The sequence below is a fragment of the Kribbella monticola genome (assembly GCF_003261635.1).
Lineage (GTDB): Bacteria > Actinomycetota > Actinomycetes > Propionibacteriales > Kribbellaceae > Kribbella > Kribbella monticola.
The window spans coordinates 511,086-564,956 of the sequence record NZ_QFXK01000030.1 but is presented as its reverse complement, the minus strand read 5'-3'; the positions used below and the strand labels follow the sequence as shown (position 1 = coordinate 564,956).

At 67.5% G+C, this 53,871-nt stretch carries 68 protein-coding genes (2 of these 68 running past the window's edge); 63 read left to right on the top strand and 5 right to left on the bottom strand.

Annotated features, from left to right (window positions below):
• From rplW to DIZ26_RS18985, 23 genes are all read left to right on the top strand, one after another.
• On the top strand, positions 1–188 hold the 3' portion of the coding sequence (rplW, locus tag DIZ26_RS19095; protein ID WP_112243217.1) for a 50S ribosomal protein L23. It extends 118 nt beyond the left edge of the window; only the last 188 of its 306 coding nucleotides appear in the window; its start codon lies off the left edge, out of view; it ends in the stop codon at positions 186–188.
• Positions 188–1,021 carry a 50S ribosomal protein L2 gene (gene rplB, locus DIZ26_RS19090; protein ID WP_112243215.1) on the top strand — a complete coding sequence of 278 codons (834 nt, stop codon included), beginning with the start codon at positions 188–190 and terminating at the stop codon, positions 1,019–1,021. Before rplW ends, rplB begins: the two co-directional genes overlap by 1 nt.
• A gap of 15 nt (positions 1,022–1,036) precedes the next feature.
• A complete protein-coding gene (gene rpsS / locus DIZ26_RS19085) occupies positions 1,037–1,318 on the top strand; it encodes a 30S ribosomal protein S19 (RefSeq protein WP_112243213.1) in 282 nt (93 codons plus the stop codon).
• Positions 1,319–1,377: 59 nt separating this feature from the next.
• A complete protein-coding gene (rplV, locus tag DIZ26_RS19080; protein ID WP_269815395.1) occupies positions 1,378–1,899 on the top strand; it encodes a 50S ribosomal protein L22 in 522 nt (173 codons plus the stop codon).
• Positions 1,899–2,753 (top strand): 30S ribosomal protein S3, encoded by an 855-nt coding sequence (rpsC, locus tag DIZ26_RS19075; RefSeq protein ID WP_112243209.1) that lies wholly within the window; start codon positions 1,899–1,901, stop codon positions 2,751–2,753. The genes rplV and rpsC overlap by 1 nt, the downstream gene beginning before the upstream one ends.
• Positions 2,754–2,756: 3 nt before the next feature.
• Positions 2,757–3,176 carry a 50S ribosomal protein L16 gene (gene rplP, locus DIZ26_RS19070; RefSeq protein WP_112243207.1) on the top strand — a complete coding sequence of 140 codons (420 nt, stop codon included), beginning with the start codon at positions 2,757–2,759 and terminating at the stop codon, positions 3,174–3,176.
• A complete protein-coding gene (gene rpmC / locus DIZ26_RS19065; protein WP_112243205.1) occupies positions 3,176–3,469 on the top strand; it encodes a 50S ribosomal protein L29 in 294 nt (97 codons plus the stop codon). The genes rplP and rpmC overlap by 1 nt, the downstream gene beginning before the upstream one ends.
• Positions 3,466–3,768, top strand: a complete 303-nt coding sequence (rpsQ, locus tag DIZ26_RS19060; protein ID WP_112243203.1) for a 30S ribosomal protein S17 — start codon at positions 3,466–3,468, stop codon at positions 3,766–3,768. The genes rpmC and rpsQ overlap by 4 nt, the downstream gene beginning before the upstream one ends.
• A 103-nt stretch (positions 3,769–3,871) precedes the next feature.
• Entirely contained in the window at positions 3,872–4,240 is a 369-nt protein-coding gene (gene rplN, locus DIZ26_RS19055; protein ID WP_077019238.1) for a 50S ribosomal protein L14, read from the top strand.
• A 1-nt stretch (position 4,241) separates the two neighbouring features.
• The gene (gene rplX, locus DIZ26_RS19050) at positions 4,242–4,634 is read left to right on the top strand and encodes a 50S ribosomal protein L24 (RefSeq protein ID WP_112243171.1); all 393 of its coding nucleotides are present in this window, start codon (positions 4,242–4,244) and stop codon (positions 4,632–4,634) included.
• Positions 4,634–5,206: a 50S ribosomal protein L5 gene (gene rplE, locus DIZ26_RS19045; protein WP_112243169.1), complete on the top strand. Its 573-nt coding sequence runs from the start codon at positions 4,634–4,636 to the stop codon at positions 5,204–5,206. The genes rplX and rplE overlap by 1 nt, the downstream gene beginning before the upstream one ends.
• Before the next feature lies 1 nt (position 5,207).
• Positions 5,208–5,393, top strand: a complete 186-nt coding sequence (locus DIZ26_RS19040) for a type Z 30S ribosomal protein S14 (RefSeq protein ID WP_012923674.1) — start codon at positions 5,208–5,210, stop codon at positions 5,391–5,393.
• A 97-nt stretch (positions 5,394–5,490) separates the two neighbouring features.
• Positions 5,491–5,898, top strand: a complete 408-nt coding sequence (gene rpsH / locus DIZ26_RS19035; RefSeq protein ID WP_112243167.1) for a 30S ribosomal protein S8 — start codon at positions 5,491–5,493, stop codon at positions 5,896–5,898.
• Positions 5,899–5,925: 27 nt separating this feature from the next.
• Positions 5,926–6,468, top strand: a complete 543-nt coding sequence (rplF, locus tag DIZ26_RS19030) for a 50S ribosomal protein L6 (RefSeq protein WP_112243165.1) — start codon at positions 5,926–5,928, stop codon at positions 6,466–6,468.
• Between the two features lie 2 nt (positions 6,469–6,470).
• Positions 6,471–6,854 carry a 50S ribosomal protein L18 gene (gene rplR, locus DIZ26_RS19025; protein WP_112243163.1) on the top strand — a complete coding sequence of 128 codons (384 nt, stop codon included), beginning with the start codon at positions 6,471–6,473 and terminating at the stop codon, positions 6,852–6,854.
• 33 nt (positions 6,855–6,887) lie between these two features.
• The gene (rpsE, locus tag DIZ26_RS19020) at positions 6,888–7,487 is read left to right on the top strand and encodes a 30S ribosomal protein S5 (RefSeq protein WP_112243161.1); all 600 of its coding nucleotides are present in this window, start codon (positions 6,888–6,890) and stop codon (positions 7,485–7,487) included.
• The gene (rpmD, locus tag DIZ26_RS19015) at positions 7,487–7,669 is read left to right on the top strand and encodes a 50S ribosomal protein L30 (protein ID WP_020388092.1); all 183 of its coding nucleotides are present in this window, start codon (positions 7,487–7,489) and stop codon (positions 7,667–7,669) included. The genes rpsE and rpmD overlap by 1 nt, the downstream gene beginning before the upstream one ends.
• Position 7,670: 1 nt before the next feature.
• Positions 7,671–8,111 (top strand): 50S ribosomal protein L15, encoded by a 441-nt coding sequence (gene rplO / locus DIZ26_RS19010; protein WP_112243159.1) that lies wholly within the window; start codon positions 7,671–7,673, stop codon positions 8,109–8,111.
• Positions 8,112–8,244: 133 nt separating this feature from the next.
• On the top strand, positions 8,245–9,546 hold the full coding sequence (secY, locus tag DIZ26_RS19005) for a preprotein translocase subunit SecY (protein ID WP_112243157.1): 1,302 nt from the start codon (positions 8,245–8,247) through the stop codon (positions 9,544–9,546).
• Positions 9,546–10,124, top strand: a complete 579-nt coding sequence (locus DIZ26_RS19000; protein WP_112243155.1) for an adenylate kinase — start codon at positions 9,546–9,548, stop codon at positions 10,122–10,124. Before secY ends, DIZ26_RS19000 begins: the two co-directional genes overlap by 1 nt.
• Positions 10,121–10,945, top strand: a complete 825-nt coding sequence (gene map, locus DIZ26_RS18995; RefSeq protein WP_112243153.1) for a type I methionyl aminopeptidase — start codon at positions 10,121–10,123, stop codon at positions 10,943–10,945. Before DIZ26_RS19000 ends, map begins: the two co-directional genes overlap by 4 nt.
• 82 nt (positions 10,946–11,027) lie before the next feature.
• The gene (locus tag DIZ26_RS18990; protein ID WP_112243151.1) at positions 11,028–11,483 is read left to right on the top strand and encodes a DUF1707 SHOCT-like domain-containing protein; all 456 of its coding nucleotides are present in this window, start codon (positions 11,028–11,030) and stop codon (positions 11,481–11,483) included.
• Positions 11,480–12,325 (top strand): type III secretion system chaperone family protein, encoded by an 846-nt coding sequence (locus tag DIZ26_RS18985; RefSeq protein WP_232828440.1) that lies wholly within the window; start codon positions 11,480–11,482, stop codon positions 12,323–12,325. Before DIZ26_RS18990 ends, DIZ26_RS18985 begins: the two co-directional genes overlap by 4 nt.
• Here the strand turns inward: DIZ26_RS18985 and DIZ26_RS18980 are convergent.
• Positions 12,309–13,193 (bottom strand): NAD(P)-dependent oxidoreductase, encoded by an 885-nt coding sequence (locus DIZ26_RS18980; RefSeq protein ID WP_112243149.1) that lies wholly within the window; start codon positions 13,191–13,193, stop codon positions 12,309–12,311. The genes DIZ26_RS18985 and DIZ26_RS18980 overlap by 17 nt on opposite strands.
• 76 nt (positions 13,194–13,269) lie before the next feature.
• Between DIZ26_RS18980 and DIZ26_RS18975 the strand changes: the two genes are divergently transcribed.
• The 13 genes from DIZ26_RS18975 to DIZ26_RS18915 all read left to right on the top strand — a co-directional run bounded on the left by DIZ26_RS18975 (position 13,270) and on the right by DIZ26_RS18915 (position 22,272).
• Positions 13,270–13,623, top strand: a complete 354-nt coding sequence (locus tag DIZ26_RS18975; RefSeq protein WP_408610247.1) for a winged helix-turn-helix transcriptional regulator — start codon at positions 13,270–13,272, stop codon at positions 13,621–13,623.
• Between the two features lie 195 nt (positions 13,624–13,818).
• The gene (gene infA / locus DIZ26_RS18970) at positions 13,819–14,040 is read left to right on the top strand and encodes a translation initiation factor IF-1 (RefSeq protein ID WP_012923661.1); all 222 of its coding nucleotides are present in this window, start codon (positions 13,819–13,821) and stop codon (positions 14,038–14,040) included.
• A 29-nt stretch (positions 14,041–14,069) separates the two neighbouring features.
• A complete protein-coding gene (rpmJ, locus tag DIZ26_RS18965) occupies positions 14,070–14,183 on the top strand; it encodes a 50S ribosomal protein L36 (RefSeq protein WP_008361054.1) in 114 nt (37 codons plus the stop codon).
• Between the two features lie 187 nt (positions 14,184–14,370).
• A complete protein-coding gene (rpsM, locus tag DIZ26_RS18960; RefSeq protein ID WP_012923660.1) occupies positions 14,371–14,742 on the top strand; it encodes a 30S ribosomal protein S13 in 372 nt (123 codons plus the stop codon).
• A gap of 44 nt (positions 14,743–14,786) precedes the next feature.
• Positions 14,787–15,194 carry a 30S ribosomal protein S11 gene (gene rpsK / locus DIZ26_RS18955; RefSeq protein WP_012923659.1) on the top strand — a complete coding sequence of 136 codons (408 nt, stop codon included), beginning with the start codon at positions 14,787–14,789 and terminating at the stop codon, positions 15,192–15,194.
• Positions 15,195–15,218: 24 nt separating this feature from the next.
• Positions 15,219–15,827: a 30S ribosomal protein S4 gene (gene rpsD, locus DIZ26_RS18950; protein WP_112243145.1), complete on the top strand. Its 609-nt coding sequence runs from the start codon at positions 15,219–15,221 to the stop codon at positions 15,825–15,827.
• Positions 15,828–15,930: 103 nt separating this feature from the next.
• Entirely contained in the window at positions 15,931–16,956 is a 1,026-nt protein-coding gene (locus tag DIZ26_RS18945) for a DNA-directed RNA polymerase subunit alpha (protein WP_112243143.1), read from the top strand.
• A gap of 50 nt (positions 16,957–17,006) precedes the next feature.
• The gene (gene rplQ / locus DIZ26_RS38905; RefSeq protein ID WP_112243141.1) at positions 17,007–17,720 is read left to right on the top strand and encodes a 50S ribosomal protein L17, sunset domain variant; all 714 of its coding nucleotides are present in this window, start codon (positions 17,007–17,009) and stop codon (positions 17,718–17,720) included.
• Positions 17,721–17,815: 95 nt separating this feature from the next.
• The gene (truA, locus tag DIZ26_RS18935) at positions 17,816–18,628 is read left to right on the top strand and encodes a tRNA pseudouridine(38-40) synthase TruA (RefSeq protein ID WP_112243139.1); all 813 of its coding nucleotides are present in this window, start codon (positions 17,816–17,818) and stop codon (positions 18,626–18,628) included.
• Positions 18,621–19,241: a class I SAM-dependent methyltransferase gene (locus tag DIZ26_RS18930; protein WP_112243137.1), complete on the top strand. Its 621-nt coding sequence runs from the start codon at positions 18,621–18,623 to the stop codon at positions 19,239–19,241. The genes truA and DIZ26_RS18930 overlap by 8 nt, the downstream gene beginning before the upstream one ends.
• Positions 19,242–19,257: 16 nt before the next feature.
• Positions 19,258–19,785: a SigE family RNA polymerase sigma factor gene (locus DIZ26_RS18925; RefSeq protein ID WP_232828439.1), complete on the top strand. Its 528-nt coding sequence runs from the start codon at positions 19,258–19,260 to the stop codon at positions 19,783–19,785.
• Entirely contained in the window at positions 19,778–20,542 is a 765-nt protein-coding gene (locus DIZ26_RS18920; RefSeq protein ID WP_112243133.1) for a hypothetical protein, read from the top strand. The genes DIZ26_RS18925 and DIZ26_RS18920 overlap by 8 nt, the downstream gene beginning before the upstream one ends.
• 47 nt (positions 20,543–20,589) lie before the next feature.
• Entirely contained in the window at positions 20,590–22,272 is a 1,683-nt protein-coding gene (locus DIZ26_RS18915; protein ID WP_112243131.1) for an ABC-F family ATP-binding cassette domain-containing protein, read from the top strand.
• Here the strand turns inward: DIZ26_RS18915 and DIZ26_RS18910 are convergent.
• Positions 22,269–23,255, bottom strand: coding sequence for a glycoside hydrolase family 18 protein (locus DIZ26_RS18910; protein ID WP_232828438.1), 987 nt, complete (start codon positions 23,253–23,255; stop codon positions 22,269–22,271). The genes DIZ26_RS18915 and DIZ26_RS18910 overlap by 4 nt on opposite strands.
• A gap of 44 nt (positions 23,256–23,299) precedes the next feature.
• Entirely contained in the window at positions 23,300–23,875 is a 576-nt protein-coding gene (locus tag DIZ26_RS18905) for a TetR/AcrR family transcriptional regulator (RefSeq protein WP_112243128.1), read from the bottom strand.
• Positions 23,876–23,981: 106 nt separating this feature from the next.
• Between DIZ26_RS18905 and DIZ26_RS18900 the strand changes: the two genes are divergently transcribed.
• Positions 23,982–24,437: a nuclear transport factor 2 family protein gene (locus DIZ26_RS18900; RefSeq protein ID WP_112243126.1), complete on the top strand. Its 456-nt coding sequence runs from the start codon at positions 23,982–23,984 to the stop codon at positions 24,435–24,437.
• A gap of 72 nt (positions 24,438–24,509) precedes the next feature.
• On the opposite strand, the gene DIZ26_RS18895 is transcribed toward DIZ26_RS18900, so the two are convergent.
• A complete protein-coding gene (locus tag DIZ26_RS18895) occupies positions 24,510–25,796 on the bottom strand; it encodes a citrate synthase (protein WP_112243124.1) in 1,287 nt (428 codons plus the stop codon).
• 303 nt (positions 25,797–26,099) lie between these two features.
• Here DIZ26_RS18895 and rplM point away from each other — a divergent pair, with 303 nt between their 5' ends.
• The 13 genes from rplM to DIZ26_RS18830 all read left to right on the top strand — a co-directional run bounded on the left by rplM (position 26,100) and on the right by DIZ26_RS18830 (position 41,112).
• Positions 26,100–26,543 (top strand): 50S ribosomal protein L13, encoded by a 444-nt coding sequence (gene rplM / locus DIZ26_RS18890; RefSeq protein ID WP_112243122.1) that lies wholly within the window; start codon positions 26,100–26,102, stop codon positions 26,541–26,543.
• 37 nt (positions 26,544–26,580) lie between these two features.
• Positions 26,581–27,102, top strand: coding sequence for a 30S ribosomal protein S9 (gene rpsI, locus DIZ26_RS18885; RefSeq protein ID WP_112243120.1), 522 nt, complete (start codon positions 26,581–26,583; stop codon positions 27,100–27,102).
• A gap of 7 nt (positions 27,103–27,109) precedes the next feature.
• A complete protein-coding gene (gene glmM, locus DIZ26_RS18880; RefSeq protein ID WP_112243118.1) occupies positions 27,110–28,456 on the top strand; it encodes a phosphoglucosamine mutase in 1,347 nt (448 codons plus the stop codon).
• 104 nt (positions 28,457–28,560) lie between these two features.
• On the top strand, positions 28,561–29,643 hold the full coding sequence (locus DIZ26_RS18875; protein ID WP_232828437.1) for an ABC transporter substrate-binding protein: 1,083 nt from the start codon (positions 28,561–28,563) through the stop codon (positions 29,641–29,643).
• 106 nt (positions 29,644–29,749) lie between these two features.
• Positions 29,750–30,589, top strand: coding sequence for a TIGR03619 family F420-dependent LLM class oxidoreductase (locus tag DIZ26_RS18870; RefSeq protein ID WP_112243114.1), 840 nt, complete (start codon positions 29,750–29,752; stop codon positions 30,587–30,589).
• Positions 30,590–30,666: 77 nt separating this feature from the next.
• On the top strand, positions 30,667–31,359 hold the full coding sequence (locus tag DIZ26_RS18865) for a VOC family protein (protein WP_112243107.1): 693 nt from the start codon (positions 30,667–30,669) through the stop codon (positions 31,357–31,359).
• A 216-nt stretch (positions 31,360–31,575) separates the two neighbouring features.
• Positions 31,576–33,384, top strand: a complete 1,809-nt coding sequence (locus DIZ26_RS18860; RefSeq protein WP_112243105.1) for a glycoside hydrolase family 3 protein — start codon at positions 31,576–31,578, stop codon at positions 33,382–33,384.
• Between the two features lie 8 nt (positions 33,385–33,392).
• The gene (locus DIZ26_RS18855) at positions 33,393–34,685 is read left to right on the top strand and encodes an exo-beta-N-acetylmuramidase NamZ family protein (RefSeq protein WP_112243450.1); all 1,293 of its coding nucleotides are present in this window, start codon (positions 33,393–33,395) and stop codon (positions 34,683–34,685) included.
• A complete protein-coding gene (locus DIZ26_RS18850) occupies positions 34,682–36,406 on the top strand; it encodes a serine hydrolase domain-containing protein (RefSeq protein WP_232828436.1) in 1,725 nt (574 codons plus the stop codon). The genes DIZ26_RS18855 and DIZ26_RS18850 overlap by 4 nt, the downstream gene beginning before the upstream one ends.
• Positions 36,407–36,441: 35 nt before the next feature.
• Entirely contained in the window at positions 36,442–37,344 is a 903-nt protein-coding gene (locus DIZ26_RS18845; RefSeq protein WP_112243103.1) for a MurR/RpiR family transcriptional regulator, read from the top strand.
• Between the two features lie 32 nt (positions 37,345–37,376).
• Positions 37,377–38,282: an N-acetylmuramic acid 6-phosphate etherase gene (murQ, locus tag DIZ26_RS18840; RefSeq protein ID WP_112243101.1), complete on the top strand. Its 906-nt coding sequence runs from the start codon at positions 37,377–37,379 to the stop codon at positions 38,280–38,282.
• Between the two features lie 72 nt (positions 38,283–38,354).
• Positions 38,355–39,359 carry a GNAT family N-acetyltransferase gene (locus tag DIZ26_RS18835; protein ID WP_112243099.1) on the top strand — a complete coding sequence of 335 codons (1,005 nt, stop codon included), beginning with the start codon at positions 38,355–38,357 and terminating at the stop codon, positions 39,357–39,359.
• A 352-nt stretch (positions 39,360–39,711) separates the two neighbouring features.
• The gene (locus tag DIZ26_RS18830) at positions 39,712–41,112 is read left to right on the top strand and encodes a class I adenylate-forming enzyme family protein (RefSeq protein WP_198676154.1); all 1,401 of its coding nucleotides are present in this window, start codon (positions 39,712–39,714) and stop codon (positions 41,110–41,112) included.
• Here DIZ26_RS18830 and DIZ26_RS18825 read toward each other — a convergent pair.
• The gene (locus tag DIZ26_RS18825; protein WP_112243097.1) at positions 41,043–41,729 is read right to left on the bottom strand and encodes a 4'-phosphopantetheinyl transferase family protein; all 687 of its coding nucleotides are present in this window, start codon (positions 41,727–41,729) and stop codon (positions 41,043–41,045) included. The genes DIZ26_RS18830 and DIZ26_RS18825 overlap by 70 nt on opposite strands.
• Positions 41,730–41,746: 17 nt before the next feature.
• On the opposite strand from DIZ26_RS18825, the gene DIZ26_RS18820 reads away from it, so the two are divergent.
• The 13 genes in view from DIZ26_RS18820 to DIZ26_RS18760 are tightly spaced (at most 13 nt apart) and all read left to right on the top strand, a layout consistent with a single transcriptional unit that may run on beyond the window.
• Entirely contained in the window at positions 41,747–42,001 is a 255-nt protein-coding gene (locus DIZ26_RS18820; protein WP_112243095.1) for an acyl carrier protein, read from the top strand.
• The gene (locus tag DIZ26_RS18815) at positions 42,001–42,303 is read left to right on the top strand and encodes an acyl carrier protein (RefSeq protein ID WP_112243093.1); all 303 of its coding nucleotides are present in this window, start codon (positions 42,001–42,003) and stop codon (positions 42,301–42,303) included. The genes DIZ26_RS18820 and DIZ26_RS18815 overlap by 1 nt, the downstream gene beginning before the upstream one ends.
• Complete coding sequence (locus DIZ26_RS18810) at positions 42,296–43,336, top strand: beta-ketoacyl synthase N-terminal-like domain-containing protein (RefSeq protein WP_112243091.1); 1,041 nt, start codon at positions 42,296–42,298, stop codon at positions 43,334–43,336. Before DIZ26_RS18815 ends, DIZ26_RS18810 begins: the two co-directional genes overlap by 8 nt.
• Entirely contained in the window at positions 43,333–43,860 is a 528-nt protein-coding gene (locus DIZ26_RS18805; protein ID WP_112243089.1) for a beta-ketoacyl synthase chain length factor, read from the top strand. The genes DIZ26_RS18810 and DIZ26_RS18805 overlap by 4 nt, the downstream gene beginning before the upstream one ends.
• Positions 43,857–45,461 carry a class I adenylate-forming enzyme family protein gene (locus DIZ26_RS18800; RefSeq protein ID WP_112243087.1) on the top strand — a complete coding sequence of 535 codons (1,605 nt, stop codon included), beginning with the start codon at positions 43,857–43,859 and terminating at the stop codon, positions 45,459–45,461. The genes DIZ26_RS18805 and DIZ26_RS18800 overlap by 4 nt, the downstream gene beginning before the upstream one ends.
• A complete protein-coding gene (locus tag DIZ26_RS18795; protein ID WP_112243085.1) occupies positions 45,458–46,735 on the top strand; it encodes a beta-ketoacyl-[acyl-carrier-protein] synthase family protein in 1,278 nt (425 codons plus the stop codon). The genes DIZ26_RS18800 and DIZ26_RS18795 overlap by 4 nt, the downstream gene beginning before the upstream one ends.
• Entirely contained in the window at positions 46,735–47,808 is a 1,074-nt protein-coding gene (gene hppD, locus DIZ26_RS18790; protein WP_112243083.1) for a 4-hydroxyphenylpyruvate dioxygenase, read from the top strand. The genes DIZ26_RS18795 and hppD overlap by 1 nt, the downstream gene beginning before the upstream one ends.
• Positions 47,805–48,713: a phytanoyl-CoA dioxygenase family protein gene (locus tag DIZ26_RS18785; RefSeq protein ID WP_112243081.1), complete on the top strand. Its 909-nt coding sequence runs from the start codon at positions 47,805–47,807 to the stop codon at positions 48,711–48,713. Before hppD ends, DIZ26_RS18785 begins: the two co-directional genes overlap by 4 nt.
• A 13-nt stretch (positions 48,714–48,726) precedes the next feature.
• Positions 48,727–49,527, top strand: a complete 801-nt coding sequence (locus DIZ26_RS18780; RefSeq protein ID WP_112243079.1) for a DUF3050 domain-containing protein — start codon at positions 48,727–48,729, stop codon at positions 49,525–49,527.
• A gap of 3 nt (positions 49,528–49,530) precedes the next feature.
• Positions 49,531–50,481 (top strand): thiamine pyrophosphate-dependent dehydrogenase E1 component subunit alpha, encoded by a 951-nt coding sequence (locus DIZ26_RS18775; RefSeq protein WP_112243077.1) that lies wholly within the window; start codon positions 49,531–49,533, stop codon positions 50,479–50,481.
• Entirely contained in the window at positions 50,481–51,464 is a 984-nt protein-coding gene (locus DIZ26_RS18770) for an alpha-ketoacid dehydrogenase subunit beta (protein ID WP_112243075.1), read from the top strand. Before DIZ26_RS18775 ends, DIZ26_RS18770 begins: the two co-directional genes overlap by 1 nt.
• Positions 51,461–52,807 (top strand): hypothetical protein, encoded by a 1,347-nt coding sequence (locus DIZ26_RS18765; protein ID WP_112243073.1) that lies wholly within the window; start codon positions 51,461–51,463, stop codon positions 52,805–52,807. Before DIZ26_RS18770 ends, DIZ26_RS18765 begins: the two co-directional genes overlap by 4 nt.
• Before the next feature lies 1 nt (position 52,808).
• A protein-coding gene (locus tag DIZ26_RS18760; protein ID WP_112243070.1) for an ATP-grasp domain-containing protein crosses the window boundary here: on the top strand, positions 52,809–53,871 show its 5' portion. Its footprint extends 311 nt past the window's final position; 1,063 of the gene's 1,374 nt are visible here — the first part of the coding sequence; its start codon is at positions 52,809–52,811; the stop codon falls past the right edge of the window.

Here is a 53,871-nt window from a genome sequence, read left to right as displayed (position 1 = left end):
ACAAGACCGAGATCAAGCTCGCGGTCCAGAAGGTGTTCAAGGTGCGGGTCACCAGCGTCAACACGATCAACCGCAAGGGCAAGCGCCGCCGTACCCGTACGGGCTGGGGCAAGCGTCCTGACACCAAGCGAGCGATCGTCAGCCTTGCCGGCGACGACCGCATCGACATCTTCGGAGGCCAGTCGTAATGGGTATCCGCAAATACAAGCCGACGACGCCGGGCCGCCGTGGCTCGAGCGTGGCCGACTTCGTCGAGCTCACCCGTTCGACCCCTGAGAAGTCCCTGCTCCGCCCGCTGCCGAAGAAGGGTGGCCGGAACAACTCCGGCAAGATCACCACTCGGCACCACGGTGGTGGCCACAAGCGCGCGTACCGCCTGATCGACTTCAAGCGCTACGACAAGGACGGCGTACCGGCCAAGGTCGCGGAGATCGAGTACGACCCGAACCGCACTGCCCGGATCGCACTGCTGCACTACGTCGACGGCGAGAAGCGCTACATCCTCGCCCCGGCCAACCTGAAGCAGGGCACGATCATCGAGAACGGCCCCGCCGCGGACATCAAGGTCGGCAACAACCTGCCGCTGCGCAACATCCCGGTCGGCTCCACGGTGCACGCCGTCGAGCTGCGCCCGGGCGGTGGCGCCAAGATGGCCCGCTCTGCCGGTGCCAGCGTTCAGCTGGTCGCCAAGGAGGGCCGGATGGCCACCCTGCGGATGCCGTCCGGCGAGGTCCGGATGGTCGACGTGCGCTGCCGCGCCACCCTCGGTGAGGTCGGCAACGGCGAGCAGTCGAACATCAACTGGGGCAAGGCCGGCCGGATGCGCTGGAAGGGCAAGCGCCCGACCGTCCGTGGTGTCGCCATGAACCCGGTCGACCACCCGCACGGTGGTGGTGAGGGCAAGACCTCGGGTGGACGTCACCCGGTGTCCCCGTGGGGCAAGCCTGAGGGCCGCACCCGCGGTCACAAGGAAAGCGACCGCATGATCGTCCGGCGCCGCAAGGCCGGCAAGAAGCGCTGATAGGGAGCCGGACAGATGCCACGCAGCCTCAAGAAGGGCCCGTTCGTCGACCACCACCTGCTCAAGAAGGTGGAGGTGCAGAACGAAAAGGGCACCAAGAACGTGATCAAGACCTGGTCGCGCCGATCCATGATCATCCCGACCATGATCGGTCACACCCTCGCGGTGCACGACGGCCGCAAGCACGTCCCTGTGTTCGTGACGGACGCGATGGTCGGGCACAAGCTCGGCGAGTTCGCACCGACCCGGACGTTCAAGGGCCACGAAAAAGACGACCGCAAGGCACGGCGTCGCTGACCTAGGTCAGTGACGAAGCGCAGAGCAACCTACGGAGAGATTCGAACATCATGAGCGTAATGGAGCGTAGGGCAGTCAGTGCCCGTCGCGAGAGCCTGCTGGGCGACGAGCCCGGGGCCTTCGCGGTCGCGCGCTTCGTCCGCGTGACGCCGATGAAGGCACGTCGCGTGGTCGACCTGGTGCGCGGCATGGGCGTCGACGACGCACTCGCCACTCTGAAGTTCGCCCCGCAGGCCGCTGCCGAGACCGTGTACAAGGTCGTCGACAGCGCCGTGGCGAACGCCGAGGGCACCGAGCACCTGAGCCGCGCCGACCTGGTCGTGGTGAAGGCCTATGTGGACGAGGGCCCGACGCTGAAGCGTCACCGCCCCCGGGCCCAGGGTCGCGCGACCCGGATCGACAAGCGGACCAGCCACATCACTGTTGTGGTCGGCCCGAAGGTCGAGGCCGAGGCGCCGGCGAAGAAGGCCGATGCCAAGAAGGCGGAAGCCAAGAAGGACGACGCCAAGAAGGCTCCGGCCAAGAAGGCGCCCGCCAAGAAGGCAACCGCCAAAAAGGCTGAGAAGAAGGAGACCCGATAGTGGGCCAGAAGGTAAACCCGCACGGGTTCCGACTCGGCATCAGCACGGACCACAAGAGCCGGTGGTACGCGGACAAGCTGTACAAGGACTACGTGGGCGAGGACGTCAAGATCCGCCGCCTGCTGAGCAAGGGCATGGAGCGTGCCGGTATCTCCCGCGTGGAGATCGAGCGCACCCGTGACCGCGTCCGCGTCGACATCCACACTGCCCGTCCGGGCATCGTCATCGGTCGCCGCGGCGCCGAGGCGGACCGGATCCGGGGCAGCCTGGAGGAGCTCACCGGCAAGCAGGTGCAGCTGAACATCCTCGAGGTGAAGAACGCCGAGGTCGACGCACAGCTCGTCGCCCAGGGCGTTGCCGAGCAGCTGTCCGGCCGCGTGGCGTTCCGCCGCGCGATGCGCAAGGCGATGCAGACCACCATGCGTGGCGGCGCCCTGGGCATCCGGATCCAGTGCTCCGGCCGTCTCGGTGGCGCTGAGATGTCGCGTTCGGAGTTCTACCGCGAAGGCCGGGTGCCCCTGCACACGCTTCGCGCGGACATCGACTACGGCTTCTACGAGGCCCGCACGACCTTCGGCCGGATCGGCGTGAAGGTCTGGATCTACAAGGGCGACGTCGCCGGCACCCGCGCGGAGCGCGAGGCGCAGGCCGCGGCCCGGGCCGCTACCCAGCAGCGTGGCCGTCCGGCCCGTCGCGACGGTGGCGACCGCGGTGACCGTGGTGGCCGCGGTGGTGACCGTGGCGGTCGTAACGACCGTCGTGACGGTGGCGCCCGCAACGACGCACCGAAGGCTGACGCGACGGCGGCTCCGGCTGCTGACAAGCCGGCCGAGACGACCGGAACGGAGAGCTGAACCATGCTCATCCCCCGCAAGGTCAAGCACCGCAAGCAGCACCACCCGAAGCGCTCCGGCGCTGCCAAGGGCGGTACCACGCTGGCGTTCGGCGACTTCGGCATCCAGGCCGTCGAGAGCCACTACGTCACGAACCGGCAGATCGAGTCCGCTCGTATCGCGATGACCCGGCACATCAAGCGTGGCGGAAAGGTCTGGATCAACATCTACCCGGACCGCCCGCTGACCAAGAAGCCTGCCGAGACCCGGATGGGTTCCGGTAAGGGTTCACCCGAGTGGTGGATCGCGAACGTGAAGTCCGGCCGGGTGATGTTCGAACTGTCCGGTGTGGACGAGGACGTCGCTCGCGAGGCCATGCGCCGCGCGATCCACAAGTTGCCGATGAAGTGCCGCTTCATCACCCGAGAGTCAGGTGAGAACTGATGGCCATCCTGACCGCCGCCGAACTGCGGAACCTCGGTAAGGACGAGCTTCTGGAGAAGCTCGCAAACGCCAAGGAGGAGCTGTTCAACCTCCGGTTCCAGGCTGCCACGGGTCAGCTGGAGTCCCACGGCCGGCTGCGTGCTGTCCGTAAGGACATCGCCCGCATCTACACGGTGCTGACCGAGCGTGCGCTCGGCATCACCGAAGAGGTCGACGCACCCGTCGCGGCTGAGGCCGAGACCGAGGTTGCGGAGACCGCGGACGACAGCGAGAAGGCTGGGAGCAAGGCATGACCGAGAATGCAGCGAAGGACGACACCGTGAGCACGACCCCCGACACGAAGCGCAACAGCCGCAAGACCCGTGAGGGCCTGGTGCTGAGCGACAAGATGGACAAGACCGTGACGGTCGAGGTCGAGGACCGGGTCAAGCACAAGCTGTACGGCAAGGTCATCCGCCGCACCAGCAAGCTCAAGGCGCACGACGAGCAGAACGCCGCCGGTATCGGCGACCGCGTCCTCCTGATGGAGACCCGGCCGCTGTCGGCGACCAAGCGCTGGCGCGTCGTGGAGATCCTCGAGAAGGCGAAGTAGTCGTCCGCAGGGCACTGCAACGCCCAGCTGTACCCCACCGAAATTATTCGTTCCGCAAGGCTCACGTCAGTGAGAACCAGCGAGACAACCAGGAGATCAACAGATGATCCAGCAGGAGTCGCGACTGAAGGTCGCCGACAACACGGGTGCCAAGGAGATCTTGTGCATCCGCGTGCTCGGTGGCTCCGGTCGGCGCTACGCCGGTGTCGGTGACACGATCGTCGCCACCGTCAAGGACGCGATCCCGGGCGGCGGCGTCAAGAAGGGCGACGTCGTCAAGGCCGTCATCGTTCGTACCGTGAAGGAGCGCCGGCGTCCGGACGGCTCCTACATCCGGTTCGACGAGAACGCCGCGGTGATCTTGAAGGCCGACGGTGAGCCGCGTGGTACCCGCATCTTCGGGCCGGTCGGCCGGGAGCTGCGCGAGAAGCGCTTCATGAAGATCATCTCGCTCGCTCCGGAGGTGCTCTGAGATGGCAGCCCAGAAGAAGCTGCATGTGAAGAAGGGTGATCTCGTTCGCGTGATCGCCGGTAAGTCCAAGGGTCACGAGGGCAAGATCATCTCGGTGTTGCCCGAGGCCGAGAAGGTCATCGTCGAAGGCGTGAACCGGGTCAAGAAGCACACCAAGGTGCAGCAGGCCCAGCGCGGCGGCACGACGGGTGGCATCGTCACCCAGGAAGCCCCGATCCACGTCTCCAACGTGATGCTGCTCGTCGAGACCACCGACGCGGATGGCAAGAAGGTCAAGGTCACCACGCGCGTCGGCTACAACCGCGTCGAGGTGCAGAAGCGGCGCCCCGACGGTTCGACGTACACCGGGTTCCGCAGCGTGCGTATCTCGCGCCGCACCGGCGAGGAGATCTGATGACTGCTACGGCAACCGAGACCAAGGTTCAGCCGCGGCTGAAGACCAAGTACCGCGAGGAGATCGTCGCCAAGCTGCGCGACGAGTTCCAGTTCGACAACGTCATGCAGGTGCCCGGCCTCACCAAGATCGTGGTGAACATGGGCGTCGGCGAGGCGGCTCGCGACTCGAAGCTGATCGACGGCGCGATCAAGGACCTGGCCGCGATCACCGGCCAGAAGCCGTCGGTGACCAAGGCCCGCAAGTCGATCGCGCAGTTCAAGCTGCGTGAAGGCATGCCGATCGGTGCGCACGTCACGCTGCGCGGCGACCGGATGTGGGAGTTCCTGGACCGGCTGCTCGCCTTGGCGCTGCCCCGGATCCGTGACTTCCGTGGCCTGTCGGCGAAGCAGTTCGACGGCAACGGGAACTACACCTTCGGTCTGACCGAGCAGGTGATGTTCCACGAGATCAACCAGGACCGGATCGACCGGGTCCGCGGGATGGACATCACCGTGGTGACCACCGCCAAGAACGACGACGAGGGGCGCGCGCTGCTGCGGCAGCTCGGCTTCCCGTTCAAGGAGAACTGACGTGGCGAAGACAGCACTCAAGGTCAAGCAGGCCCGGAAGCCGAAGTTCGCGGTGCGCGGTTACACCCGTTGCCAGCGCTGCGGCCGGCCCAAGGCCGTCTTCCGCAAGTTCGGCCTGTGCCGGATCTGCCTGCGGGAGATGGCGCACCGGGGCGAGCTGCCCGGCGTCACCAAGTCCAGCTGGTGACCCACCGCTTCTCCAGCACCGATCTTTTCTCCAACCACCATCTAGTCACCGTAGGTCGCCGGCCGGCGAAACCACGGCGGGAAAGAGGCCCCAGGCCATGACGATGACCGACCCGATCGCAGACATGCTGACACGTCTGCGCAACGCCAACCAGGCGTATCACGAGTCGACCCAGATGCCGTACAGCAAGATCAAGCAGGGCATTGCCGACATCCTTCAGCAGGAGGGTTACATCTCCTCCTACAAGGTCGAGGAGCCCAAGGAGGGCACCGTCGGCAAGACCCTCGTGGTGGACCTGAAGTTCGGTCCGAGCCGCGAGCGCTCGATCGCCGGTGTCCGGCGGATCAGCAAGCCCGGTCTGCGGGTGTACGCGAAGTCGACCAACCTGCCCAAGGTGCTCGGTGGCCTCGGCGTCGCGATCATCTCGACGTCGCAGGGATTGCTGACGGACCGGCAGGCCAAGCACAAGGGCGTTGGCGGGGAAGTCCTCGCCTACGTCTGGTGACGAAGAACCGGAAGGAGGACCACTCTCATGTCTCGCATCGGTAAGCTCCCGATCACGGTCCCGTCCGGCGTCGACGTCACGATCGACGGCCAGACGGTCACCGTGAAGGGCCCCAAGGGTCAGCTCTCGCACGTTGTTGCGGAGCCCATCGTGGTCGCTCGCGACGAGGACGGCACCATCGCCGTCTCGCGTCCGGACGACCAGCGCAAGAGCAAGGAACTGCACGGCCTGTCCCGCACGCTGCTCGCCAACCTGGTGACCGGCGTGACGGACGGCTACGAGAAGAAGCTCGAGATAGTCGGCGTCGGTTACCGCGTCCTGTCCAAGGGCCCGGGCACGCTGGAGTTCTCGCTCGGCTACAGCCACACCATCACGGTGGAGGCGCCGGAAGGCATCACCTTCGCGGTGGAGTCGCCGACCAAGTTCTCGGTGCAGGGAATCGACAAGCAGTCGGTCGGCGAGGTCGCCGCGAACATCCGCAAGCTGCGCAAGCCCGAGCCTTACAAGGGCAAGGGTGTGCGGTACGCGGGCGAGCAGGTGCGCCGCAAGGTCGGAAAGGCTGGTAAGTAACCATGGCGATCGGATTGCGCCACAACAAGCACTCCGCCAAGAAGACCTCTTCCCGGCTGCGTCGTCAGATCCGCGTCCGCAAGAAGGTCAACGGCACGGCCGACCGGCCGCGCCTGGTGGTCAGCAAGTCGTCGAAGCACCTGTTCGCTCAGGTCATCGACGACGTCGCCGGCGTCACCTTGGTCTCGGCCTCCACGATGGAGTCGGACCTGCGCGGCGCGGAGGCGAACAAGACCGACAAGGCCAAGACCGTGGGTGGGCTCATCGCCGACCGCGCCAAGGCCGCCGGTATCGACTCGGTCGTCTTCGACCGGGCCGGGAACAAGTACCACGGCCGGATCGCGGCCCTGGCCGACGCCGCCCGTGAGGGCGGGCTCGGCTTCTGACATGGCGACACAAAGGGAAGAAGGTAGTTCGAAATGAGCGGAGGCCAGCAGCGTCGCGGAGGCGGCGCCGGTGGTGAGCGCCGTGGCCGTGACGGTGGTCGCGGTCAGGCAGCTGACAAGACCGCCTACATCGAGCGCGTGGTAGCCATCAACCGTGTTGCCAAGGTCGTGAAGGGTGGTCGTCGCTTCAGCTTCACCGCCCTCGTGGTCGTCGGCGACGGTGAAGGCACCGTCGGTGTGGGGTACGGAAAGGCCAAGGAGGTGCCCGCGGCGATCGCCAAGGGTGTCGAGGAGGCCAAGAAGGCATTCTTCAAGGTGCCGAGGATCCAGGGCACCATCCCGCACCCGGTCCAGGGCGAGAAGGCCGCAGGCGTTGTCATGCTGCGTCCGGCCGCTCCCGGTACCGGTGTGATCGCGGGTGGTTCGGCGCGCGCGGTACTGGAGTGCGCCGGGATCCACGACATCCTGAGCAAGTCGCTGGGGTCCTCGAACGCGATCAACGTGGTGCACGCCACGGTGGCCGCGCTGCAGGCCCTGGAGACCCCGGAGGCCGTGGCCGCGCGTCGCGGCATGCCGGTCGAGCACGTCGCTCCGGCGGCTCTGCTGAAGGCGCGGGCGGAGGTCGCATCCTGATGGCACGCTTGAAGGTGACCCAGACCCGTTCCGGCATCGGTGGCAAGCAGAACCAGCGCGACACGCTGCGCACCCTGGGCGTCAAGCGGATCGGCGACACCGCCGTCCACGAGGACAAGCCCGAGGTTCGCGGCATGGTGCGTGCGGTTCGCCACCTCATCACCGTCGAAGAGGTTGACTGACATGACGCTCAAGGTTCATCACCTGCGTCCGGCGCCCGGAGCCAAGACCGCCAAGACCCGTGTGGGTCGTGGTGAGGGCAGCAAGGGCAAGACGGCCGGCCGCGGTACCAAGGGCAGCAAGGCCCGCAACAACATCCCCGAAGGCTTCGAGGGTGGTCAGATGCCGCTGCACATGCGGCTGCCGAAGCTGAAGGGCTTCAAGAGCAGGAACCGAGTGGAGTTCCAGGTCGTTAACCTGGACAAGCTCGGACAGCTCTTCCCCGAAGGTGGCGAGATCGGCGTAGCCGACCTGGTCGCCAAGGGCGCGGTCCGTGACAGTCTCCCGGTGAAGGTGCTGGGCGACGGCGAGCTGACCGTTGCACTGCAGGTTTCGGTTCACAAGTTCTCGAAGTCCGCCAAGGAGAAGATCGCGGCGGCCGGGGGAACCACCACCGAGGTGTGAGTGCCAGGGCTCGTGCGAGCCAGCGTTTGTTATTGTCACGCTGGAGTTCGGACGAGCCCTGGTTCGTCTCTTGCCCAGCTGCTTTGCTAGGCCCCTGCCCTGACCGGGCACGGGAAACTTGTGGGAGGACAGGGTGTTAGGCGCCTTTGCCAACGCGTTCAAGACTCCGGACCTGCGCCGGAAGATCTTGTTCGTGCTCTTCATTGTCGTGATCTTCCGGATCGGTTCGGTTGTGCCGGCGCCTGGCGTCAACGTCAAGTCGCTGAACACGTGTCTGAAAGCAGCCACGTCGGGTCAGAACGCGAACCTGTACAACCTGATCAACCTGTTCTCCGGTGGGGCGCTGCTCCAGCTCGCGGTCTTCGCGCTGGGCATCATGCCGTACATCACCGCCAGCATCATTCTGCAGCTGCTCACCGTGGTCATCCCGCGGCTGGAGTCGCTGAAGAAGGAAGGCCAGGCGGGGCAGACCAAGATCACCCAGTACACCCGGTTCCTCACCGTCGGTCTGGCGATCCTGCAGGCGACCGCGTTCGTGGCGCTGGCGCGCACCCCCGGCCGGCTCTTCCCGAGCTGCCAGGAGCCGCTGCTGCACAACGACAAGTGGTTCACCGTCGTGGTGATGGTGCTCACGATGACCGCCGGTACCGGCGTGATCATGTGGCTGGGTGAGCTGATCACCGACCGTGGTGTCGGCAACGGCATGTCGATCCTGATCTTCACCCAGATCGTCGCCACCTTCCCGACGCAGCTGTGGAACATCCGCAAGCAGAAGGGCATCGGCACCTTCATCGTCGTGCTGGCCATCGGCCTGGTGATCATGGCCGCCGTCATCTTCATCGAGCAGGCACAGCGCCGGATCCCGGTCCAGTACGCCAAGCGGATGGTGGGCCGCAAGATGTTCGGCGGCACCTCCACCTACATCCCGCTGAAGGTGAACCAGGCCGGCGTCATCCCGGTCATCTTCGCCTCGAGCCTGCTCTACCTGCCGGTGTTGGTCAGCCAGTTCAAGTCGCAGGAGAAATGGGCCCAGTGGATCCAGGGCAACCTGGTCAAGGGCGATCACCCGATCTACATGGTGACGTATGTCGCCCTCATCATCTTCTTCACGTACTTCTATGTCTCGATTACCTTCAATCCGAAGGAAGTTGCAGACAACATGAAGAAGTACGGCGGCTTCATCCCCGGGATCCGGGCGGGCCGGCCGACCGAGGAGTACCTCTCCTACGTCCTGTCCCGCATCACGCTGCCGGGGGCGATCTACCTCGCGGTGATCTCGATGATCCCGTTGGTCGCCCTGGTGCTCTTGAACGCCAGCCAGAACTTCCCGTTCGGTGGAACGTCGATCCTGATCATGGTCGGGGTCGGACTGGACACGGTGAAGCAGATCGAGAGTCAGCTGCAGCAGCGTAACTACGAAGGGTTCCTGCGCTGATGAGAATGTTGCTGATGGGTCCGCCCGGGGCGGGTAAGGGTACGCAGGCAAAGGTGCTTGCGGACCGGCTCGGCATCCCGGCTGTTTCCACCGGCGACATCTTCCGTGCGAACGTCAAGGACGAGACCCCGCTGGGGCTCGAGGCGAAGCGCTACATGGACGCGGGCAACTACGTGCCGGACGAGGTCACCAACGCGATGGTGCGCGACCGGCTCTCCGACGCGGACGCGGGGGAGGGGTTCCTGCTCGACGGGTACCCCCGCACCCTGCCCCAGGTCGGCACCCTGGACGACATCCTGGCCGAGCACGGACACAAGCTGGACGCCGTGGTCGCCCTGATCGCCGACACCGACGTACTGGTGGACCGGATGCTGCGCCGGGCCAAGATCGACGGCCGGGCGGACGACTCCGAAGAGGTCGTCCGGCACCGTCAGGACGTGTACGCCGCCGAGACCAAGCCGCTGCTGCAGGTGTACGCCCAGCGCGGCCTGCTGGTCGAGGTCGACGGCGTCGGCGAGATCGACGAGGTCAGCGAGCGCGTGCTCGCCGCCCTCAAGTCGCTCACGGATGGTCAGTGATCTTCAAGGACCGCGGGATCGAGCTCAAGACCCGCGAACAGATCGTCGCGATGCGTGCGGCCGGCCTCGTGGTCGGCCGCACGCTCGAACTTCTCCGCTCCGAGGTCAAGCCCGGGATCACCACCGGCGACCTGGACGCGATCGCCGAGGACAGCATCCGGTCGGCCGGCGCGACGCCGTCCTTCAAGGGCTATCACGGCTTCACCGGCTCGATCTGCGCATCGGTGAACGACGAGATCGTGCACGGCATCCCCGGTGACCGGGTGCTGGCAGAGGGCGACCTGATCTCGATCGACTGCGGTGCGATCGTGAACGGCTGGCACGGCGACGCGGCGATCACCGTCGGCGTCGGCGAAACGGCTCCCGAACTGCTCGAGCTGGCCCGGATCTGCGAAGAGTCGATGTGGCGCGGCTTCGCGGCCGCCCGGCTCGGTGGCCGGCTGACCGATATCTCGGCCGCCGTCGAGCAGCACGTGCGCGCCAACTCGTCGTACGGGATCGTGGAGGACTTCGTCGGGCACGGGATCGGGTCGGCGATGCACCAGCCACCGAACGTGCCGAACTACGGCAAGGCCGGCCGGGGTCCCAAGCTGGTCGAGGGTCTAGCCCTCGCGGTTGAGCCGATGCTCACGCTCGGCAAGCAGGACAACCACACGCTGGAAGACGATTGGACCGTCGTCACCGACGACGGCACGGTCGCGGCGCACACCGAGCACACGTTCACGTTGACCCCGCAGGGCCCGTGGGTGCTGACCGCCCTCGACGGCGGCGAGGCGAAGCTCAAGGAGCTCGGCGTCACGTTCGGTCCGCTGGCCGACTGACGTCACGACGTACGGGAGAACTACCCCGGGGTCCGTCCGTCGGGGGACGCCGCGCGCTCCCGGGCTGAGGCACACTTGAGACATGCCCAGTCAGTACCAGCCCCACCAGCGTTTCACCGAGGCCGACCGCGACAAGATCGCCGGCCGGTTGCGCGACGCCTTCGCCGACGGCCGGCTGGACCAGCCCGAGTTCAGCTCGCGGCTCGACCAGCTGTACACCGTCCAGACGTACGGCGAGCTGGAACCGCTGGTGCGCGACCTTCCCCCGGTCCGGACCTACCAGACCCCGGCCAACGTCCAGGACGTCGCGCCCGCGCCGGCCCCCGGGCAGTTCCCCGACCGGCCGAAGAGCAAGCAGGCGCAACAGCACGGGCTCCGGAACCTGGGCGGCGGGTTCACCGGCATCGTCTTGATCAATGTGGTCATCTGGTTCGTGATCGGGTTGGGTAACGGCGGCCACTGGCCGCACTTCTGGCCCGTCTGGCTGCTGATCCCGTGGGCGATCATCGTCATGGGCCAGCTCGGAAAGCGACGTTGACGACGGCCCCGGTCAGTCGCCACCCCCGGCGGCCGCTGCTGCGGCCCGACTGGGTGTGGCAGTTCCGGCAGGGGTCGGCCGTCGTCTTCGTGCTCTGGTTCGCGATCGCGATCCCGTTGGTGATCGCCGGACTGCTGCTCGAGCCGCGCTGGGTCGGCTGGCTGGTGATGGGCTGGTTCCTCGCCCTGGTCGTCTTCACGCTGGGGATGCGCTGGTCCGAGCTTCGGTTGCGCCGGGCCTGGGAGGACGTCGTCGAGCAGATGGGCTGGCATTTCAGCGCGGTCGAGCCGGCTCTGCTCGACCGCTGGCCGTTCCCGCCCTTCGACGCGGATCCGCACGCGGAGGCGGTCGACGTGACGTCCGGCCGGCACCGCGGCCGCGAGTTCTGGACCGGCCGGTTCCGGCACCAGGTAGGGCGGCGCCGGCTCGGCTTCGACTTCCTCGACCTTGAAGTCGAGCGGCCGTTGCCGCCGCTTCAGGTGCTGCCCGCCCCGTTGGCTCCGGTCGCCGCCGCGAGCCTCCTGCCGATCAAGCTGGAGGTCGACGGCGCGACGGAGACCTATCTGTTGTTCAACGGCCGCGAGGATCTGGCGGTGGAGGTGCTGCATCCACGGGCCCTCGAGGCGCTGGCGCAGGTGCCGCCGTTCGGCTTCAGCTCCGAGGGACGCCGATTCGTCGCGATCCTGCCGGCGTACCGCGATGCCAGTACTGCGCTGGCGCACCTCGACGCCGCCTGCGACCTCCTCGACCTGATGCCGGAACACGTCTGGCAAGCCGGCGAGCAGTGGCTCGCGACCTCCGTAGCGCAGCGACCTCCCGAGTCGGCTAACCCGCCCGAATGACGTTGGTCGCGAGTCGAGGGACCAGCGCCGACAGGTCCTGATCGCCCGCGCCGGCGGCCACCGCGTCTTCCAGAAGTCGCTGGATCGGGAGGAGTAGTTCGGGGCTGATTCCTTGGTCCTCGGCGGCCTGGATGAGGTTCACGAATCCCGCCGCCTGCATGGCGAGGTTGGATCCAGCCGGACCCGGCTCGGCGCCGTACTCGAGATCCGCGGCCATGCGGGGCAATGAGGTGAGCATCGCGGTGAGCCATGGCACCAGGAGGTCTGCGGTGAAGGCGGTCGGGGAGACCTTCTCGCTGCCGAGCAGGGCGTAGGCCTGAAATGCACCGGCGAACATGCCGTACATGCCGCTCAGCAAGGCGATGTCGTGCAGTGGAGCCAGTCCCGGATCGCTACCCAGGTAGGTCGCGCGACCGAGTGCGGCCAGCGCGGCCTCGTGCTGTTCGAACGCGCCGGTCGAACCGCTGTAGAGCACGAAAGCGGCCGGCCCGCCGATCATCGAGGGCACCGCCATGATGCCGCCGTCGACGTACTGCGAACCGTGCTGCCGCGCCCATTCCGCCGTACTGCGGGCTTGGGCCGGCGTGCCGTTGGTCAGGTTGACCAGCGTTCGGCCGTCCAGGGCGGTGGCCGCCGGTCGGAGTACTTCGGAGACGCTCGCGTAGTCGAGGAGGCAGGCGATCACCAGCGGGGCGGCGGTGAGCGCGTCGGTGAGGTCTTCGGACCGGCGGGCGCCGAGCTCGTCGAGTTCGGGGGAGCGGCCGGGAGTGCGGTTCCAGATCGTGGTCGGGTGGCCGGCGGCCAGGAAGGCCCGGGCGAGGGCGGTCCCCATCGCGCCGAGACCGAGGACGGTGACAGAGGTCTTCATGGGTTCCAGAGTTGCCCGGATGCTTTAAAGTCGACAAGTACCTACTAAATAGTCAGGTACTTACCAAGAAGTCAGTATGGAGGGACGCGGGATGGTCGTCATGGCGCCGTACACCTGTGGGCTGGATGCGGCCGCCGATGTGATCGGTGGGAAGTGGAAACCGCGGATCCTCTGGGCTCTGCACTATGGGCCGCGGCGTTTCGGGGAGCTGCGCAAGGACGTCTCCGGGGTGACGGAGAAGATGCTGATCCAGCAGCTCCGCGAGCTGGAGAGCCGGCGGATCGTGCACCGGGAGGTCTACCACCAGGTGCCACCGAAGGTCGAGTACTCTCTGACAGCGCTCGGTGAGTCCCTGAACGCTGCTCTGGCACCCTTGGATGCGTGGGGCGCGGACCATCTGGACGAGCTCACCGCTACCCGGAGTTGCTGACCGTCCGGGCCCGATTGGGTTTCCGGCGGGTGAGTGGCGTACACTCTTTCCTTGGCTCTTTGTGGCCTCTGATCGTGCTGCCCGCGGCTGCCCGATGGGTGCGTATCTTCGCGCCGTCGGGAGGGTGGCTGGTGTTCAGCGGTGGAGGGCTGCCAGTAGTACTTTCCATCCAGTTGTCTACAGAAGTGCGAGGACATGCCCAAAAAAGAGGGAGTTATCGAACTCGAGGGCACCATCGTCGAGGCCCTGCCGAACGCGATGTTCCGTGTTGAGCTGTCCAACGGGCACAAGGTGCTCGCGCACATCAGCGGCAAGATGAGGCAGCACTACATCCGGATCCTCCCCGAGGACCGGGTCGTCGTGGAGCTGTCGCCGTACGACCTCACCCGGGGTCGCATCGTCTACCGGTACAAGTAACCAGCCCACCTGTCGAAGAAAGAAGCTCGATGAAGGTCAATCCGAGCGTCAAGAAGATCTGCGACAAGTGCAAGGTGATCCGCCGTCACGGCCGGGTCATGGTGATCTGCGAGAACCCGCGGCACAAGCAGCGGCAAGGCTGATTTCAGCCCCAGCTCGAAGCTCCACCCTGCACTTTCGCACCACAGCGCGCATGCTCGTCCAGCACCGGATCCACGCTGGATGTTGCCCCCGGAACAGAGGCCGGGGCCTTGCCGGTGAACAACTCACCGAGGCGGGCAAGGACGCAGCGCGCCACCACACCTCTGCCGACGAAAGGAACACCGCCACATGGCACGCCTCGTAGGGGTCGACCTGCCGCGCGACAAGCGCATCGAGGTCGCTCTCACCTACATCTTCGGTGTAGGTCGTACTCGCGCCCTGAAGACGCTCGAAGCCACCGGTATCTCCGGTGACAAGCGCGTCCACGAACTGGGCGACGAGGAACTGGTCAAGCTCCGCGACTGGATCGAAGGCAACTACAAGATCGAAGGTGACCTCCGTCGTGAGGTGACCGCGGACATCCGCCGCAAGATCGAGATCGGGTCGTACCAGGGTCGCCGGCACCGCAGCGGCCTGCCGGTGCGTGGTCAGCGCACGCGGACCAACGCCCGCAGCCGTAAGGGTCGTCGCAAGGCGATCGCCGGCAAGAAGAAGAAGTGACCCGGATGACCCACAGCCTCGACCTTTCCAGGAGTAACTGACCTATGCCTCCCAAGAGCCGCACAGCGGCCGGCGCGAAGAAGGTGCGCCGCAAGGAGAAGAAGAACGTGGCCGCCGGCCACGCGCACATCAAGAGCACGTTCAACAACACGATCGTGACGATCACCGACCCGACCGGCGCGGTCATCTCGTGGGCCTCCGCGGGCACCGTCGGCTTCAAGGGTTCGCGTAAGTCGACCCCGTTCGCCGCGCAGATGGCAGCCGAGGCTGCCGGCCGGCGTGCGATGGAGCACGGCATGCGCAAGATCGACGTCTTCGTGAAGGGTCCCGGCTCCGGCCGCGAGACCGCGATCCGTTCGCTGGGAGCTGTCGGCCTCGAGGTCGGCACCATCCAGGACGTCACCCCGACCGCCCACAACGGCTGCCGCCCTCCCAAGCGGCGCCGGGTCTGACCCAGAGAAAGGTAGGCAGCGAAAATGGCCCGTTACACCGGACCCATGACCAAGAAGTCGCGCCGTCTCGGGGTCGACCTCGTCGGTGGCGACAAGGCGTTCGAGCGTCGTCCGTACCCGCCGGGTATGCACGGCCGCGGCCGTCCCAAGGAGAGCGAGTACCTGCTCCAGCTTCGTGAGAAGCAGAAGGCTCGCTACGCGTACGGCGTACTCGAGAAGCAGTTCAGCCTGTACTACAAGGAGGCCTCGCGGCGTCCTGGTAAGACCGGTGACAACCTGCTGATCATCCTCGAGTCCCGCCTCGACAACGTCGTGTACCGCGCCGGTCTGGCCCGCACGCGTCGTCAGGCCCGTCAGCTCGTCGTGCACGGTCACTTCACCGTGAACGGCATCAAGGTGAACATCCCGTCGTACCGGGTCTCGGCCCACGACGTGATCGACGTCAAGCCGAAGTCGGCCGAGACGACGCCGTTCATCATCGCCAGGGAGACCCACTCCGAGCGAGTGGTTCCGGCCTGGCTCGAGGCGCTGCCCGAGCGGCTGCGGATCCTCGTGCACCAGTTGCCCACCCGGGCACAGATCGACACCCAGGTCGCCGAGCACCTGATCGTCGAGCTCTACTCGAAGAACTGACGTACGCCGCCCGCCGGGACCCAGGTCCTGGCGGGCGGGGCGTCGTTCTTCGGTTCGCGACCTCAAATAGTGGTCGTCGCGGAACTAGAAGGAAGAACACACAGTGCTTATTGCGCAGCGTCCCACCCTGGCCGAAGAGGTCGTCGACGAGCACCGCTCGCGGTTCGTGATCGAGCCGCTGGAGCCGGGCTTCGGTTACACCCTCGGCAACTCCATCCGCCGTACCCTGCTGTCGTCCATCCCGGGCGCGGCCGTCACCAGCATCAAGGTCGACGGTGTCCTGCACGAGTTCTCCACCGTCGCCGGGGTGAAGGAAGACGCCACCCAGCTGATCCTGAACCTCAAGGACCTGGTCGTCTCCTCCGAGCACGACGAGCCGGTCACCATGTACCTGCGCAAGCAGGGCCCGGGTGACGTCACCGCCGCCGACATCGCGCCGCCGGCCGGTGTCGAGGTGCACAACCCGGACCTGAAGATCGCCACCCTGAACGAGAAGGGCCGGCTCGAGATGGAGCTGGTCGTCGAGCGGGGCCGCGGTTACGTGTCCGCGATCCAGAACAAGTCCGCGGACGCCGAGATCGGCCGGATGCCGGTCGACTCGATCTACTCCCCGGTCCTGAAGGTCACCTACAAGGTCGAGGCGACCCGTGTCGAGCAGCGCACCGACTTCGACCGGCTGGTCGTCGACGTCGAGACCAAGCCGTCGATGCTGCCGCGCGACGCCGTCGCGTCGGCCGGTAAGACCCTGGTCGAGCTGTTCGGCCTGGCCCGCGAGCTGAACGTCGAGGCCGAGGGCATCGACATCGGCCCGTCGCCGGTCGACGAGCAGATGGCCGCCGACCTGGCGCTGCCGGTCGAGGACCTGCAGCTGACCGTCCGGTCCTACAACTGCCTCAAGCGCGAGGGCATCCACACCGTGGGTGAGCTGATCTCGCGCAGCGAGCAGGACCTGCTGGACATCCGCAACTTCGGCTCCAAGTCGATCGACGAGGTCAAGCTGAAGCTGGCCGAGATGGGCCTGTCGCTGAAGGACTCGCCCCCCGGCTTCGACCTGCGTGCAGCCGCCGAGGCGTACGGCGACGACGCCGAGGACGAGGACGAGAGCTTCGCCGAGACCGAGCAGTACTGAGCCCATCCAAGGCCCGCACCCGGGCCTGAGATTTCCTGGAGTTACAGAAAATGCCTACCCCCACCAAGGGAACCCGTCTCGGCGGCAGCGCGGCGCACCAGAAGCTGATCCTCAGCAACCTGGCCACCTCGCTGTTCGAGCACGGCGCGATCACCACCACGGCGACCAAGGCCAAGCGCCTGCAGCCGCTGGCGGAGTCCTTGATCACCAAGGCCAAGCGCGGTGACCTCAACTCGCGCCGTCAGGTGATGAAGCGGATCCGCGACAAGTCCGTCGTGCACGTGCTGTTCACCGAGATCGGCGAGCGCTACGCGGACCGTCCGGGCGGCTACACCCGGATCATCAAGCTCGGCCCGCGCAAGGGCGACAACGCGCCGATGGTGAAGATCGAGCTGGTCGAGGCACTGGCCGACTCGCCGAAGGCCAAGGCCGCCGCGAAGAAGGCCGCCCCGGCCAAGAAGGCGACCGCGAAGAAGGCCGCTGCCAAGGACGAGGCTGTCAAGGACGAGGTTGCCGAGGCTCCGGCCGAGGAGACCAAGGTCCAGGACACGGTCGAGGGCAAGTTCGGCGCCGACTCGGCCGCCCCGAACGCTGATGGTTCGGCGCCCGAGGGCTTCGACATCAAGGGCAACGAGAACTCGATGAAGTACCACACCACCGACTCGCCCTGGTACGACCAGACCGAGGCCGAGGTGTGGTTCCGCACCGAGGAGGCCGCCGCGGCTGCCGGTTTCACCAAGGCCGGCGAGACCGAGGACAAGTAACTCCTCAGCGATCATCAGCAGCGCCCCCACACTTCTGGTGTGGGGGCGCTGCTGCGTTAGAATGAGCGGCTTTTTGCCAAGCTGGAAGGGCTCCTGTGCGTTTGCGGATTGATCTGAGGTACGACGGCACCGGATTCCACGGTTGGGCCCGTCAGACCGCCCTCAGGAGCGTCCAGGAGACCGTGGAGGAGGCGCTCCGGACCGTACTGCGGGCCGCGGAGCCCCCGATGGTCACCTGCGCCGGTAGAACCGACACCGGCGTGCACGCGCGCGGCCAGGTCACCCATGTCGACCTGGAGATGGACATGCCGACCCGCGAGCTGCTGCGGCGGCTCAACGGCGTACTGCCCGAGGACGTCGCAGTGACAGCGGTCGCAGTGGCTCCGGAAGGCTTCGACGCCAGGTTCTCGGCGATTGCGCGCCGGTACGTCTACCGCGTCTGCGACGAACCGGCCGCCTGGGATCCCCTGCGCCGCAAGGAAGTACTGCGGGTAGGCCGGCCACTGGACGTGGACCGTATGAACGCGGCCGCCACCAAGCTGCTCGGCGAGCACGACTTCGCTGCCTTCTGCAAGAAGCGCGAGGGCGCGAGTACTGTCCGCGCGCTACTGGCCTTCAGTTGGGAGAGAGTGGCACCGGGCTTGCTGGAGGGCACGGTGATCGCCGATGCCTTCTGTCACTCGATGGTGCGGGCTCTGGTGGGTTCGGTGATCCCTGTCGGCGACGGGCGGCGTGAGACGGACTGGCCCGCCACAGTGCTCGCCGCTGGAGTGCGGGACTCGGCAGTGACCGTGATGCCCGCGCACGGGCTCACCCTGGAAGAAGTGCGTTACCCAGCAGACGAACAGCTGGCCAAGCGGGCGCAGGAGTCCCGCCAGGTCAGGGGAGAGGTGCACCAGCGTGGCTGACCACTACTTCTCGGCAGAGCCCACCTCAGCCGACGTACGCCGTACTGTGCAGGCGCGCATCTGGGGCAAGGAGTACACCTTCACCACAGCGACCGGGGTGTTCTCCCGCGACCGCCTGGACCTCGGTACGTCGGTGCTGCTGCGCGAGGTGCCGCCGCCGACCGGCAGCCGCACCATCCTCGACCTGGGCAGCGGCTACGGCCCGATCGCCGTTGCGCTGGCTGTGGAGGCGCCCGACGCGCAGGTGTGGGCGGTCGACGTGAACACCAGGGCACTCGAACTCACCGCGGAGAACGCGAAGGCGGCCGGTGTCGGCGATCGCGTGCACCCGGTGCTGACGGACGGCGTACCGGAGGACATTCGGTTCGACGAGATCTGGTCGAACCCGGCGATCCATATCGGCAAGCCGGAACTGCACAAGATGCTGCTGCACTGGCTGGCCCGGCTCGCCCCGGACGGCGTGGCGTGGCTGGTGGTCGGCAAGAACCTCGGCGCGGACTCGCTGCAGAAGTGGCTGGGTGAGCAGGGCTACCCGTGCGAGCGGACGGCCAGCGCCAAGGGGTTCCGGGTCCTGAAAGTCACTGCAACGAACCAGGCCGCGACACCGTCCTGAGGGTATGGAGGCGGCCTTGGCGGCGGCAGAGACAGGAACCGAGGCAGGCGCACCCGACTTCGAGTTGTTCGTGACGGAGCGGGTCGACGCCCTGCTGCGGTTCGCCTATGTGCTGACCGGTGACACCTCCTTGGCCGAGGACGCCGTCCAGGACGCCCTGACGACGGCCTGCGCCCGCTGGGGGCGGGTCAGCCGTGCCGACGACCCAGAGGCGTACGTGAAGCGGATGGTGGTCAATGCGCACATCTCGTGGTGGCGTCGCTTCCGGCGCCGCGAGGCACCCGCTGCGGAGCCCACCCGGACAGCGCCGCCCAGTGTCGACGGTGCCGCCGCCAGGGCCGACGCGGAGGCCGTCTGGGCGCTCTGCTCGACACTGCCGGACAAGCAACGCGCAGCCGTCGTACTGCGCTTCTACGAAGAGCTCTCGTACGCCGAGATCGCGGGGCTGCTCCACTGCGCCGAAGCGACGGCCAGATCGCATGTACACCGGGCACTGGCGTCATTGAAGGACACACTGAGCAAGGAAGGAGCCGAGGATGCCTGAGCACGAACCAGAGCAGGAACTCGGCCCCAAGGTCGCAGACGCCTTCCAGACCAAGGCGGACTCCGCGCGCGGCTTCCGCTCGGAGGGGATGGCCAGGATCGCCCGCCGTCGGGTTCGTCGCCGCCGGCAGACGCTGATCACCGCTGCGGCTGCCGTGGTGGTCGCCGTGTCGATCGGTGGCGTCTGGGGCGCCATCGGTGCGCCGTCACCTGTCTCCACCAGCGCGGGCGACAGCAAGGCGGCCGCGGAGGGCAGTGGTCCGCTCAGCGACAGTCCTCGGGCCCCCAGCCAGGACAGCGGCATGGCGTGCCCGCAGAGTCACCCGATCGAGACAGCCCCCGGACCGGAGGCGGTGCCGCCGGGCACCGGCCTCGACGTACAACTGCCCGTGTACGGCCTCCAGGCGTGCCGCTACCGCATTTCCCCGGGTGACCCGATGCTGCTGGGCTCGGCGAGCTTCAACGCCGACACGGCGCAACAGGTGGTCGATGCGATCAAGGTGCTGCCGGAGCGCAACCCGGACCTCCCGGTGTTCAAGTGCGCCCCGTCGGCCCGCGCCAAGGAGGCGATTGTGCTCCGGTTCGACACCTCGCGGGGACAACAGGAGATCTGGGTCGCGTACGACGGCTGCGCTTCGGTCGGGTTCTTCACCGGCTCGCGGACGTTCGGACTGTATGCGGCCCCGCTCAAGTTGTTCATGAAGGGCACGGTTCGGCCCACCGGCGGGATCTACCTGGACCACCTGAAGGGCTGGTAGGGCATAACCGTTCGCCGTACCGCGAACTGCCGGTCAGACTGGTGGGCATGGGTCATGTGGATGTCGCCGGAATCGGGTTCGAGTTGCCGGACGGGCGGGTGTTGCTGGACGACATCACGTTCCGGGTCGGGGACGGGGCCAAGGTCGCCCTGGTCGGGGCGAACGGTTCCGGTAAGACCACGCTGACCAGGATCATCGCGGGCGACCTGAAACCGCACAGCGGCAGCATCGCGCGGTCCGGCGGGCTCGGGGTGATGCGCCAGTTCGTCGGTTCGGTCCGCGACTCCTCGACGGTCCGCGATCTGCTTCTCGGGGTCGCGCCGGCCGCAGTACAGGAGGCCGCCGCCAAGCTCGATCAGGCCGAGCTGGCGATGATGGAGGCCGACGACGAGAAGACCCAGTTGCGCTATGCCCAGGCGGTCGCGGACTGGGGCGAGGTCGGCGGGTACGACGCCGAGGTGCTCTGGGACGTCTGTACGACGTCGGCGCTCGGCATCCCGTACGACAACTGCCGCTGGCGTGAGGTGAAGACCTTGTCGGGCGGCGAGCAGAAGCGGCTCGTCCTGGAAGCGCTGCTGCGCGGCCCCGACGAGGTGCTGATGCTGGACGAGCCGGACAACTACCTCGACGTACCGGCCAAGCGCTGGCTCGAGGAGCAGCTCAACGCCACCCAGAAGACGGTGCTCTACATCAGCCACGACCGCGAATTGCTGGCCAATACCGCGACCCGGATCGTCACCGTCGAATTAGGTGCCGCAGGCAACACCATCTGGACGCACGGCGGCGGCTTCAAGACGTACCACGAGGCCCGCAAGCACCGGTTCGAACGGTTCGAGGAACTGCGCCGCCGGTGGGACGAAGAGCACGCCAAACTCAAGGCCCTGGTGCTGATGTACAAGCAGAAGGCGGCGTACAACGACGGTCTGGCCTCGCGTTACAAGGCCGCCCAGACCCGGCTGCGCAAGTTCGAGGAGGCCGGGCCGCCGCAGGCGATCCCGCGCGAGCAGAAGGTCAGCATGCGGCTCACCGGCGGCCGGACCGGCAAGCGCGCGGTGGTCGCCACCGGGCTGGAGCTGACCGGTCTGATGAAACCGTTCGACCTGGAGGTCTGGTACGGCGAACGCGTGGCCGTGCTCGGCTCGAACGGTTCCGGCAAGTCGCACTTCCTGCGCCTGCTCGCCAATGGTGGAACGGATCCGGACATCGAGCACCAGCCGGTCGGCGAGGTGCCGATCACACCGGTCGCGCATACCGGCAACGTCAAGCTGGGCGCGCGGGTCCGGCCGGGCTGGTTCGCACAGACGCATGAGCACCCCGAGCTGGTCGGCCGGACGCTGCTGGAGATCCTGCATCGCGGCGACGAGCATCGCGAGGGGATGGGGCGCGAGCTGGCTTCGCGCAAGCTCGACCGGTACGAGCTGGCCCATGCGGCCGAGCAGACCTTCGACAGTTTGTCCGGCGGTCAGCAGGCGCGGTTCCAGATCCTGCTGCTGGAGTTGTCCGGCGCCACCTTGCTGCTGCTCGACGAACCGACGGACAACCTGGACGTGGAATCCGCCGAGGCGCTGGAGGAGGGCCTGGATTCCTTCGACGGAACGGTTCTCGCCGTCACCCACGACCGCTGGTTCTCGCGAGGCTTCGACCGCTACCTGGTCTTCGGCAGCGACGGTTCGGTCTACGAGTCCCCGACCCCGGTCTGGGACGAGGGCCGGGTCGAACGCGCCCGTTAGTCGTCGAGGCACCAGCCGTCGCGATAGGCGGACCAGTGCTCAGAAGTCGCGGCGAAGTCGACGTACAGGGCCAGGCCGAAGTTCTGCCGGCTGGAGTTGCCGAGGCCGAGGCGGGCGCCGCGAACACCGGCAGCGACCGTCTCGGCCGATCCGCGGTGGGACAGGTCGTTCTCGTAGTACGCGGGTAGTCCCATCAAAAGGTCGGTGCCGGGTGGGGTCGCGGCCAGTGCCTTCTCGGTCTGCTGCGCGACGAAGCCGCCGTACAGGGATTCGAGTGGCATCGCGGTGTCGTACGACATCACCGCGATCTGCTCGACCCGGCGGGCGACCTCACCGAAGTACTGCTCGGACCACCACTTGCTCTGGCCGGTGAGGGCGACCAATACGCCGTTCATGCCGGGCCGCGGGTTGAGTTGTGCGGCTGCGACCGACAGCGGTACGCCGCGGGCCTTGGTCACCGCGTGCACCTGGTCGAGCAGGGCGAGGAAGCTCTTGGAGCCGGACTGCAACGGTTCCAGGTCGAAGTGGATGCCGTCGAAGCCTTCGTCGAGCACCTGCGAGGATGCGGCGGTCACCTGGTCGCGAACGGCTGCGTCGTCCAGGTCCATGCCGGGATTCTTCTGCGGCAGCACGACATCGCCGAGCCAGGCCTGCACGCGGACGTTCGGCATCGCCCGGTGGACGGCGTCGACGAACCAGCGCGCCTTCGGCGAGACGGTTGCCAATGGCAAGGATCCGTCGTGCTCCAGTGGACCTGTGTGCACGTAGAGATCGCGGATGCCGGTGCCCTCGAGTCGCTGGGCGAGAGCGGCGACGTCGGCCGGGGTCTTCCGGCCGTCGACCCAGGCGTGGCCGAGCCACAGCGCGTCGTGTCCGCGAGTTCTTGCTTCGCTCGACGGCTCACCGGAGTACGAGATCCGCAGCGACGCCGCATGCAGTCCGAGCGGCACCGGAACCACCAGCAGGAAGGCGATCGTGAGCACGAGGAGGATGCGGCGACGGCGCGACCAAGCTCGCCAGCGCTGTCTCATCTGGTCGGCGCGGGGCGAAGTCCGTCGTACAGGATGTCGAGCATCTTGTCGCGGACGGGGGGCTCGAGGCCGGCGGCGGTTGCGCCTCGGGAGGCGCCGATCAGCAAGGCATACACCTCGGGGAAGTCGGCATCGGCCCGTACTGCGTTGCTCTGCTGGGCGCGGCTGAGCAACGTCCCGAACGCCTCCCGCATTCCGGCGCCCGCGCTGCGAGCTGATTCACCGGCCGCGGACCCCGACGCGACCAGCGCCTCGGAGATCGCGAGCTTGGTCGACGCCTCGGCGACCACCTGAGTGAAGAACCCGTAGAAGGCGGCACCCGCGTCCGGCTCGTCGGCGAGCTCGGTGGCGCGGTCACGCAGTCGTTCCAGCCGCACGGTGAGGACGGCCTCGAGCAGTTCGACCTTGGTCGGGAAGTGCCGGAAAACGGTGCCGATCCCCACCCCGGCCTGCTTGGCGACGTCCTCGGTCGACGCGCCGGGCGTCCGGCCGAAGATCTCCTCGGCGGCCGCCAGGATCCGGTTCCGGTTGTCCTGCGCATCAGCTCGCACCAGCCACGCCTCCTTGGTCACCGCACAGCGTAGGAGACGCGGATGTGCGTCGAGAAGTTGTAAACGGAGTCGCTACTCCATATATTCGGAGTTGCTACTCCGTTTAACCACGAGAAAGGTTCCGCGCATGACCCCCACCGAGGTGTTCCTGCAGCTGGTCCGCGGCGTCTGCGACCGCCGGTACGACGAACTGCCCGACCTGTACGCCGAACAGACCGACGTGCGGCACCCGTTCTCGCCGTACGGGGAGAAACCACTGCTGTCCCGGCAGGCGCTGCGCGACCACTTCGGCGCGGTGGCGCCGCGGGCCGGCGCCGCGATCCGCTTCGAGCCGGCCAATCTGCGGATCCACGAGACCACCGATCCGGAGGTGATCGTGGCGGAGTTCGACTACGCCGGCACCGTGATCGAGACCGGCGAACCGTTCACCGTGCCCTGCATCTTCGTACTGCGGATCCGCGACGGCCTGATCGTCGAGTCCCGCGACTACCTCGACCACATCGCGATGTCCCGGGCCCGGGGGCGGCTGGACGAATTGATCGCAGTACTGCGGGAACCGGCGGCCGACAGAGCAGCGTCGTAGTCCCCAAAAGCGCAAAAACGACCCCGGTCCGAGGCCTTGCACCCGGACCGGGGTCGTTCCAATGCTTACGGGTCAGCGGTCGCCCATGGGGACGTACTGAACGCCACGCTCGCCGGTGTAGATCTGCTTCGGGCGGGCGATCTTCTGGTCGCTGTCGCCGAGCGACTCCGCCCACTGCGCCAGCCAGCCCGACGTCCGCGGGATGGCGAACAGCACGGTGAACATCTCCGGCGGGAACTGCAGGGCCTCGTAGATCAGGCCGGAGTAGAAGTCCACGTTCGGGTAGAGCTTGCGGGAGACGAAGTACTCGTCCTCCAGCGCGATCTTCTCGAGCTCGACGGCGATCTTCAGCAACGGGTTGATGCCCGTCACCTCGAACACGTCGTCGGCGGCCTTCTTGATGATCTTGGCGCGCGGGTCGTAGTTCTTGTAGACCCGGTGGCCGAAGCCCATCAGGCGTTCCTCGCCGGCCTTCACGCCCTCGATGAACGAACCCACGTTGTCGACCGAGCCGATCCGGCGCAGCATCTTCAGCACCGCCTCGTTGGCGCCACCGTGCAGCGGGCCGTAGAGGGCGGCGATGCCGCCGGTGACCGCGGAGTACGGGTCGACCTGGGTCGAGCCGATCGCCCGGACCGCGTTGGTGGAAGCGTTCTGCTCGTGGTCGGCGTGCAGGATGAACAGGATCTCCAGCGCGCGCACCAGCCGGTCGTCGGCGGCGTACTTCGGCTCGCTCATCTTGAACAGCATCGACAGGAAGTTCGCCGCGTAGCTGAGCTCGTTGTCGGGGTAGACGTACGGCTTGCCCTGGGCGTGCCGGAAGGAGAAGGCGCCCAGTGTCGGCATCTTCGCGATCAGCCGGCGGATCTGCAGCGCCCGCGACTCCTCGTCGAAGATGTCGCGCGACTCCGGGTAGAAGGTGGACAGCGCGCCGACCGAGGCCAGCAGCATCCCCATCGGGTGTGCGTCGTACCGGAAGCCCTGCATGAAGGTCTTCAGGTTCTCGTGCACGAACGTGTGATACGTCACGTCGTGCACCCAGGCTTCGTACTCCGCCTTGTTCGGCAGCTTGCCGTTGACCAGCAGGTACGCCACTTCGAGGTAGTTGGACTGCTCGGCGAGCTGCTCGATCGGATAGCCGCGGTACTCCAGGATGCCCTTGTCGCCGTCGATGAACGTGACGGAGGACCGGGTGGAGGCGGTGTTGACGAAGCCGGGGTCGTAGGTGGCCAGGCCACCGTCCCCCTCGGCCGCGGTGATCTGCTTGAGATCGGCGGCGCGGATGGTGCCATCGGTGATGGCAAGGTCGTAGTCCTTGCCGGTCCGGTTGTCCCGGACGGTGAGCGACTGTTCGGTCACAATGCCCTCTTCGCAAGCTGGCGTCGTCGCCCGAGGAAAGCCCCGTGATGAGGGTCATCGTCGCCGGCGGGACGCGGATCGGACTTCAATCTTCACCGCTAAACTAGTGCGGTCCTCAGCTCGTTCCAAGCCGGGGTCCCCAGCTGGCTTGGGCTCACTTTGACCCAAAGGCTCCCGCGCCGGTATTCTGGGCTGTCGTTGTGCGTTTCTAGGCCTGTTCCCGGTAGGAGTTGGGGTATGGCGGGCCGCTCGCCGACGTCTGTATCTGTTTTGTCAACCTCTGAGAAACGAAGGTCAACGACCGTGCGCACGTACAGCCCGAAACCTGCTGACGTCACCCGTGAGTGGCATGTGATCGACGCCACCGACGTCGTGCTCGGTCGGCTCGCCGTCCAGATCGCCACCCTGCTGCGCGGCAAGCACAAGCCGACGTTCGCGCCGCACGTGGACGGCGGTGACTTCGTGGTCGTCATCAACGCCTCCAAGATCGCCCTGTCCGGCAACAAGCGGACCGACAAGCTGGCCTACCGCCACTCGGGTCACCCGGGTGGTCTGACCGCTACACCGGTCGGCGAGATCCTCGAGAAGGACCCTCGCAAGGCCGTCGAGAAGGCTGTCTGGGGCATGCTGCCGAAGAACCGTCTGAGCCGGAAGCTGCTCAGCAAGCTGAAGGTGTACGCCGGTCCGGAGCACCCGCACAGCGCCCAGCAGCCGAAGCCTTTCGAGATCACCCAGATCGCTCAGTAGTAGCGGTCGACGAGCCAGTTAAACGAGGATTCCCAGCGTGAGCGACATCACCACCGAGACCGAAGACTTCGACACCGAGGTCCCCATCGACACCGAGGGCCCGGTCGCCTACACCTCCGAGACGAACCCGACTCCGGAGCAGCGCGCCGAGTCCGGTCGCGTCGCGGTGATCAACCCGGCCGGTGCGACCGGTCGCCGCAAGGAGGCCGTCGCTCGCGTCCGCCTCATTCCGGGGACGGGCAACATCACCGTCAACGGCAAGCCGATCGACGTGTACTTCCCGAACAAGGTGCACCAGCAGCACGTGAACGAGCCGTTCGTGGTTGCCGGTCTCGAGGGTTCGTACGACGTGATCGCGCGGATCAACGGCGGCGGCATCACCGGCCAGGCCGGTGCGCTGCAGCTGGGGATCGCCCGCTGCCTGAACGCCGCCGACGAGGAGGCGAACCGGCCGGGTCTGAAGAAGGCCGGTCTGCTCAGCCGCGACGCGCGGATCAAGGAGCGTAAGAAGGCCGGTCTCAAGAAGGCCCGTAAGGCTCCGCAGTACAGCAAGCGCTGATTTCCTGATGTCGCGTTTGTTCGGCACGGACGGTGTCCGTGGCCTGGCGAACGTGGACCTGACCGCGGAGCTGGCGCTCGACCTCTCGGTCGCCGCCGCTCACGTACTCGGCGAGGCCGGTGCCTTCGAAGGGCACCGGCCACGCGCCGTTGTGGGCCGGGATCCACGTGCCAGCGGTGAATTCCTGGAAGCCGCCGTGGTGGCCGGTCTGGCCAGCGCCGGCGTCGATGTCGTCCGGCTCGGCGTTCTGCCGACCCCGGCCGTCGCCTATCTGACCGGTTCGACCGGGTCCGACCTCGGCGTGATGCTGTCCGCCAGCCACAACCCGATGCCCGACAACGGCATCAAGTTCCTGGCCCGCGGTGGGATCAAGCTCGACGACGCGATCGAGGACGCCATCGAGGTCCGCGTCGGCGAGGAATGGCAACGCCCGACCGGCGCGGCTGTCGGCCGTGTGCTGGACGACGGGCAGGGCTTCGAGACCTATGTCTCGCACCTGGTCCGCTCCGCCCCGAACCGTTTCGACGGGGTCAAGGTCGTCATCGACTGCGCCAACGGCGCGGCTTCGCTGACTGCCCCGGAGGCACTGCGCCGCCTCGGTGCCGAGGTGATCACGTACGGCGCCTCGCCGGACGGACTCAACATCAACCTCGAGTGCGGATCCACCCACATGGAGGGTCTGCGCCGCGAGGTGATCGGCCACCGCGCCGACCTCGGCATCGCGCTCGACGGCGACGCCGACCGCTGCCTGGCCGTTGACGCAGCCGGTGAACTGGTCGACGGCGATCAGATCCTGGCGATCCTGGCCTTGGCCATGCGCGACAGCGGCAAGCTGCACAACGACACCGTCGTGGCGACCGTGATGAGCAACCTCGGATTCGTTCAGGCGATGGTCCGCGAGCAGATCGCGGTCGAGCAGACCAAGGTCGGCGACCGGTACGTGCTGGAGGCCATGAAGGCCGGCGGTCACAAGCTCGGCGGCGAGCAGTCCGGGCACGTGATCCTGTCCGACCACGCCACCACCGGCGACGGCACCCTGACCGCAGTGATGCTGCTGGCCCGGGTCGCCCAGACCGGCAAGTCACTGGCCGATCTGGCCGCCGTGATGACCCGTCTCCCGCAGATCCTGGTCAACGTGCCCAACGTCGACAAGTCCCGGGCCGGCACAGACCCCGCAGTACAGGCTGCTGTTGCTGCCGCCACGACCCGCCTGGGTGACACCGGCCGGGTCCTCCTCCGTCCTTCGGGAACGGAACCGCTGGTCCGCGTCATGGTCGAAGCCGAATCGTCAGCTATCGCCGACGAGGTTGCCCACGAATTGGCCGCCGTAGTGGAGACCTCGCTCAAGCTCTGACCTCATCCAGGTCGCGTTGAGGATGCTGCAAGGGCGATCGGTTGTCGGCTTCGCCGCCGATAACCGGTTGCCTGCCGGCGACGGTGGCGGATGCAATGTCCGGCATGGTCACATCTGGGCTGGACTCGGCTGTACAGATCGGCGCTCTCGTTCCGCTGACCCGCCCGGGGTGGGTGGAGGCGGGGCGGCAGCTGCTCGCCGGCCTGGAGTTGGCCGTTCGCGACGTCAACGATGCCGGTGGGATCGCCGGAAGGCCGCTCGAGTTGGTGGTCCGGGATACGGCCGCCGATCCGGACCGGGCTGTCGCGGCCGTTGACGAGTTGGCTCGGCTGGGTGTGGTGGCGTTGGCGGGCGAGTATCACAGCGTCGTAGCTCGCGCTGCTGCGGGACGAGCCGACGCCCTCGGGCTGCCGTTCCTTTGCTCCTCGGCGGTTCTCGACGCGCTGGTCGATCGTCCGACGGACTGGGTCGCACGTCTTGCCCCGCCGCAGTCGCGAGGTTGGCAGATCTACGCGGACTTCCTCCTCGGCGAGGGGCGCAGCCGAGTCGCCGTCGTGGCCCAGCCGAGCGTCTACTGGGCCGCTGGAACTCGCATTCTGCGGGACCACCTCACGCATCGCGGCGGCTCGCTGATCGAGCTGGACTCGCTCGCGCCGCCGGCTGTGTGCGATGCGCTTGTCGAGCACCGCGCGACGGCTCTGCTTCTCCTGGTCGGCACCCCAGAGCCCGCAGTACCGATCGTCAAGGCCGTCCGCCGCGACCCTCGTCTCGCCGACCTGCTGATCGGCGCTCCGGCCGGCCAACCCGAGTTCGGCGAATGGGCGACACTACTGGGCAAGGACGGCGCCGCGATTCCCTTCCTGCGTTACCTTCCCGACCGTCTCACCGCGCTGGGCGACCAAGTCGAGGCCGCGTTGCGAGATCAGTTGCCCAAAGCACCTTCTTTCGTGGCCTTCGAGGGCTACGACACCATCGTCGTACTGGCCGACCTCTTGCGTTCTCACGGCACAGACCGGCGAGGTTTGGCGAACTCCTGGCAGTACGTCGACGTCTCCGGCACCCGCGGCCGAATCCAGCTCACCCGTCCGCCGGGCCTCGGCCTGTGGCAATGGACCTATCCGCCGATCCAGGTAGCGGACCGGGATTCAGCGGCCGTCGAGAACTTCCGCATCCGCTACCCGCGGTGAATGCCCCGCCTGACAGGGTCAAACGTCTCTGATGCACCTGTTCGAGGTTTAGCCTCAGGGGATCGGCAGTGGCTGACCGACTCCACTGCCTTGGCTGGGAGTGGATATGACGAACGAGCTGAAGTTCGGGTTGTACGGATTGCACCGGGGCAGCAGTGCCGATCCGGAGACGATGGCGCGGCGCGCGAGGCTGGCCGAGGAGGCCGGATTCGAATCGCTCTGGGTCGGCGACCACATCGCCTTGCCGGAGAACGACGACGACCCGCGCGAGCAACCGCGGATCGAGGCGCTCATCGCGCTCGCCCACCTCGCGGCGCTGACCCAGCGGATCCGGCTCGGAGCCGGGGTGATCGTGCTGCCGCAGCGCCAGCCGGTGCTGCTGGCCAAGCAACTGGCGTCGATCGACCACCTGTCGAACGGCCGGCTGACCGTCGGCATCGGCGTCGGCTATGTCGAGCCGGAGCTCAATGCCCTCGGAGTATCGCTGGCCGAGCGCGGTGCCAGGACCGACGAGTACCTGGCCGCGATGCGGGTCCTCTGGGACGAGCCGGCGCCCCACTTCGACGGCCGATTCGTCGCCTTCGCCGATGTCTTCGAACGCCCACGCCCGGTGCAGCGCCCGCATCCCCCGATCGTCGTGGGCGGCCAGTCCGCGGCCGCTTACCGACGCGCGATCCAGCAGGGCAACGGCTGGTACGGCTGGGACCTCGACCTCGACCGGACAGCCTCCGCCCTGTCCGATCTGCGCGAGTCGTCAAAACGCTGGAGCCGCCCGGCCGACCTCGGCCCGCTCGAAATCACCGTGACCCCGGACCGCCTTCCCGACCTGGAGACCGCCCACCGGTACGCCGACCTCGGCGTTCACCGCCTCCTGCTCCAACCCCCGACCATGGACGGCACCGCGATCGACGACCTCATCACCCACACCGCCGACACCCTCCTCTGACCCCACCCCCGAGACGCAAGTCGTCATCCTCGGTCGCCCGCGAAGCTGCGGGTGTGTGGGGCTGGAAGGATGTAGGCATGGAACGGGTCTTGAGTCGGCAGGAAGCGTCGGACGCGGTCCAGGACGCTGGATGGCGCTTCTTGCTGGGCGCTTTGCGTACGTCGGTTCGGGTCGGGTCGTTGGCTCGGGCGGTCGCTTTGACGGCGGACGCTGTGGCGGTGTGTGGTGACGACGCCGACGGGCACCTCCAGGTCGATGCACGTCCCGATCGGGTCGTCTTCACTCTGCAATCGGCTGAGCGCGCAGCGGTCACCACCCGGGATGCCGAACTCGCGCTCGAGATCTCTGCCGCCGCCGAGAGATCCGGTCTTCTGACGGAGCCGGAGATCGGAACGGGGGCGCCGCGATCCGTCCAGATCCTGGAGATCGCGATCGATGCGCTGGACATCGCCGGAATTCGGCCGTTCTGGAAGGCGGTGCTCGGCTATACCCATGAGCCGGGTGCCGACGGACCGGAGGATCCGCTGGTCGACCCGGTCGGGCAGTGCCCGGCCGTCTGGTTCCAGCAGATGGACCAGGCGCGCCCGCAACGCAACCGCATCCACTTCGACATCTGCGTTCCGCATGACGAAGCGCCACGGCGCATCGAGACCGCACTGGCCGCCGGGGGCCGACTCTTGTCCGCGACGCGTGCGCCCGCTTTCTGGATCCTCGCCGACCTGGAAGGCAACGAAGTCTGCATAACCACCTGGCAGGGCCGAGACGGCTGACCGCGCCGACGGGGGACGGCGAAACGGGGTGGGTGAGAGCGCGGACGGAGGAGGTGTGTGGGGCGTAGTGCAAGCGTTTGGGTTGTGCGGTGGGTTGTGGTGGGTGTGCGGGGTGTGTTGGGGGAAGGATGGGTTTGCCCTTGACCCGCGTCGTTCGCGTGGGTAACTTTCGCGTTCGGGGGCACGGTTGTAATTCAATTACCTGAGGGGTTTGGTATGTCCGCCTTGCGCCGCTTCGCCATTGCCAGCCTTGCCACTGCGACTGTCGGGGCGCTGGTGCCCGCGGCCGCGGTCAGTGCGCCACCACCTGAGGCGAGGAAGCCTCAGCCGATCAGCAATCTGCAGCAGGCGACCCAGGCGATCAAGGGGATGTCGCTCGAGGACAAGATCGGCCAGATGTTCGTCCTGTTCGCCTACGGGCCGGACGCGAACCGGCCGGACGCGCGCAACACCGCCCTGTACGGCGTGGCGACGCCGGCGGAGGTCGTCGCGAAGTACCACCCGGGCGGCTGGATCTACTTCAACGCGCGCGACAACGTGCAGAACCCGACCCAGCTCGCGACGTACAGCAACCAGCTTCAGGCTGCGGCGGTGAAACAAGGTCTCCACCTTCCGCTGACGATCGCGACCGACCAGGAGCAAGGCGTCGTCGTGCGGATCGGCCCGCCGGCCACGCAGTTCGGCGGCAACATGGCGCACGGCGCCACCCGCAACACGGCCGACGCGCGCACGGCCGCAGGCATCACCGGTCGCGAGCTCAAGGCGATGGGCATCCGCGAGGACTACGCCCCGGTCGCCGACGTGAACGTGAACGCGCTCAACCCGGTGATCGGCGTACGGTCCTTCTCGTCCGACCCGAAGCTGGTGTCGGACATGGTCGTCGCGCAGGTGCAGGGCTACCAGAACGACGCCGGTATCGCCGCGACCGCGAAGCACTTCCCCGGCCACGGTGACACCGTCGACGACAGCCACACCGCGCTGCCGACGATCAACCACACCCGCGAGCAGTGGGAGACGATCGACGCGCCTTCGTTCAAGGCCGCGATCAAGGCCGGCATCGACTCGATCATGACCGCGCACATCGTGGTTCCGTCGCTCGACCCGTCGGGTGACCCGGCGACGCTGAGCAAGCCGATCCTGACCGGCGTACTGCGGGGCGAGCTCGGCTTCAAGGGCCTGATCGTCACCGACGCGCTGGAGATGGCGGCCGTTCGGGCGAAGTACGGCGATGCCGAGGTGGCCGTTCGTGCGATCGAGGCAGGCGCCGACCAGGTGCTGCTGCCGCCGGCGCCGGACGTGCAGTTCAAGGCCGTCCTCGACGCGGTGAAGTCGGGCCGGATCAGTGAGCGCCGGATCGACGAGAGCCTGCTGCGGATCCTGCTGATGAAGATCAAGAACGGTGTCCTGTTCCAGCCGTTCGTCGACCCGGCGAAGATCGCGACGACAGTCGGTACGCCGACCAGCCTCGCCACCGCGCAGAAGATCGTCGACAAGAGCATCACGCTGGTCAAGAACAACAACAACACGCTGCCGCTGAGCAAGACCCCGCGCAACATCCTCGTCACTGGCTGGGGCGTCAGCACCACGCAGTCGCTGGCCAACAGCCTCGCGGCCAGAGGAGCGACGACGACAGTCGCGCAGACCGGCGCCGCCCCGACCGACGCCGCGATAGCGGACGCAGTGACGAAGGCGCAGGCCAACGACGTCACCGTGGTGCTCACCCAGAAGGCTTGGGACACGAAGGTGACCGACAAGCTGGCCAAGCAGCAGAAGCTGGTGAAGGACCTGCTCGCCACCGGCAAGACCGTGATCGTCGTGGCCGTCCGCGACCCGTACGACATCGCGTACTTCGACGAGGCGCCGACGTACCTGGCCACCTACGGCTACGCGGCCGTCTCGATGGAGTCGCTGGCGAAGGTCCTGTACGGCGAGATCGCGCCGACCGGCAAGCTCCCCGTCGACATCCCGGTCGCGGGTCAGCCGCAGACGCCCCTCTACCCCTTCGGCTACGGATTGAGCTGGTGAACCCCGCGATGAAGAGACGTTCCCTGCTCGCGGGAGCCGGCGCCCTCGCGGCGGCCCCGCTGCTCGACACGCAAGCAGCCCAAGCGGCACAAGTCCAGGAAGCCAAGCAAAAGGGAGTCATGACCGGCGCCCAGGCGCTGGCGAAGGACGACTGGAAGGCGCTCGCCGGCCAGAAGGTCGGCGTGATCAGCAACCCGACCGGCATCCTCGACGACCTGAGTCACATCGTCGACACCATGCACGCGTCCGGCAAGGTCAACGTGGTCGCGGTCTTCGGTCCCGAGCACGGCTTCCGCGGGACGGCCCAGGCCGGCGGGTCCGAGGGCGACCACATCGATCCGCGCACCGGGATCATGGTCTACGACGCGTACGGCGCGGCGGCCGACAAGCTCGCCACGCTCTACACGAAGTCCGGTGTCGAGACGGTCGTCTTCGACATCCAGGACGTCGGCGCCCGCTTCTACACCTACATCTGGACCATGTACGAGGCGATGCTCGCCGCCGTCCGCACCGGCGCGCGCTTCGTCGTACTGGACCGGCCGAACCCGACCGGCGGTTATGCCCGCGGTCCGATGCTCAAGCCTGGCTACACCAGTGGCGTCGGCAAGCGGGAGATCATCCAGCAACACGGGATGACCGTCGGCGAGCTGGCCCGGTTGTTCAACGCGGAGTACCTGCCGCTGGACACGAACGGCGCGCGGCTCAAGGAGTTGCAGGTCATCGAGGCGAAGGGCTGGCGACGCGATCAGCTGTACGCCGACACCGGACTGACCTGGGTGATGCCGAGCCCGAACATGCCCACACCGGACACCGCGCTGCTCTATCCGGGTTTGTGCCTCTTCGAGGCGACCAACATGTCGGAGGGTCGCGGCACCACGAGGCCGTTCGAGCTGATCGGCGCGCCGTACGTCGACTACAAGTGGGCCGAGGCGTTGCACGCGAAGAACATCCCCGGCGTCGACTTCCGCGAGGCCTACTTCACGCCGTCCATCAGCAAGAACGCGAACGTGCTCTGCGGCGGCGTCCAGGTCCAGATCACCGATCCGCACCGGGTCGAGGCGATCCTGGCGGCCACGCACATGATCGTCGAGGCCAAGAAGCTGTACCCGGGTTTCGCCTGGCGTACCGGTGACAACCCGCCGGGCCGCTGGATCGACCTGCTCACCGGCTCGGACCGGTTCCGCACGATGCTCGACGGCGGCGCCACCGCCGAGGAGATCGTCGCGGCCTGGCAGGGCGAGACCGACGCCTGGACGGCACGCCGCGCGAAGTACCTGCTCTACAAGGGAGATCACCGGTGAAGCTGGTCAAGCTGATCGCGCTAACCTCTACCCTGATGCTCACCATGACCACTCCGGCAATTGCCTCTGGCAACAAATCTGGCCGCTTCGACCACCCGTACGACGGGTACGCGCCGAAGTCCACCCTGCTGCGCGACGCGACTCCGCAGAAGGCCGGCCTCGACCCCGCCCCGATCGACGCGGCGCTGGCCCAGGTCGCGGCCTGGACCAAGCCGAACGGCACCGCGCATCCCCTGTACGCCGGTGCGGTCACCCTGCTGGGCCACGACGGCAAGATCGTCACCCGCAACGCCACCGGGATGGCCCTGAAGTACGCCGACGGCAGCGGGACCGAGCTGCCCGCGGACCAGCAGATCCCGATGCGCACCGACACCATCTTCGACATGGCGTCGGTGTCCAAGCTCTTCACCTCGATCGTGATCCTGCAGCTGGTCGAGAAGGGCAAGGTCGACCTCGACACTCCGATCGCGACGTACGTTCCGGAGTTCGCCGAGAACGGCAAGGCCGCGATCACCGTTCGGCAGGCGCTCACGCACACCACCGGACTGCCCGCGTTCCTGCCGTTGTGGAGCGATCAGCCAACGCCCGAGCTCCGCCTGCACGAGGCGCTCACGGCCAAGCTGGTCAACCCACCCGGCAGCACCTACCTGTACTCCGACCTGAACCTGATCTCGCTCGGCGAGCTCGCGCACCGGGTCACCGGCAAGACGCTGGACAAGCTGGTCGCCGACGGCATCACCAAGCCGCTGCAGATGCGCGACACCGGCTACAACCCGGACGAGAAGAAGAAGCCGCGGATCGCCGCCACGGAGTACCAGACGGCTCCTCCTCGCGGCATGGTCTGGGGCTCGGTGCACGACGAGAACGCCTGGTCTCTCGGCGGTGTTGCCGGGCACGCCGGCGTGTTCAGTACCGCGGACGACCTGGCCGTGCTCGCGCAGACGTTCCTGAGCGGCGGTAGCTACCGCGGTGCCCGGATCCTCAAGGAGAGCTCGGTGACCGCGATGATCACCAACTTCAACCAGGGCTTCCCGGGCAACGACCACGGCCTCGGTTTCGAGCTGAACCAGCGCTGGTACATGGGCGGCCTGTCCGGACCCCGTACGGCGGGGCACACCGGCTACACCGGTACGTCGATCGTGATCGACTTCGACTCCCGCTCGTTCGCGATCCTGCTCACCAACCGGGTGCACCCGAGCCGCAACTGGGGCAGCAACAACCCCGCCCGAAGGGCCGTAGTACAAGGGCTTGCGCTGTCGCTCGGAGTAGGACCGCAGCACGGCAAGGATGCGTGGTTCTCCGGGACGACGGACGCCAGTACGACGACGCTCGCGGTGCCGGTCGCCGTACCGGCTGAGGGGGCGAAGGTGGCCTTCGACCTGTTCGTCGACACCGAGGACTCGGATCTGCTGTATCTGGAGAGTTCGACCGACGGATCCACCTGGACCAAGGTGCCTTTCACCGTGATGGATCGCGGCACCGTGATCGACACGGACGGGTCGATCAGCGGCTCCGGCGACCGGCACTGGCATCAGGTGTCGGCGGAGCTGGGAGCGGGCCAGCAGACGCTGCGCTGGCGGTATACGTCGGACCCGCTTTACCAGGGCCGTGGGGTCTATGTGGACGGGGTCAAGATCACCGCCGGACACCAGGTGCTATTCGACGGAGAACGAAACCCGGAATCATTTGTCGCTTCCGGTTGGAGACTTTCGCGTCGATGACCCCATTGGGTGCTTAGTCGCCGTACGGTGGCGTCATGACTTCAGTTACCTCTCCAGAACCCACGGGGCCGCTGCTGGTCCGGGTCCGCGCGGTGATGCCCGCGCTGGCGCCGGCCGAGCAGCGGGTGGCGAACGCGGTCCTCGCGGACCCGGGCGGAGTGGCTGCGATGACGATCTCCGAACTGGCCGAGGTGGCCTCCACCTCGGAGACCACGGTCATCCGGTTCTGTAAGCAGATCGGCGTCCCCGGCTATCCGCAGCTCCGCCTGCAGCTGGCGGCCCAGTCGGCCACGGAGAGCATGCGCCCGGAGGTCGGTGGCGACATCGAACCGGGGGACTCGCTCGCGGACGTGGTCGGCAAGGTCGCCTTCGCGGACGAACGGGCGGTCCGGGAGACCGCTCAGCAACTCGACGTCGATGCGCTGGCCAAGGTCGTCGCCGCGGTCGCCAAGGCGCCGCGGGTCGACCTGTACGGCTCAGCGGCCAGTTCGTTCGTCGCGCTCGACCTGCAACAGAAGCTGCACCGCATCCGCCGGGTGGCGTTCGCGTGGTCGGACGTGCACGTCGCGCTGACCAGTGCGGCACTGCTCGGCGAGGGTGACGTCGCGATCGGGATCTCCCACACCGGTACGACGGTGGAGGTCATCGAGGCGCTCGAGGAGGCCGCCCGGCACGGCGCCACCACGGTCGCGGTGACCAACTTTCCCCGCTCGCCACTGGCGCACACTGCGGATCTGGTGCTCACCACAGCGGCCCGCGAGACGACGTACCGGTCCGGGGCGATGTCGAGCCGGATTGCGCAACTCACGGTAATCGACTGCCTCTTCATCGGCGTCGCTCAACTGGTGCTGCCGGACGCGCAGAAGGCGCTCGAGGCGACCGCTAACGCGGTCCGTCGTCACCGGGTCAAAGGTCCTGTCAATGATCAACAGAATTGAAATTCCTTCAGTAGAAAACTAACATCGTCACTGTGATCACACCCACGGAGCAGCGCAACCCCAGGACGCTCGCGATCGATGCGGTGGGCACCACCGAGATCCTCCGGATGGTGAATGCGGAGGACGCCCGCGTCGCGGGCGCGGTGAGTGCGGTGATCCCTGATCTCGCGCGGGTCGTCGACGCCGGAGTAGAAGCCGTCCGCAACGGCGGCCGCGTGCACTACTTCGGCGCCGGCACCTCCGGCCGGCTGGCCGTCCTCGACGCGGCCGAACTGCTACCCACCTTTCGGGCGCCGGACGATCTGGTGATCGCCCATCACGCCGGCGGGATGGAAGCCCTGCTCCGGGCCGTCGAGAACGTCGAGGACTCCGAGGAGGGCGGCGCCGCCGACGCTGCCGAGGTCACCGGCAAGGACCTGGTGATCGGGCTGGCAGCCTCCGGTACGACGCCGTATGTCGCCGGAGCGCTCAGCGCTGCCCGGGCGGTCGGTGCCACCACGGCCCTGGTGACCTCGAACCCAGCCGCTCCGCTGGCGGCGTACGCGGACATCCTGATCGCCGCGGACACCGGTCCCGAGGTGATCGCGGGCTCCACCCGGCTGAAGGCCGGCACCGCGCAGAAGATGATCCTGAACGCGTTCTCCACCACGCTGATGATCAAGCTCGGCCGCACCTGGTCGAACCTGATGGTGGACATGGTTGCCACCAACAACAAACTTCGCGGCCGGATGCTGCGGATCCTGGGTGAGGCGACCGGCGCCGACCAGGAGGCCTGTGCTGCCGCGCTGGCGGCGACGGACGGTGAGCTGAAGCCCGCTCTGGTGCACCTGCTGACCGGTTGCCCAGTGGCGGAGGCTCGCCAGGCTCTGGAGGAGTCGGGTGGCCGGGTCGCGCTCGCCCTCGGCCGGTTGACCACGGCGCGATCCGACACCGCCTGAGCTTTTCAAACGTTTGTCTTCGGCCGATAAACGGTTGGAGTGCGCTGCCCGCTCCTCTCTACAGTGAGCCGGGTGAGCACCTCTGAGCAGATCGATCCGCACGACACCGAAGCCTTCGACGCCTGGTACGACGTCCATCGGGCGGCGCTGGACGAGGGACGTGAGTTCGCCGTCACCTGGGCCCGCGAGGAGATGCGAGCCGGCCTGCTGACCGATACGGCGTACTTCGGCAAAGAGATCTGGGCCGTCCGCGACGAGGCGGGGGCGATCGCCGGCACGCTGTTCCTGGACTATCCGCTGAAGGACAACACGGCGCAGATCCAAGCGAACATCGCTGTTCGAGCCGACGTACGGCGTCGTGGCTACGGGACCCACTTGGCGCGAACGGTGGCTGAGCGCGCCGCGGAGCTCGGGCGGACGACCGTCAAAGGCCAGCTCGATGTCCCCATCGACGGTGCCCCGACACCCGGGCAGGCTTTTGCGGCGGCGAACGGGCTGACGGTCGCGAACGTAGAGGTGCATCGGGTGCTGGAACTGCCGCTCGCCGAGGACTTCCTGTCCGGGCTGGCCGAGAAGGTCGCCGAGCATCACCAGGACTACCGGCTGATCAGCTGGCAGGACCGTTGTCCCGACGGGTACGTCGACGCCTATGCGGCGATGCAGGCCACCTTCGACCTGGAGGCTCCGATGGGGGATCTCGAGGTCGAGGCGGCGGTCTACGACGCTGCGAGGGTCCGTTCCGGCGAGGAGCAGCGGCTCGCTCAGGGCCGCAGCGGCTGGATCACGGTCGCGCAGGCGCCCGACGGCACGCTGGCCGGCTACACCGAGCTGTACGTCGGTGTGCACGACCCGGGCAACGCCTTCCAGTGGGGCACGCTCGTCTCGCGGGCCCACCGCGGCCACCGGCTCGGCCTGGCCCTGAAGGTGCGCAACCACCTCGAACTGCAACGGAGCCACTCCGAGCGGCGGATCGTGCACACCTGGAACGCCGAGCAGAACGCACCGATGAACGCGGTCAACGCCGAGCTGGGCTTCCGGCCGGTCGAGCTGGCCCAGGAGTTGCAGCGCCGAATTTGAAAAAAATCGCGCCGGATTGTTCTGGAACAGTCCGGAAAGTGCTTGATTAACGACTGGAAGGGATCCCTGCACGGGGATCCCTTCCGCTGCGTTTCCTAACCTTCTATCGACGATCGAGCGGTTTGTTGCCGAAGCGAATGCTTGACTTCAGCGGCTTTGGAAATGGTCCCGCAACATGCGTCGGGGGTAGCTGGAATAGCCATTCGGACACCATTGCGAACGGTAGTGGGATCATCACTTTAGGTCCATAGCGGGACCGTCTGATCGTGTCGTATGGTCACGTCATCGCCAGGCCTTGGTGGGGGACTGGTGCTCTGAATCCTTTGTGTTCAAGGCGAACTTCGGAGCTCGGATGACCATGGACGGTACTGTCGTGGTGCCCGGAACCACTATGGGTGCCCAGTGGGTCGACGACGTGCTGCTGGCCGGTGATGCCAGTGACGTCTGCTTTTCGCTACCCGCGCCAATTGATCGATCAATGCTTCGCCGGCTGGTCCGGGACAGGCAATCCGAACTGGCTGATTCGGGATTACGCCCGGGCGGTGCGGCGGCATTGCGTTTACCGCCGTCAATGGCGTTCATCACGCATTTACTGGCGGTTTGGCGGTCCGGTGGGCAGGCGATCCTGCTCGACCACCGGCTGACCGACTACGAGGTCCGCCGCGCGATCGAGCGGTTGGTGCCGCAGGTCGTCGTCTCGCCTGAGCGGCCGGTCCCGTCGGGGCTGCGCACATTCGTCGAGGTCGACACCGCCGTGGCCAGCTACTCCGGTCACCCGGCCAGTACGGCGCACGCCGTCGTCCAGCTCAGCTCGGGCTCGACCGGCCCGTCCAAGGTGATCGGCCGGACGGCCGAGGACCTGGTCGAGGAGGTCCTGCGCTACACCCAGATCGACGGCGTACCGCAGCGTGGTGAGCGGATCATCCTGCTCCCGTCGATGGTGCACGTGCTCGGTCTGGTCGGCGGGCTGATGTACGGCCTGCATGCCGGCGTCACGCTGGTTCCGCCGGCCCGGCTGACCGGAGACGCGATCCTGCAGGCGATCGCGAGCGGCAGTGCGCCGGCGACCGTGCTCGGCGTCCCCTTCCACATCGGTCTGCTGGCCTCGGTCAACGAGCCGCCATCGCTGCCGCAGTTCAAGCGGATGACGACCGGTGGTGAGCTGGTGCCGGCGTCGGTCGCGAAGGCGTTCGAGCAGAAGTTCCAGGTCCCGCTCGGAAACATGTACGGGATGACCGAGGTCGGGGTGATCGGCACCGACCTGTTCGGCCGGCACCGGCCGGAGATCCAGCCGGCGCCGGGCATCGAAGTACGGGCTGTCGATGGTGAGCTGCAGATCCGGCGGCCGGAGTCGCCGTACCTGGGGCTGTCCGATCCGTCGCGCTGGGCCGACGGCTGGTTGCGGACGAAGGATGCGGGCGTCGTCGATCCGGAGACCGGGCTGGTGTCGATCAAGGGCCGGCTGGACTCGCAGGTGAGCGTCGGCGGGCTGAAGGTCGACCTGACCGAGGTCGAGTACACGATCGGGACCTTGCGTGGGGTCGAGGCGGCGGTGGTCGTCTTCGACGGCGCGATCACGGCCTACCTGCAGCTCAACGAGCGGCGCGACGTCGCCCGGATCGAAGCCGAGCTCGCTCAGCGACTGGCGTCGTACAAGCGGCCGCGGAGCGTGCGGATCCTCGATCAGTTGCCACGGACAACGACCGGGAAGCTGGTCCGCGACGTCACCGTACTGCGCAAGGCCGCACCGTGATGCTCGGTGAGCCGTATCTGCGAAACACCAACCGGTACGGCGATCGCCAGCACCGCGTCGGCCTGGACAGGCAGTGGAAGAACGACCAGGTGAGGCTCGGACGGCACCGTTGCGGCGGGCAGCGAGGCGGGCAGCAGTTCCGGTGTGCTGTCGAGCGGCATCAGCCGGCGCAGGCCGGAACCGCGCAGACCGCGGCCGAGTGCTTTGCCGACGGCTTCCTTCGCGGTCCACAACCGCAGGAACGCCTCCAGCGGATCGCTCTGCCGGTACAGCCAGGTCACTTCGGCCGGGTCGAACCAACGCCGAGCCATGCCGTCGATCTCGAAGTCCCGACGACTCTCGACGTCCACGCCGACAGGCCCGCAGCGCCCGGCCGCCACCGCGACCAGGCCGCGAGCGTGGCTGATGCTCACGGAAAGCCCGTCGATCACCGGCCGCCCGGACACCTCGTGCCGCAGCGCGAGCCCGGCAGCAGAGTCCGGCCCGGCTTCGTCGCGCAGCGACGTCGCGAGGGCGAGCAGCAGGTTGTGAGCAGCCGATCGCTGGTCATCGGCCTGCTCGACGACAGACAACCAGACGTGCACGGGGTCCAGATCGGATTCCGTGCGGTTCTCCACAGGAAGAAGGTATCCCGATGAGGGAAGAGGTCCGCGAGTTCGTCATCGCGCAACTGCAGGACATGAACTACGACGTCGAGGGCATCGACGACGACACCACGCTCGGCCCGGCCGGGGTGGATCTGGAATCGCTCGCGCTGGCCGACCTGTCGATCCGGGTCGAGGACAAATTCGGCGTGCGGTTCTCCGACGAGGAGTCCGAGCAGCTGGCCTTGATGACGGTGGGCGAGTTCACCACCGAGGTGGCCGGCCGGGTCGCCCAGCAGGTCTGATGAGCAATCCTTCCCCGCTCCCGCCCCGCACCCAGCCGCCGGCCGCGCCCGGACGGGCCGAGGTGATCGACTGGCTGTCCGGCCTCGGTGAACGATCCGGTGAGCTGGAACGGATCGACTCGATGGAGCTCGCCTGGCTCGTGCACCAGGTCGAGCAGCGCTACGACGTCGAACTCGGTGACGAGTACCTGGACCGGATCAAGACGATCGACGACGCCGTCGCCGTACTCGCCGAGGTGTTGTCGCCCGCGACAGCGGAGCCGGTGCTCGGTGGCGAGGCCGAGCGGAGCAGTCATGGCTGAGTCGCCCACCGACCAGGTGTCGATCACCGGCATGTCGGTCTTCAGCGCGCTCGGCCGGGGGACCGAGGCGCAGTTGGCGGCGGCGTTGCCGGGTGCCGCCGCGTTCGGCGAGGTACGGCGGTTCGACACCTCGAATCGCCGGGTGACCCGGGCAGCGACAGCAGTCGATGCCCGCTCGCTGGAGGAGGAGATGCTCGACGCGGTCATCACTGCCTGCGCCGACGCCGGTCTGACTCCCGCCGAACGGGCGATGACTCCGCTGTTCCTCGCGGTGCACGACCGTGCCGGCGTACGGGCACTGGCCACCAGGGCGGCCAAGATCTACACCAGCGCGTGCGTCTCGGCCAGTACTGCGGTCGCCGACGCGGCCGCGCTGATCCGGTACGGCTATGCGGAACGGATCGTCGTAGCTGCCGGCTATCTGGTCGAGCCGGATCAGTTCGCGTTGTTCGACGCCGGCCGGGCGCTGACCGACGACAGCACCGTTCGGCCGTTCAGCCTGGACCGCAGGGGACTGCTGCTCGGTGATGCCGTGGTAGCGGTCGTGCTGCAGAAGGGCGGAGGTCAGGCAGAGATCGCCGGCTGGGGGCGTGCCGGCGATGCGTACCACCCTTGCCAGCCGGCTCCTGACGGCCTCGGCCTGGCGTCGGCCATCGAAGCCGCGCTCCGCAAGGCGGACCTCCCGCCCGACGTGGTCGGCTACATCAACGCCAACGCCACTGGCACCACCTTCAGCGACGCGTCGGAGGCCGCTGCGATTCGTGCGGTGTTCCCCACCGACGTGCCGGTCAGCTCGACCAAGTCCGTACACGGCCACGCGCTGGAAGCGTCCGGCCTGCTCGAACTGGTGATGACGGTGCTCGCGCTGCGGGCGGGGAAGCTTCCGGTCAACGCCGGGTTCACCACAGCGGATCCGGCATGCCCGCTGGATCTGATCTTGGACGCGCCCCGCCCCGCGACGGCGCAGTACGGGCTGTCCTTGAATGCCGCCTTCGGTGGCGCCAACACGGCCTTGCTGGTGCGTGCTGGATGAACCACCTGGCAGAAATTCCTCAGCTCCGCGTGGTCACTGACAGTCACTGGCCGCAGCCAGGCGACGACGCGCTGGCAGGTCCTCCGTCACTGCCCGGTTTCATCGGGTCATCGTTCAGCCCGCTGGTGGCGATCGTCGCGGATCGATGCCTGCAGTCGCTGTACGGCGAAGTCGCCGCAAAACAAGGCGAAAAGGTCGGAATCGTGCTGGTCACCCGGACCGGCGACCGGTCCGCTGCGGAACAAGTCCACCAAGCGGTTGCCGACGGCAAACGAGTCGGTCCGCTCTATTTCTTCCAGTCGGTCCCGAACAGCGTGGCCGGTCATGTCGCGGCCCGCTGGGGACTGCACGGTCCGGTCGTGTGCCTCAGTCCGGCCGGTGACCCGCAACAGGCCGGGTTCGACGAGGCCGCGCTGCTGATCGCGGACGGCGATGCGGACCAGGTCCTGATCGTCCTTGTGGAACAGGCAAGTCAGGGCGACACCGCCGTCGCCCTGCTGGTGAGTGGGGGAGAACCGTCATGAAAACACTGAGTCGCCGCGCAGCCCTGGCCGCCGACCCGGCCATCGGTGCCGGCAACGTGCTCGCCACGGTCATCGCCCACGGCGCGGACCTGGACGGACCGGGCCTCACGTTCGACACCGCCGTCGACCACTTCCCGGCCGAACACCCTTTGACCCTTGGCGAACTCGATGACCGCGTCCAAGCCCGTACTGCGTGGTTGCACGCACACGGCATCGGCCGGCGGGACGTGGTCGCTGTGTGGGCCACGGAGGCAGCCGACGTCGTACTGAGCTTCCTGGCGCTCACCCGGATCGGTGCGATCCCCGCGTTGCTGAACGGCAAGATGGCACCGGCCATTGCCGAGGAGTACATCCGCCGGCTCCGCGTCACCGGCGTACTGGCCGATGCGGCGCATCGCGAGTTGTTGCACGAGGCACCGATTCTCGCGGAGCCGAAGGAGCTCGGGAGTGGCGACCCGGCCGATGCGCCGGAGCACTACCGGCATCACCAGGACGACCCGGTCGTGATCACCCACACGAGTGGCACCACCGGCGTACCGAAGGCCGTCCTGCACTCGCACAAGACGTTGTACGCCGCCCTCAAGCACCTGCTCACGATGCCGCAGGCGCAGGGGACCGGGCGGATCCTCAACGCGCTGCCGATCCCGCACACCGCGACGATCCTGATGGTCAACCAGGTGCTCGGCAACCGGGCCGAGATGCTGTTGCTGTCGTCGCAGGACGCGCCGACGGTGCTGCGCAAGATCGAGGAGTGGAAGCCCGAAGGGGTGTACGGGTTCGCGGTCACCTGGGCCCGGCTGGCCCGGGAGGATCTGAGCAAGCACGACCTGGACTCGGTCCGGATGTGGTTCAACACCGGCGACTGCGCGCACGAGCCGCACATCCGCAAGCTGGTGGCGGTCGGTTCGCGGGAGACCGTCGGTCGCGAGGGCCGGGTGAAGGTCAAGGGCTCGCACTTCATCGACGGGCTCGGCTCCAGCGAGATGGGGCACAACGGGTTCCACATCACCCACACGATCGACTCCGATCAGTACGGCCGGTGCATCGGCAGGCCGTACCAGTTCGCCGAAGCCGCCGTACTCGATGCCGACGGCAACGAGTTGCCGGCCGGCAAGGTCGGGCTGCTCGGGTTCCGTTCGCCGTCGGTGTCGCCGGGGTACTGGAACGACTCGGTCAACACCTACAAGTTCCGGCTGAACGGCTGGTTCCTGACCGGCGATCTCGTCTACACCGACGACACCGGCCACTTCTTCCACCTCGACCGGGTGCCGGACGCCGTGGCGGGCTTCGAGGGGCCGCAGCTGTTCACCTCGATGTCGGAGGAGCGCATTCTCGCCGCGCTGCCGGAGGTGCTCGACTGCACCGTCATCATCGTGCAGGAGGACGGCAAGTTCCTGACCGACGTACTGCTCGAGCTCGTCCCGGATGCCGATCCGGCTCTCGACCGGTCGGCTCAGATCCACCAGGCCGTCGGCGACGAGGTCGCGGCGACGATCCGGCGGATCACCGTGATCGGCGAGGACGACGTACCGGTCACCGTGACCGGCAAGGTGCGCAAGGTCGCGCTGCGGCAGGAACGCCTGGCCGGGGTGACCTCATGACCGCCGTCACGATCACCGGGATGGGTCTGCTCACGCCCGTCGGGCGGGGCGTGCCGGAGGTCTTCGACGCGCTGCTGCACGGCAGGTCGGGGATCTCCAGGCCGCCGGCCGACCACCCGGTCGCGAACTCGGTCGAACTGGCGGGCTTCCTACCGCCGATCGACGCCGGCAAGATCGCGAGCGGCCCGGACGGCAAGGTGATGGACCGGACGGTCGTCCTTGCCCAGCTCACGGCCGAGGACGCGCTGGCCGACGCGGGCCTGGTGGTCGGCGCGAACGTCGACCCGGAACGGATCGGCATCATCGTCGGCGGTGTCGGCGGGATGGCGACGCTCGAACAGCAGGTCGTCACCCGGGTCGAACGGGGCCGCGCGTCGGTCAGCCCCTATCTGCTGACCGGCATCCTGCCGAACATGCCCGCGGCCCGCGTCGCGATCCGCTTCGGGCTGCGCGGCTACACGTCCTCAGTCGGTACGGCGTGTGCCTCGGGCGCCCAGGCGATCGCCGACGCGGTCCGGCTGATCCGTTGTGGCGAAGCGGATGTGGTGATCTGTGGTGCGAGCGAGGCGCCGTTGTTCCCGACCTTCGCGGAGACCTTCGGCAACGCTCGCGCACTGGCCCGCGGCTGGGACGACCCGACCGAGGCAAGCAGACCGTTCGACCTGCGCAGGAACGGTTTCGTGCTGTCCGAGGGGGCCGGCCTGCTGGTCCTGGAGAGCGCCGAGCACGCCATCGCCAGAGGGGCTTCGGGTTATGCGGACGTGGCCGGGTACGGCGTCAACGCCGACGCGCATCACCCGACGGCACCACGTCCGGACGGGACCGGTGCCGCCGCTTGCATGCGTCGAGCTTTCGCCAGCGGGCGCGTAGTACCGGAGCAGGTCGGTTATGTGAATGCGCACGGGACGAGCACGAAGCTCGGTGATGTCGCCGAGACGGTCGCGATCGGCCTTGCGTTCAACGGATCCGTCCCGGCCGTGAGTTCGACGAAGGCGCTGACCGGTCACATGCTCGGCACCTCCGGAGTTGTCGAGGCGGCCGCGAGCGCGCTGGCCGTGAACACCGGATTGCTGCCGCCGACGTACAACCTCGACGACCCGGACCCGGCCTGCGGACTGGACCACGTCCGCAAGGAACCGCGGGAAGTGCGGCTGGAGTACGCGCTGTCGAACTCGTTCGGGTTCGGCGGCCAGAACGTGAGCTTGCTGTTCGGACCGGCGAGCACGCCGGTTCGCAGGGAATCAATGGAGGGGAAGACGGTGAGGTTGCAGTGATGGAGATCTACGGGATCGACCACGTGGAGATGTACGTGGGCGACGCGAAGCAGGCGGCGTTCTACCTGGCACACGCCTTCGGGCTGCAGGTGCACGGCCAAGGGGGACCGGAGACGGGACTGGCCGACCAGCGGTCGCTGCTGCTGCGGGAGAGCGCCGTACAGATCGTGCTGACCTCTGGACTGGCTGCCACCCACCCGGCTGCCGAGTATGTCCAGCGGCACGGTGACGGCGTCGCCGTGGTGGCGATGGAGGTCGACAACGCCGCCGTGGCGTATACGGAGCTGCTGGCCCGCGGTGCTTCGTCGGTGTCGGAGCCGGCGACCTACACCGACGGCCAGGAGACCACCGTGGTGATCGCGGAGGTCGCGGGCTTCGGTGACGTGATCCACCGGCTGGTCGAGCGGCACGGTCCGCGGCGGGAGTTCCTGCCCGGCGCCTTCCACATCAGCGAGCCGACCACCGGCCCCGACGAGAAGCTGTTCAGCGAGATCGACCACCTGGCCATCTGCGTGCCGTCCGGCCAGTTGAAGCCGACGGCCGACTTCTACGAGAAGGTGTTCGGCTTCGTGCCGATCTTCTCCGAGTACATCGAGGTGGCCGGGCAGGGGATGGACTCGACCGTCGTCCAGAGCCCGTCGACGCACGTCACCTTCACGCTGATCGAGCCGGACGAGACGCGCCGCCCGGGGCAGATCAACGACTTCCTCACCTGGCACGCGGGCGCCGGCGTACAGCACATCGCCTTGCGCACCAGCGACATCGTCGAGGCCGTCGGCACCCTGGCCGGCCGCGGCGTCAACTTCCTGGCGTCCCCGGCCACGTACTACGAAGCGCTGCCGGGCCGCGTCGGCGAGGTGGAGACCCCGCTGGAAGACCTGCAGGAGCTCGGGATCCTGGTCGACAAGGACCACTGGGGCCAGTTGCTGCAGATCTTCACCGAGTCCATGCACGTCCGCAGGACGCTGTTCCTCGAGATCATCGAGCGGCGCGGCGCGATGACGTTCGGCAGCGGCAACATCAAGGCCCTGTACGAAGCGAAGGAGCGCGAGCTCGCAGGGGTCGAGGCATGAGCCTTCGCGAATTCACCCTCTCGGCCGAGGAGATCGAGCTGCTGCCGTCCGACCAGGACGTCGCCTTCTACGCCGAGCACGGCTGGTACCTGTCCAAGAAGCTGCTCACCGACGACGAGACCGACGAACTGGTGAACGCCAGCGAGCGGTACTACGCCGGCGAGCGCGACCGCACGCTCCCGGTTGCGCCACCGAAGCTCGCCTACTGGGATCCGTCCAAGGGCGATGTCCAGCGGCACAACGACTACGTGCACTACGAGCACGACGGGCTGGCGAAGATCCTGCGCAAGCCGCTCATCGGTGCGGTGGCCGCGCGGCTGGCGCAGGTCGACGAGATCCGGATCTTCCAGTCGACCTTGATCTACAAGCCGCCGGTCGCCGGTGAGCCGTCGAACATCGTGCCCTGGCACTTCGACAAGCACTACTGGTCGTCCTCGTCGTCGGAGCGGATGCTGACCGCGTTCATCCCGTTCCACGACTGCCCACCCGAGATGGGCACGATCACGATGGTCGATGGCAGTCACCGGTGGAAGGAGATCGGCGCCAACGACACGGTCGTCCGGCACTTCGCCGAGCGGGACCGGACCGAGCTGGAGCAGATGCTCGCCGAGAACGCCGCCTACAACGGCGTCGACGTGGTCAAGGTGCCGATCACGATCCCGCGCGGGCACATCAACTTCCACCACTGCCGGACGTACCACGGCAGCGGCGCCAACGTCAGCGACCGGCCGCGGCGCGCGATCTCGCTGCACCTGCAGGACGGTGCGAACTCCTATCGGGAGTTCCCGCTGTCCGACGGATCGCTGGCGACCTACAACCACGACGCGGTGGTCCGCCGGACCACCGACGGGCGGCCCGACTACGCCGATCCCGATTTCTGCCCGACGCTCTGGGCCCAGCGCTAAAAGGAGACAGGCAATGTCACGCTACGACTGGGGTCAGACCCACCCGGGGATCGAGCAACTGGAGAAGGCGGTCGGCTCGGCCCGCGACAAGGTGGTGCAGCACCCCCTGTACGCCAACCTGGACACGCACGAGTCCCTGGTCACCTTCATGGAGCATCACGTCTTCGCGGTGTGGGACTTCATGTCGCTGCTCAAGTCACTGCAGCGTGAGCTCACCTGCGTCACGGTGCCGTGGATCCCGACCGAGCACACCAGCAGCCGGCGACTGATCAACGACATCGTGATGGTCGAGGAGAGCGACGAACTCGACACCGCCGACGGGAAGCCGGGCTTCATCAGCCACTTCGAGCTGTACGTGAACGGCATGCACGAGGCCGGTGCCGACTCGACCGCGATCGAGAAGCTGATCGACCTGCTCCGCAGCGGGGGATCGGTGGTCGAGTCGCTGCACGAGGCCGGCGTACCGCAGGCCTCGATCGACTTCGCCGCCACCACCTGGGACATCATCGAGAACCACCCGGTGCACTGCCAGGCCGCGGCGTTCGCGTTCGGCCGCGAGGACCTGATCCCGGACATGTTCACCCAGGTGGTCGCGGTGAACGAGCGGTCGAAGAAGCTGAACACCTTCGTCGACTACCTGGAACGCCACATCGAGGTGGACGGCGAGTTCCACACCCCGATGGCGATGCAGATGGTCGCCGATCTGTGCGGTGACGACCAGGCCAAGTGGGACGCGTGCGCGGACACCATCAACGCCGCACTGGCCGCCCGCGCCCGGCTCTGGGACTCGATCCTCGTTGCGATCAAGGGCTGACTCATGACGTCCGTCGACCTCTACCGGACCGTGCGGTTGATCCGCCGCTTCGAGGAACGCGCGATCGAGTTCGTCCGGTCCGGGGAGATCGTCGGCGGCATCCACCCCTACATCGGGGAGGAGGCCGTCGCGGCCGGCGTCTGCGCGGCGCTCCGCCCGGACGACCTGATCACCTCGACCCATCGTGGGCACGGGCACGTGCTGGCCAAGGGCGTGAACCCGGCCCGGATGTTCGCCGAGTTGATGGGCCGCGAGTCCGGCCTGAACAAAGGCCGGGGCGGCTCGATGCACGCGGCCGACTTCGGCCTCGGCATCCTCGGCGCCAATGCGATCGTCGGCGCGGCCGGCTCGATCGCGACCGGCGCGGCCTGGGCACACCGGCGTCGCGGTCGCGATGTCGTCGCAGTCAGCTTCTTCGGCGACGGCGCGATGAACGAAGGGATGCTGCTGGAGGCCTTCAACCTGGCGGCGCTCTGGCGCGTCCCCGTGCTGTTCGTCTGCGAGAACAACGGGTACGCCACCACCATGCCGGTGGCCGGCGCGGTGGCCGGCAGTATCACCGGCCGGGCCAAGGCGTTCGGGATCCCGGCCTTCACCATCGACGGCCAGGACCCGGAAAAAGTGCTGGCGGCAACGACTGCCGCGGCCGAGCGGGCCCGGGCCGGCAAGGGGCCGACCTTCCTGGAATGCCTGACGCACCGGCTCGACGCGCACCACACGTTCGAGCACCGGGCGCGGCTCAGCTACCGCTCGGCCGAAGAACTCTCCGCTGGGTGGTCGCGGGACCCAGTGGAGATCCAGGGCGCTCGACTCGCTGCCGCCGATCGGGCAGCGGTCGATGCCGAGGTCGAGGCCCTGCTCGACGCGGCGGCCGGGATCGCTTTGGGCAGTGCCCATCCCGACCCGGCTGCCGCTCTCGAGTACCTCTATGCCAGCCCCGAGGTGATGCGCTGATGCCCAAACTGTCCTATTTGAAGGCGTTGAACCGCGCCCTCGGTGACGAGATGGCCGCCGACCCCGACGTTTTCGTGCTCGGCGAGGACATCCGGGTGGCCGCCTCGAACCTGACCGCCGGGTTGTTCGACCGGTTCGGAGCCGACCGGGTGCTGGACACCCCGTTGTCGGAGCAGGCCTTCACCAACTTCGCGACCGGAGCGGCGCTGGCCGGGCTGCGGCCGGTGATCGAGTTCCAGATCCCGTCGTTGTTGTTCCTGGTGTTCGAGCAGATCGCTAACCAGGCGCACAAGTTCTCGTTGATGACCGGTGGCCAGTGCAAAGTGCCGGTGACGTACGTCGTACCGGGGTCTGGGTCGCGGACCGGGTGGGCCGGTCAGCACTCCGATCACCCGTACAGTCTGTTCGCTCATGTCGGGGTGAAGACAGTGGTGCCGGCGACTCCGGCGGACGCCTACGGGTTGCTGTTGTCGGCGATCCGGGACGACGACCCGGTGGTCGTGTTCGCTCCCTCGGGGGCACTGGGTGTTCGCGAAGATGTCGACTTCTCGACTCTGGCGCCGGTGCCGCTCGGCGTCGGCCGGATCGCGCGCAGTGGCAGCGATGTGACGGTTGTTGCCCTGGGCCACTTGATCCAGGACGCCCTTGCGGTGGCCGACGAGCTGGCCGGCGAGGGCGTCTCGGTCGAGGTCTTCGATCCACGCACGGTGTATCCGCTCGACGTCGAAGGCCTCGCGGCCTCGGTGGCGAGGACGCGGCGGCTGGTGGTGATCGACGACTCGAACCGGAGCAGCGGTTTCGGTGCCGAGGTACTGGCGGTCGCGGCGGAACGGTTCGACCTCGCGGCGCCACCTCGCCGCGTCACCCGGCCGGACGGCGCGGTACTGCCGTTCGCGCTCGCTCTGGACCGCGCGGTCCAGCCTGGACGGGATCAGCTGCTCGCGGCGGTCCGCGGCGTACTGACTAGTGGGGGAGATCGATGACGGAACGACCAGCCGTGCGCGAACTGTGGTCGGAGCTGCCGGAGCACGTGTGCGAACGGTTCCTTGCCTATGGCCACAAGTACTGGTCCCAGGTGTACGAGGACGTGGCGCTGCAGAATCAGGACTGGATCCCGCTGCGCTCACCGATTGCCACCCACGCGGCGTACGCGGAGATGAACCGCGTGACGGAGGCGGTCTCCCGGCTCGTGCTCGAAGCGTGCCGGCGCAGGGCCCGTACGGCGGGCGAGTTGCGCCGCGTGCTCGGCGTACCGGAAGGCCGGATCCAGTTGCTCGACGAGAGCGAGCCGTTGACCGGGCGACTGATCAACGCGATCCGGTCCGACCTGCTGCTCGAACGCGGCGTACCGCGGATGGTCGAGTGCAACGTGGAGAGCGCGCTCGGCGGGGTCCTCGACGCGGACGGCGTGATCAAGCGGTGGATGGAGGTGTACGTCGACGAGCCGCTGTTCACCGGCATGGGTGCGGCCGCGCCGCCGTCCGCCGTGGACGCCCGGTTCGACGCGATCCGCGCCGACGTGGGGCCGGGAAAGACCACCGCGATGCTGTTCACCGCGGGCGGCGGCTATCCCGGCGCGGATCGGCCCAACTACATGATCAACCGGCTGATGCCGTTCGCGGATCGCGGTCGCGAACTCGGGGTCGACCTGATCGTCTACCCGGTCGAGTGGGTGGAGCTGGACGACCGGAACCGGCTCAAGGCGGGCGATCGGGTGCTGGATGCGGTCTGGCGGATGTTCGTGCCGCCGTTCGTCAACGACAGCCCAGGGATGGAAGCGGTCCGGACCGCGAACGCGGCCGGCACGTTCCAGATGTACCTGCCGACAGCAGTCTGGCTGCTGAGCAACAAGACGATCTTCGCCTGGCTCTGGGAGGACCTGGACCAGCTGTCCGAGGAGGACGCCGAGGTGGTCCGGGCGACCATCCCGCGGACGTGGGTCTACGGTTCCGAGCTGCGACAGCGCACGATCGACGAGCGGGAACGGCTGGTCTTCAAGCCGACCGACGACTACGGCGGCCACGGTGTCTTCATCGGCCCGCTCACCTCGCCGGAGGACTGGCAGACCGCGCTGGACACGGCCGACGGTCCGCACATCATCCAGGAACTGATCGAGGCCGACCCGTTGACCATGCAGTTCCTCAAACCCGAGACCGGCGACGTCGTCGAGGCCGAGGTCTCGTACTGCGTGTCGAGCTACCTGTTCGACCGCATCCCGGCCGGTGTCTTCAGCCGGTTCTCGCCGCCTGGTGCGGGTGGCGTGGTGAACCTGACCCAGGGCGCGCTCACCGGCGGCCTGCTGCTCGTGAACGATGTGGAGGCCTGAGATGACGACCCCCGATCCGAACTTCGACTGGCGGCAGACGCCGTTCGACCACTGGGAGCAGTTGCCGCAAGCAACGAAGAACGAAGTTCTGGCGGCGGGCGCGGAGGACTGGAACAAGGTCTTCGCCGGCGTCCTGACCTTCAACAAGTCCTGGCGGCCGCTTCGCCCGGTGCTGATCGAGCAGGCCAAGTACGACGAGCTGGCGCGGGTGATGGACCGGCTGTTGCAGCTGATCCTGGAGACGGCGATGCGACGGGCGACGACGGCCGGTCAGCTACGCAAGTTGCTCGGTACGCCGGACGGCCTGATCGAGTACCTCGACGACGAGGAGGTGCTCGACGAGCATCTGATCCAGTCCGGCCGACCCGACGTGCTGGTCTGCGACGGCATACCGAAGTTCGTCGAGTTCAACATCGGTAGCGAGGTCGGTTGTGTGTGGGACACCGAGAAGGTGTCCACCCGGTTCCTGGAGATGTTCACCAGTCGCGGGCTGGAGCGCTCGGTGCCGGTGCAGGCGCCACCGTCGCCGATCGACGGCCGGTACCGCGCGATGATGAAGTACCTGGACCTGAAGCCGGGCGACCGGCTCACGATGGTGATGCGGACCGACGGGGAGTACCCGGGCAACGACGACATCCCCGCGTTGGTACGGATGCTCGACCCGTTCGTCGAGCGCGGCCAGGCGCTCGGTATCGACATGGACTGCGTACCGATCCAGTGGCTCTCGATGGACTCCGAGGGCCGGCTCAACCACGACGGGCGCCCGGTGGAGTCGGTCTTCCGGCTCTACGTCTGCACCGACATGCCGCAGAACCCTGGCCAGGCAGCTCTCAAGGCCGCGGTGAAGGCCGGTACGTCGAAGATCTTCACCTCGTCGGCCGGCTGGCTGCTGGCGAACAAGCTGCTGCTGACCTGGCTCTGGAGTGACCTCGACCAACTCGCCGCCGAAGACCAGGAGCTGGTACGCCGGCACGTTCCGTGGAGCCGGATGCTGACTGCCGACCTGGTGGACGACGCCCTTGCCAGGCAAGCCGAACTGGTGCTGAAGCCTGCCGACGAGTACG

Bases quoted from the DNA above. Each gene is read 5' to 3' on its own strand.
- rplB (WP_112243215.1), top strand. From the start codon at position 188: ATGGGTATCCGCAAATACAAGCCGACGACGCCGGGCCGCCGTGGCTCG.
- rpsS (WP_112243213.1), top strand. From the start codon at position 1,037: ATGCCACGCAGCCTCAAGAAGGGCCCGTTCGTCGACCACCACCTGCTC.
- rplV (WP_269815395.1), top strand. From the start codon at position 1,378: ATGGAGCGTAGGGCAGTCAGTGCCCGTCGCGAGAGCCTGCTGGGCGAC.
- rplP (WP_112243207.1), top strand. From the start codon at position 2,757: ATGCTCATCCCCCGCAAGGTCAAGCACCGCAAGCAGCACCACCCGAAG.
- rpmC (WP_112243205.1), top strand. From the start codon at position 3,176: ATGGCCATCCTGACCGCCGCCGAACTGCGGAACCTCGGTAAGGACGAG.
- rpsQ (WP_112243203.1), top strand. From the start codon at position 3,466: ATGACCGAGAATGCAGCGAAGGACGACACCGTGAGCACGACCCCCGAC.
- rplN (WP_077019238.1), top strand. From the start codon at position 3,872: ATGATCCAGCAGGAGTCGCGACTGAAGGTCGCCGACAACACGGGTGCC.
- rplX (WP_112243171.1), top strand. From the start codon at position 4,242: ATGGCAGCCCAGAAGAAGCTGCATGTGAAGAAGGGTGATCTCGTTCGC.
- rplE (WP_112243169.1), top strand. From the start codon at position 4,634: ATGACTGCTACGGCAACCGAGACCAAGGTTCAGCCGCGGCTGAAGACC.
- rpsH (WP_112243167.1), top strand. From the start codon at position 5,491: ATGACGATGACCGACCCGATCGCAGACATGCTGACACGTCTGCGCAAC.
- rplF (WP_112243165.1), top strand. From the start codon at position 5,926: ATGTCTCGCATCGGTAAGCTCCCGATCACGGTCCCGTCCGGCGTCGAC.
- rplR (WP_112243163.1), top strand. From the start codon at position 6,471: ATGGCGATCGGATTGCGCCACAACAAGCACTCCGCCAAGAAGACCTCT.
- rpsE (WP_112243161.1), top strand. From the start codon at position 6,888: ATGAGCGGAGGCCAGCAGCGTCGCGGAGGCGGCGCCGGTGGTGAGCGC.
- rpmD (WP_020388092.1), top strand. From the start codon at position 7,487: ATGGCACGCTTGAAGGTGACCCAGACCCGTTCCGGCATCGGTGGCAAG.
- rplO (WP_112243159.1), top strand. From the start codon at position 7,671: ATGACGCTCAAGGTTCATCACCTGCGTCCGGCGCCCGGAGCCAAGACC.
- DIZ26_RS19000 (WP_112243155.1), top strand. From the start codon at position 9,546: ATGAGAATGTTGCTGATGGGTCCGCCCGGGGCGGGTAAGGGTACGCAG.
- DIZ26_RS18990 (WP_112243151.1), top strand. From the start codon at position 11,028: ATGCCCAGTCAGTACCAGCCCCACCAGCGTTTCACCGAGGCCGACCGC.
- DIZ26_RS18980 (WP_112243149.1), bottom strand. From the start codon at position 13,193: ATGAAGACCTCTGTCACCGTCCTCGGTCTCGGCGCGATGGGGACCGCC.
- DIZ26_RS18975 (WP_408610247.1), top strand. From the start codon at position 13,270: ATGGAGGGACGCGGGATGGTCGTCATGGCGCCGTACACCTGTGGGCTG.
- infA (WP_012923661.1), top strand. From the start codon at position 13,819: ATGCCCAAAAAAGAGGGAGTTATCGAACTCGAGGGCACCATCGTCGAG.
- rpmJ (WP_008361054.1), top strand. From the start codon at position 14,070: ATGAAGGTCAATCCGAGCGTCAAGAAGATCTGCGACAAGTGCAAGGTG.
- rpsM (WP_012923660.1), top strand. From the start codon at position 14,371: ATGGCACGCCTCGTAGGGGTCGACCTGCCGCGCGACAAGCGCATCGAG.
- rpsK (WP_012923659.1), top strand. From the start codon at position 14,787: ATGCCTCCCAAGAGCCGCACAGCGGCCGGCGCGAAGAAGGTGCGCCGC.
- rpsD (WP_112243145.1), top strand. From the start codon at position 15,219: ATGGCCCGTTACACCGGACCCATGACCAAGAAGTCGCGCCGTCTCGGG.
- rplQ (WP_112243141.1), top strand. From the start codon at position 17,007: ATGCCTACCCCCACCAAGGGAACCCGTCTCGGCGGCAGCGCGGCGCAC.
- DIZ26_RS18920 (WP_112243133.1), top strand. From the start codon at position 19,778: ATGCCTGAGCACGAACCAGAGCAGGAACTCGGCCCCAAGGTCGCAGAC.
- DIZ26_RS18915 (WP_112243131.1), top strand. From the start codon at position 20,590: ATGGGTCATGTGGATGTCGCCGGAATCGGGTTCGAGTTGCCGGACGGG.
- DIZ26_RS18900 (WP_112243126.1), top strand. From the start codon at position 23,982: ATGACCCCCACCGAGGTGTTCCTGCAGCTGGTCCGCGGCGTCTGCGAC.
- glmM (WP_112243118.1), top strand. From the start codon at position 27,110: ATGTCGCGTTTGTTCGGCACGGACGGTGTCCGTGGCCTGGCGAACGTG.
- DIZ26_RS18875 (WP_232828437.1), top strand. From the start codon at position 28,561: ATGGTCACATCTGGGCTGGACTCGGCTGTACAGATCGGCGCTCTCGTT.
- DIZ26_RS18870 (WP_112243114.1), top strand. From the start codon at position 29,750: ATGACGAACGAGCTGAAGTTCGGGTTGTACGGATTGCACCGGGGCAGC.
- DIZ26_RS18865 (WP_112243107.1), top strand. From the start codon at position 30,667: ATGGAACGGGTCTTGAGTCGGCAGGAAGCGTCGGACGCGGTCCAGGAC.
- DIZ26_RS18860 (WP_112243105.1), top strand. From the start codon at position 31,576: ATGTCCGCCTTGCGCCGCTTCGCCATTGCCAGCCTTGCCACTGCGACT.
- DIZ26_RS18855 (WP_112243450.1), top strand. From the start codon at position 33,393: ATGAAGAGACGTTCCCTGCTCGCGGGAGCCGGCGCCCTCGCGGCGGCC.
- DIZ26_RS18845 (WP_112243103.1), top strand. From the start codon at position 36,442: ATGACTTCAGTTACCTCTCCAGAACCCACGGGGCCGCTGCTGGTCCGG.
- DIZ26_RS18830 (WP_198676154.1), top strand. From the start codon at position 39,712: ATGACCATGGACGGTACTGTCGTGGTGCCCGGAACCACTATGGGTGCC.
- DIZ26_RS18820 (WP_112243095.1), top strand. From the start codon at position 41,747: ATGAGGGAAGAGGTCCGCGAGTTCGTCATCGCGCAACTGCAGGACATG.
- DIZ26_RS18815 (WP_112243093.1), top strand. From the start codon at position 42,001: ATGAGCAATCCTTCCCCGCTCCCGCCCCGCACCCAGCCGCCGGCCGCG.
- DIZ26_RS18810 (WP_112243091.1), top strand. From the start codon at position 42,296: ATGGCTGAGTCGCCCACCGACCAGGTGTCGATCACCGGCATGTCGGTC.
- DIZ26_RS18805 (WP_112243089.1), top strand. From the start codon at position 43,333: ATGAACCACCTGGCAGAAATTCCTCAGCTCCGCGTGGTCACTGACAGT.
- DIZ26_RS18800 (WP_112243087.1), top strand. From the start codon at position 43,857: ATGAAAACACTGAGTCGCCGCGCAGCCCTGGCCGCCGACCCGGCCATC.
- DIZ26_RS18795 (WP_112243085.1), top strand. From the start codon at position 45,458: ATGACCGCCGTCACGATCACCGGGATGGGTCTGCTCACGCCCGTCGGG.
- hppD (WP_112243083.1), top strand. From the start codon at position 46,735: ATGGAGATCTACGGGATCGACCACGTGGAGATGTACGTGGGCGACGCG.
- DIZ26_RS18785 (WP_112243081.1), top strand. From the start codon at position 47,805: ATGAGCCTTCGCGAATTCACCCTCTCGGCCGAGGAGATCGAGCTGCTG.
- DIZ26_RS18780 (WP_112243079.1), top strand. From the start codon at position 48,727: ATGTCACGCTACGACTGGGGTCAGACCCACCCGGGGATCGAGCAACTG.
- DIZ26_RS18775 (WP_112243077.1), top strand. From the start codon at position 49,531: ATGACGTCCGTCGACCTCTACCGGACCGTGCGGTTGATCCGCCGCTTC.
- DIZ26_RS18770 (WP_112243075.1), top strand. From the start codon at position 50,481: ATGCCCAAACTGTCCTATTTGAAGGCGTTGAACCGCGCCCTCGGTGAC.
- DIZ26_RS18765 (WP_112243073.1), top strand. From the start codon at position 51,461: ATGACGGAACGACCAGCCGTGCGCGAACTGTGGTCGGAGCTGCCGGAG.